This window comes from Streptomyces sp. CB02366, assembly GCF_001905905.1.
GTDB lineage: Bacteria > Actinomycetota > Actinomycetes > Streptomycetales > Streptomycetaceae > Streptomyces.
The window spans coordinates 170,553-226,689 of sequence record NZ_LIVT01000005.1; the positions used below are offsets into that span (position 1 = coordinate 170,553).

At 72.9% G+C, this 56,137-nt stretch carries 54 protein-coding genes and 1 pseudogene (1 of these 55 running past the window's edge); 41 read left to right on the forward strand and 14 right to left on the reverse strand.

Annotated features, from left to right (window positions below):
* The 6 genes and pseudogenes from arc to prcA form a co-directional block, all read left to right on the forward strand.
* On the forward strand, positions 1-516 hold the 3' end of the coding sequence (arc, locus tag AMK24_RS17750) for a proteasome ATPase (protein ID WP_073769750.1). It extends 1,251 nt beyond the left edge of the window; the window shows 516 of its 1,767 coding nt (coding positions 1,252-1,767); the start codon falls outside the window, past its left edge; the stop codon is at positions 514-516.
* Between the two features lie 236 nt (positions 517-752).
* On the forward strand, positions 753-2,264 hold the full coding sequence (gene dop, locus AMK24_RS17755) for a depupylase/deamidase Dop (RefSeq protein WP_073769751.1): 1,512 nt from the start codon (positions 753-755) through the stop codon (positions 2,262-2,264).
* Between the two features lie 129 nt (positions 2,265-2,393).
* Positions 2,394-2,612 carry a ubiquitin-like protein Pup gene (locus AMK24_RS17760; protein ID WP_003970166.1) on the forward strand — a complete coding sequence of 73 codons (219 nt, stop codon included), beginning with the start codon at positions 2,394-2,396 and terminating at the stop codon, positions 2,610-2,612.
* A gap of 138 nt (positions 2,613-2,750) precedes the next feature.
* Positions 2,751-2,936 (forward strand): annotated as a pseudogene (locus AMK24_RS34775) (endonuclease domain-containing protein); the annotation flags it as partial.
* Positions 2,888-3,733 (forward strand): proteasome subunit beta, encoded by an 846-nt coding sequence (gene prcB / locus AMK24_RS17770; protein ID WP_073769752.1) that lies wholly within the window; start codon positions 2,888-2,890, stop codon positions 3,731-3,733. The pseudogene AMK24_RS34775 and the gene prcB, both read left to right, overlap by 49 nt.
* A 121-nt stretch (positions 3,734-3,854) precedes the next feature.
* Entirely contained in the window at positions 3,855-4,646 is a 792-nt protein-coding gene (gene prcA / locus AMK24_RS17775) for a proteasome subunit alpha (RefSeq protein ID WP_073769753.1), read from the forward strand.
* A gap of 51 nt (positions 4,647-4,697) precedes the next feature.
* Here prcA and AMK24_RS17780 read toward each other — a convergent pair whose 3' ends face one another.
* Positions 4,698-5,735, reverse strand: coding sequence for a LacI family DNA-binding transcriptional regulator (locus tag AMK24_RS17780; protein ID WP_073769754.1), 1,038 nt, complete (start codon positions 5,733-5,735; stop codon positions 4,698-4,700).
* A gap of 132 nt (positions 5,736-5,867) precedes the next feature.
* Here AMK24_RS17780 and AMK24_RS17785 point away from each other — a divergent pair, with 132 nt between their 5' ends.
* From AMK24_RS17785 to AMK24_RS17840, 12 genes are all read left to right on the forward strand, one after another.
* Positions 5,868-7,127: an MFS transporter gene (locus tag AMK24_RS17785; protein WP_073769755.1), complete on the forward strand. Its 1,260-nt coding sequence runs from the start codon at positions 5,868-5,870 to the stop codon at positions 7,125-7,127.
* 9 nt (positions 7,128-7,136) lie between these two features.
* Positions 7,137-8,498, forward strand: a complete 1,362-nt coding sequence (pafA, locus tag AMK24_RS17790; protein WP_073769756.1) for a Pup--protein ligase — start codon at positions 7,137-7,139, stop codon at positions 8,496-8,498.
* Positions 8,499-8,814: 316 nt separating this feature from the next.
* On the forward strand, positions 8,815-9,792 hold the full coding sequence (locus AMK24_RS17795; protein WP_073769757.1) for an FKBP-type peptidyl-prolyl cis-trans isomerase: 978 nt from the start codon (positions 8,815-8,817) through the stop codon (positions 9,790-9,792).
* Between the two features lie 85 nt (positions 9,793-9,877).
* Positions 9,878-10,249 (forward strand): FKBP-type peptidyl-prolyl cis-trans isomerase, encoded by a 372-nt coding sequence (locus AMK24_RS17800; RefSeq protein WP_073769758.1) that lies wholly within the window; start codon positions 9,878-9,880, stop codon positions 10,247-10,249.
* A gap of 204 nt (positions 10,250-10,453) precedes the next feature.
* Entirely contained in the window at positions 10,454-11,407 is a 954-nt protein-coding gene (locus AMK24_RS17805) for a helix-turn-helix transcriptional regulator (protein ID WP_073769759.1), read from the forward strand.
* Between the two features lie 20 nt (positions 11,408-11,427).
* Positions 11,428-12,384: a helix-turn-helix transcriptional regulator gene (locus AMK24_RS17810; RefSeq protein WP_073769760.1), complete on the forward strand. Its 957-nt coding sequence runs from the start codon at positions 11,428-11,430 to the stop codon at positions 12,382-12,384.
* 23 nt (positions 12,385-12,407) lie between these two features.
* Positions 12,408-12,716, forward strand: a complete 309-nt coding sequence (locus tag AMK24_RS17815) for a hypothetical protein (protein WP_242435185.1) — start codon at positions 12,408-12,410, stop codon at positions 12,714-12,716.
* A gap of 55 nt (positions 12,717-12,771) precedes the next feature.
* Positions 12,772-12,969: a hypothetical protein gene (locus tag AMK24_RS17820; RefSeq protein WP_073769761.1), complete on the forward strand. Its 198-nt coding sequence runs from the start codon at positions 12,772-12,774 to the stop codon at positions 12,967-12,969.
* A 216-nt stretch (positions 12,970-13,185) separates the two neighbouring features.
* The gene (tatA, locus tag AMK24_RS17825) at positions 13,186-13,482 is read left to right on the forward strand and encodes a Sec-independent protein translocase subunit TatA (RefSeq protein ID WP_073769762.1); all 297 of its coding nucleotides are present in this window, start codon (positions 13,186-13,188) and stop codon (positions 13,480-13,482) included.
* A 49-nt stretch (positions 13,483-13,531) separates the two neighbouring features.
* Entirely contained in the window at positions 13,532-14,497 is a 966-nt protein-coding gene (gene tatC / locus AMK24_RS17830; RefSeq protein WP_073769763.1) for a twin-arginine translocase subunit TatC, read from the forward strand.
* An 18-nt stretch (positions 14,498-14,515) separates the two neighbouring features.
* Positions 14,516-15,409 carry a diacylglycerol kinase gene (locus AMK24_RS17835; RefSeq protein WP_073769764.1) on the forward strand — a complete coding sequence of 298 codons (894 nt, stop codon included), beginning with the start codon at positions 14,516-14,518 and terminating at the stop codon, positions 15,407-15,409.
* 82 nt (positions 15,410-15,491) lie between these two features.
* Positions 15,492-18,347, forward strand: coding sequence for a DEAD/DEAH box helicase (locus AMK24_RS17840; protein ID WP_073769765.1), 2,856 nt, complete (start codon positions 15,492-15,494; stop codon positions 18,345-18,347).
* Positions 18,348-18,534: 187 nt separating this feature from the next.
* On the opposite strand, the gene AMK24_RS17845 is transcribed toward AMK24_RS17840, so the two are convergent.
* The 8 genes from AMK24_RS17845 to AMK24_RS17880 all read right to left on the reverse strand — a co-directional run bounded on the left by AMK24_RS17845 (position 18,535) and on the right by AMK24_RS17880 (position 25,689).
* Positions 18,535-18,972, reverse strand: coding sequence for an SPW repeat protein (locus AMK24_RS17845; protein ID WP_073769766.1), 438 nt, complete (start codon positions 18,970-18,972; stop codon positions 18,535-18,537).
* Positions 18,973-19,123: 151 nt separating this feature from the next.
* On the reverse strand, positions 19,124-20,083 hold the full coding sequence (locus AMK24_RS17850; RefSeq protein WP_107427419.1) for an ADP-ribosylglycohydrolase family protein: 960 nt from the start codon (positions 20,081-20,083) through the stop codon (positions 19,124-19,126).
* Positions 20,084-20,175: 92 nt separating this feature from the next.
* Complete coding sequence (locus tag AMK24_RS17855; RefSeq protein WP_073769768.1) at positions 20,176-20,823, reverse strand: fasciclin domain-containing protein; 648 nt, start codon at positions 20,821-20,823, stop codon at positions 20,176-20,178.
* Between the two features lie 617 nt (positions 20,824-21,440).
* The gene (locus AMK24_RS17860; RefSeq protein WP_073769769.1) at positions 21,441-22,808 is read right to left on the reverse strand and encodes a cryptochrome/photolyase family protein; all 1,368 of its coding nucleotides are present in this window, start codon (positions 22,806-22,808) and stop codon (positions 21,441-21,443) included.
* 71 nt (positions 22,809-22,879) lie between these two features.
* Positions 22,880-23,632: an anti-sigma factor gene (locus AMK24_RS17865; RefSeq protein ID WP_073769770.1), complete on the reverse strand. Its 753-nt coding sequence runs from the start codon at positions 23,630-23,632 to the stop codon at positions 22,880-22,882.
* The gene (locus AMK24_RS17870) at positions 23,629-24,213 is read right to left on the reverse strand and encodes a sigma-70 family RNA polymerase sigma factor (protein ID WP_073769771.1); all 585 of its coding nucleotides are present in this window, start codon (positions 24,211-24,213) and stop codon (positions 23,629-23,631) included. Before AMK24_RS17870 ends, AMK24_RS17865 begins: the two co-directional genes overlap by 4 nt.
* A 112-nt stretch (positions 24,214-24,325) precedes the next feature.
* Positions 24,326-24,763, reverse strand: a complete 438-nt coding sequence (locus tag AMK24_RS17875) for an ABA4-like family protein (protein ID WP_073769772.1) — start codon at positions 24,761-24,763, stop codon at positions 24,326-24,328.
* The gene (locus AMK24_RS17880; RefSeq protein ID WP_073769773.1) at positions 24,760-25,689 is read right to left on the reverse strand and encodes a hypothetical protein; all 930 of its coding nucleotides are present in this window, start codon (positions 25,687-25,689) and stop codon (positions 24,760-24,762) included. Before AMK24_RS17880 ends, AMK24_RS17875 begins: the two co-directional genes overlap by 4 nt.
* 238 nt (positions 25,690-25,927) lie before the next feature.
* On the opposite strand from AMK24_RS17880, the gene AMK24_RS17885 reads away from it, so the two are divergent.
* Positions 25,928-26,701 (forward strand): MerR family transcriptional regulator, encoded by a 774-nt coding sequence (locus AMK24_RS17885; protein WP_073769774.1) that lies wholly within the window; start codon positions 25,928-25,930, stop codon positions 26,699-26,701.
* A 213-nt stretch (positions 26,702-26,914) separates the two neighbouring features.
* Here the strand turns inward: AMK24_RS17885 and AMK24_RS17890 are convergent, their stop codons facing one another.
* On the reverse strand, positions 26,915-27,766 hold the full coding sequence (locus AMK24_RS17890) for a siderophore-interacting protein (protein WP_073769775.1): 852 nt from the start codon (positions 27,764-27,766) through the stop codon (positions 26,915-26,917).
* Positions 27,767-27,820: 54 nt separating this feature from the next.
* Positions 27,821-28,729 (reverse strand): 5'-3' exonuclease, encoded by a 909-nt coding sequence (locus tag AMK24_RS17895; protein ID WP_199876453.1) that lies wholly within the window; start codon positions 28,727-28,729, stop codon positions 27,821-27,823.
* A gap of 260 nt (positions 28,730-28,989) precedes the next feature.
* On the opposite strand from AMK24_RS17895, the gene AMK24_RS17900 reads away from it, so the two are divergent.
* From AMK24_RS17900 to AMK24_RS17910, 3 genes are all read left to right on the forward strand, one after another.
* Positions 28,990-30,126, forward strand: a complete 1,137-nt coding sequence (locus AMK24_RS17900) for a quaternary amine ABC transporter ATP-binding protein (RefSeq protein ID WP_073769777.1) — start codon at positions 28,990-28,992, stop codon at positions 30,124-30,126.
* Positions 30,119-32,740: an ABC transporter permease/substrate binding protein gene (locus AMK24_RS17905; RefSeq protein WP_073769778.1), complete on the forward strand. Its 2,622-nt coding sequence runs from the start codon at positions 30,119-30,121 to the stop codon at positions 32,738-32,740. Before AMK24_RS17900 ends, AMK24_RS17905 begins: the two co-directional genes overlap by 8 nt.
* 164 nt (positions 32,741-32,904) lie before the next feature.
* Entirely contained in the window at positions 32,905-33,450 is a 546-nt protein-coding gene (locus AMK24_RS17910; protein ID WP_073769779.1) for a helix-turn-helix domain-containing protein, read from the forward strand.
* 92 nt (positions 33,451-33,542) lie between these two features.
* Here the strand turns inward: AMK24_RS17910 and AMK24_RS17915 are convergent, their stop codons facing one another.
* Positions 33,543-34,748, reverse strand: a complete 1,206-nt coding sequence (locus AMK24_RS17915) for a TDT family transporter (RefSeq protein WP_073769780.1) — start codon at positions 34,746-34,748, stop codon at positions 33,543-33,545.
* A gap of 70 nt (positions 34,749-34,818) precedes the next feature.
* Here AMK24_RS17915 and AMK24_RS17920 point away from each other — a divergent pair, with 70 nt between their 5' ends.
* Together AMK24_RS17920 and AMK24_RS17925 are read left to right on the forward strand one after the other, a co-directional pair.
* Positions 34,819-35,754, forward strand: a complete 936-nt coding sequence (locus tag AMK24_RS17920) for a LysR family transcriptional regulator (protein ID WP_073769781.1) — start codon at positions 34,819-34,821, stop codon at positions 35,752-35,754.
* A gap of 117 nt (positions 35,755-35,871) precedes the next feature.
* A complete protein-coding gene (locus AMK24_RS17925; RefSeq protein ID WP_073769782.1) occupies positions 35,872-36,825 on the forward strand; it encodes a DUF2510 domain-containing protein in 954 nt (317 codons plus the stop codon).
* Between the two features lie 36 nt (positions 36,826-36,861).
* Here AMK24_RS17925 and AMK24_RS17930 read toward each other — a convergent pair whose 3' ends face one another.
* The gene (locus AMK24_RS17930; RefSeq protein ID WP_073769783.1) at positions 36,862-38,064 is read right to left on the reverse strand and encodes an amino acid deaminase/aldolase; all 1,203 of its coding nucleotides are present in this window, start codon (positions 38,062-38,064) and stop codon (positions 36,862-36,864) included.
* A gap of 552 nt (positions 38,065-38,616) precedes the next feature.
* On the opposite strand from AMK24_RS17930, the gene AMK24_RS17935 reads away from it, so the two are divergent.
* The 4 genes from AMK24_RS17935 to AMK24_RS17950 all read left to right on the forward strand — a co-directional run bounded on the left by AMK24_RS17935 (position 38,617) and on the right by AMK24_RS17950 (position 42,394).
* Complete coding sequence (locus AMK24_RS17935) at positions 38,617-39,492, forward strand: hypothetical protein (protein WP_073769784.1); 876 nt, start codon at positions 38,617-38,619, stop codon at positions 39,490-39,492.
* Positions 39,489-40,673 carry a type VII secretion-associated serine protease mycosin gene (gene mycP / locus AMK24_RS17940; RefSeq protein ID WP_073769785.1) on the forward strand — a complete coding sequence of 395 codons (1,185 nt, stop codon included), beginning with the start codon at positions 39,489-39,491 and terminating at the stop codon, positions 40,671-40,673. The genes AMK24_RS17935 and mycP overlap by 4 nt, the downstream gene beginning before the upstream one ends.
* A 122-nt stretch (positions 40,674-40,795) precedes the next feature.
* A complete protein-coding gene (locus AMK24_RS17945) occupies positions 40,796-41,581 on the forward strand; it encodes an SseB family protein (protein ID WP_073769786.1) in 786 nt (261 codons plus the stop codon).
* A 99-nt stretch (positions 41,582-41,680) separates the two neighbouring features.
* A complete protein-coding gene (locus AMK24_RS17950) occupies positions 41,681-42,394 on the forward strand; it encodes an MIP family channel protein (protein ID WP_073769787.1) in 714 nt (237 codons plus the stop codon).
* A gap of 79 nt (positions 42,395-42,473) precedes the next feature.
* On the opposite strand, the gene AMK24_RS17955 is transcribed toward AMK24_RS17950, so the two are convergent.
* On the reverse strand, positions 42,474-42,836 hold the full coding sequence (locus tag AMK24_RS17955) for a DUF1844 domain-containing protein (RefSeq protein ID WP_030114094.1): 363 nt from the start codon (positions 42,834-42,836) through the stop codon (positions 42,474-42,476).
* A gap of 411 nt (positions 42,837-43,247) precedes the next feature.
* On the opposite strand from AMK24_RS17955, the gene infC reads away from it, so the two are divergent.
* The 13 genes from infC (at position 43,248) to AMK24_RS18015 (ending at position 56,134) form a co-directional block, all read left to right on the forward strand.
* Entirely contained in the window at positions 43,248-43,907 is a 660-nt protein-coding gene (gene infC, locus AMK24_RS17960; protein ID WP_073769788.1) for a translation initiation factor IF-3, read from the forward strand.
* Between the two features lie 120 nt (positions 43,908-44,027).
* Complete coding sequence (gene rpmI / locus AMK24_RS17965) at positions 44,028-44,222, forward strand: 50S ribosomal protein L35 (RefSeq protein WP_030191890.1); 195 nt, start codon at positions 44,028-44,030, stop codon at positions 44,220-44,222.
* Between the two features lie 107 nt (positions 44,223-44,329).
* A complete protein-coding gene (gene rplT, locus AMK24_RS17970) occupies positions 44,330-44,713 on the forward strand; it encodes a 50S ribosomal protein L20 (protein ID WP_005319596.1) in 384 nt (127 codons plus the stop codon).
* Between the two features lie 124 nt (positions 44,714-44,837).
* A complete protein-coding gene (locus AMK24_RS17975) occupies positions 44,838-45,683 on the forward strand; it encodes a TrmH family RNA methyltransferase (RefSeq protein WP_073769789.1) in 846 nt (281 codons plus the stop codon).
* 171 nt (positions 45,684-45,854) lie between these two features.
* On the forward strand, positions 45,855-46,991 hold the full coding sequence (locus AMK24_RS17980; protein ID WP_073769981.1) for a sensor histidine kinase: 1,137 nt from the start codon (positions 45,855-45,857) through the stop codon (positions 46,989-46,991).
* 116 nt (positions 46,992-47,107) lie between these two features.
* On the forward strand, positions 47,108-48,247 hold the full coding sequence (gene pheS, locus AMK24_RS17985; RefSeq protein WP_073769790.1) for a phenylalanine--tRNA ligase subunit alpha: 1,140 nt from the start codon (positions 47,108-47,110) through the stop codon (positions 48,245-48,247).
* Positions 48,247-50,760, forward strand: a complete 2,514-nt coding sequence (gene pheT / locus AMK24_RS17990; protein WP_073769791.1) for a phenylalanine--tRNA ligase subunit beta — start codon at positions 48,247-48,249, stop codon at positions 50,758-50,760. The genes pheS and pheT overlap by 1 nt, the downstream gene beginning before the upstream one ends.
* Positions 50,761-51,180: 420 nt before the next feature.
* Positions 51,181-52,527: a transcriptional regulator gene (locus AMK24_RS17995; protein ID WP_073769792.1), complete on the forward strand. Its 1,347-nt coding sequence runs from the start codon at positions 51,181-51,183 to the stop codon at positions 52,525-52,527.
* Positions 52,528-52,613: 86 nt separating this feature from the next.
* Entirely contained in the window at positions 52,614-53,144 is a 531-nt protein-coding gene (locus AMK24_RS18000; RefSeq protein ID WP_073769982.1) for an NUDIX domain-containing protein, read from the forward strand.
* Between the two features lie 308 nt (positions 53,145-53,452).
* Positions 53,453-53,632, forward strand: coding sequence for a hypothetical protein (locus AMK24_RS33715; RefSeq protein WP_143203716.1), 180 nt, complete (start codon positions 53,453-53,455; stop codon positions 53,630-53,632).
* Between the two features lies 1 nt (position 53,633).
* Positions 53,634-53,837, forward strand: coding sequence for a cold-shock protein (locus AMK24_RS18005; RefSeq protein WP_073769793.1), 204 nt, complete (start codon positions 53,634-53,636; stop codon positions 53,835-53,837).
* A gap of 325 nt (positions 53,838-54,162) precedes the next feature.
* Positions 54,163-55,683, forward strand: coding sequence for a DEAD/DEAH box helicase (locus tag AMK24_RS18010; protein ID WP_073769794.1), 1,521 nt, complete (start codon positions 54,163-54,165; stop codon positions 55,681-55,683).
* A 46-nt stretch (positions 55,684-55,729) separates the two neighbouring features.
* Positions 55,730-56,134, forward strand: coding sequence for a CBS domain-containing protein (locus AMK24_RS18015; protein WP_073769795.1), 405 nt, complete (start codon positions 55,730-55,732; stop codon positions 56,132-56,134).
* Positions 56,135-56,137: the final 3 nt, after the last annotated feature.

Consider the following 56,137-nt stretch of genomic DNA (forward strand, 5'->3'; position numbering starts at 1 on the left):
CCGGACGCCGAGGCCGCGAAGGACATCTTCGCGAAGTACCTGACCCCCTCCCTCCCGCTGCATGCGGACGACCTCTCCGAGCACACCGGCTCGCGCGAGGCCGCCGCCCACGCCATGATCCAGTCGGTCGTGGAGCGCATGTACACGGAGTCCGAGGAGAACCGCTTCCTGGAGGTCACGTACGCCAACGGCGACAAGGAAGTCCTGTACTTCAAGGACTTCAACTCCGGCGCGATGATTCAGAACATCGTCGACCGGGCCAAGAAAATGGCCATCAAGGCATTCCTGGAACAGGGCCAGAAGGGGCTGCGGGTCGCCCATCTCCTGCAGGCCTGCGTGGATGAGTTCAAGGAGAACGAGGACCTGCCGAACACCACCAATCCGGACGACTGGGCCAGGATTTCCGGAAAGAAGGGCGAGCGGATCGTCTTCATTCGCACCCTCGTCACCGGAAAGCAGGGCGCGGACACCGGACGCTCCATCGACACGGTGGCCAATACCGGCCAGTACCTGTAATGCACGGTCCGGCTGCGGAAGGCCCGAGAGGGCTTCCGCAGCCGGTCTCATTCCCCCGTTCCGGCCAGGCCGGAGCAATGTCGTAATTGATCTCCCCACCGGCGCAGAGGCGCTCTAGGCTCTGCGGTACCGCCGAGTCGCGCAGTGCGGTGTCGGGCACCACACACGCACCGGACCCAGAAGCGGTACGTGAGCGTCGCTCCCGGAGGGGACCGACGCCGGGCAAGGAGGGCCGCATGACCGTACGGCGAGTAATGGGCATCGAGACGGAGTACGGGATCTCCGTCCCCGGCCACCCCAACGCCAATGCCATGCTCACCTCGTCCCAGATCGTCAACGCCTACGCGGCGGCGATGCACCGGGCGCGACGCGCCCGCTGGGACTTCGAGGAGGAGAACCCGCTGCGTGACGCGCGAGGCTTCGACCTCGCCCGGGAGACCGCCGACTCCAGCCAGCTCACCGACGAGGACATCGGCCTCGCCAACGTCATCCTCACCAACGGCGCCCGGCTCTACGTCGACCACGCGCACCCGGAGTACAGCTCGCCCGAGATCACCAATCCGCGCGACGCGGTGCTCTGGGACAAGGCCGGCGAGCGGATCATGGCGGAGGCGGCCGAGCGGGCGGCCGCCATCCCGGGCGCCCAGCCGATCCACCTCTACAAGAACAACACCGACAACAAGGGCGCCTCCTACGGCACGCACGAGAACTACCTCATGCGCCGGGAGACGCCGTTCTCGGACATCGTGCGCCACCTGACGCCGTTCTTCGTCTCCCGCCAGGTCGTCACGGGCGCGGGCCGGGTCGGCATCGGCCAGGACGGCCAGGAGCACGGCTTCCAGATCAGCCAGCGCGCCGACTACTTCGAGGTCGAGGTCGGCCTGGAGACCACGCTCAAGCGCCCCATCATCAACACCCGGGACGAGCCCCACTCCGACGCCGAGAAGTACCGCCGGCTCCACGTGATCATCGGGGACGCCAACCTCTCGGAGATCTCCACCTACCTCAAGCTCGGCACCACGTCGCTGGTGCTGTCCATGATCGAGGACGCGTTCATCACCGTCGACCTCGCGGTCGACCAGCCCGTCCGCACCCTGCACGAGGTCTCGCACGACCCGGACCTGCGTCAGCTGATCACGCTCCGCAACGGCCGGACGCTCACCGCGGTCCAGCTCCAGATGGAGTACTTCGAGCTGGCCCGCAAGTACGTCGACGAGCGGTACGGGACGGACGCCGACGAGCAGACCAAGGACGTCCTGGCCCGCTGGGAGGACACCCTCAACCGGCTGGAGACCGACCCGATGAGCCTGTCGGGCGAGCTGGACTGGATCGCCAAGCGGGAGCTGATGGAGGGTTACCGCCGCCGCGACGCACTGGAGTGGGACGCCCCCCGGCTCCATCTGGTGGACCTCCAGTACGCGGACGTACGGCCCGACAAGGGCCTGTACAACCGTCTGGCGGCCCGCGGGAAGATCAAGCGGCTCCTGGACGAGGACGAGGTCGCCAGGGCCCGTACGAAGCCGCCGGAGGACACCAGGGCGTATTTCCGGGGCCGCTGCCTGGAGCAGTACGCCGACGACGTGGCGGCCGCCTCCTGGGACTCGGTGATCTTCGACCTGCCGGACCGCGACTCACTGCAACGGGTGCCCACGCTGGAGCCGCTGCGCGGGACCAGGGAACACGTCCAGGACCTGCTGGACCGCTGCCGTACGGCGGAGGAGCTGGTCCGCACCCTGTCGGGCGGCTGAAAGTCCTCCGGGGTGGGAATCAATCACCCGAGGCCCGGACGTTGAACAACTACCGGGCCAGATGTCGGACCCCGTGGGTAGGGTCTGATCAAGAGCTTCGATTGCTTCGAACCGAGCGGGGTGAGCTACATGGCGACCAAGGACACCGGCGGCGGACAGCAGAAGGCGACGCGTTCCACCGAGGAGGTCGAGGAGCAGGCGCAGGACGCGCAGGCGTCCGAGGACCTCGCGGAACGCCAGGAGAAGCTGAGCGACGACGTCGACTCGGTCCTGGACGAGATCGACGACGTCCTGGAGGAGAACGCCGAGGACTTCGTGAGGTCGTTCGTCCAGAAGGGCGGGCAGTAGTCCGTCCGCGCGGGCGCCCCGGGCCCCGGGGCGCCCGCGCGGACCGCGGGGGAGGCGGGGCGGCGGCGTGCGTCGCCGTCCCGGCCGTCCACCGGTGAGCCGCCTGTCGGCCCCGCCGGATCGGTGCGGACAACCTCCGCCGAACATGTGGATCACTCCCGCCGGACGGGTAGGGTCCGTGGCGTACGTGCTTCAACGGCAATTCGGCCATCGGCAAGTTGGGGGATGATCCTGACTCTCTTGCGCAGGGCCATCGCATACCTGGAGGGAAACGCGTGGAAGCCAACACTCGTAGCACCGGGCGTCTACCAGCTGCCTTCCTGACGCCGGGTTCGTCCTCGTTCATGGACTTCCTGTCGAACCAGTCGCCCGAGATGCTCCCGGGCAACCGGAGCCTGCCGCCCCTCCAGGGGGCCGTCGAGGCGCCGCACGGGACGACCATCGTCGCCGCGTCCTTCCCCGGCGGCGTGGTCCTCGCCGGCGACCGGCGGGCCACCATGGGCAACATGATCGCGCAGCGCGACATCGAGAAGGTCTTCCCGGCCGACGAGTACTCGGCGGTGGGCATCGCCGGCACCGCCGGACTGGCCGTGGAGATGGTCAAGCTGTTCCAGCTGGAGCTGGAGCACTTCGAGAAGGTCGAGGGCGCCCAGCTCTCCCTGGAGGGCAAGGCCAACCGCCTTTCCACCATGATCCGTTCCAACCTCGCGATGGCCATGCAGGGCCTCGCCGTCGTGCCCCTGTTCGCGGGCTACGACGTCGACCGCGACAAGGGCCGCATCTTCTCCTACGACGTCACCGGCGGCCGCTCCGAGGAGAACGGCTACGCCGCCACCGGCTCCGGGTCGATCTTCGCCCGCGGTTCCATGAAGAAGCTCTACCGCGAGGACCTGACGGAGGAGCAGGCCCTCACCCTGGTCGTGCAGGCGCTGTACGACGCGGCGGACGACGACTCGGCGACCGGCGGCCCGGACGTGGCCCGCCGCATCTACCCGATCGTCACCGTCATCACCGACGACGGCTTCCGGAGGCTGACCGACCAGGAGTCCGCCGGGATCGCGCGTTCCGTCCTGGAACGCCGCCTCGAGCAGCCCGACGGCCCGCGCGCCGCGCTGCTCTGATCCGGACCCCCAGGGCGCTCCGTCCGGATCGTGGCCGGCCCCGCCGGTCCGGCATGATCCGAACGAGGGGCCCGCGCCTCCCCCGACGCACTCGTCACTGACAGAAAGGGACGGATAGCCGGTGTCGACGCCGTTCTATGTCTCACCCCAGCAGGCCATGGCCGACCGGGCGGAATACGCCCGCAAGGGCATCGCCCGTGGTCGCAGCCTCGTTGTGCTGCAGTACGCCGACGGCATTGTGTTCGTCGGCGAGAACCCGTCCCGCGCACTCCACAAGTTCAGCGAGATCTACGACCGGATCGGCTTCGCGGCCGCCGGCAAGTACAACGAGTACGAGAACCTCCGCATCGGCGGAGTGCGCTACGCGGATCTGCGCGGATACACCTACGACCGGGACGATGTGACGGCCCGTGGGCTGGCCAACGTCTACGCGCAGACGCTCGGCACCATCTTCTCCAGCGCCGCCGAGAAGCCGTACGAGGTGGAGCTGGTGGTCGCCGAGGTCGGCGCCGAGCCCGAGGGCGACCAGATCTACCGGCTGCCGCACGACGGTTCGATCGTGGACGAGCACGGCTCGGTCGCGGTCGGCGGCAACGCCGAGCAGATCAGCGGCTTCCTCGACCAGCGCCACCGCGACGGCATGACGCTGGCCGAGGCGCTCAAGCTCGCCGTGCAGGCCCTCTCGCGGGAGCCCGGCGGCGGCGAGCGGGAGATCCCCGCCGAGCGCCTGGAGGTCGCGGTCCTGGACCGCACCCGCCCCCAGCAGCGCAAGTTCAAGCGGATCGTCGGACGTCAGCTGGCCCGGCTGCTGGACACGGACGCGGCGGGCAGCACGCCCACGGACGCCCCGTCCGACACCGAGGAGAACGACGCCCCCGGCGCCGGCGGCGCGTCCGCCTCCACCGAGGAGTAGCGGGCAGCGTCCGGCGGCGCTCCCGGGCAGCGGCCCGGGAGCGCCGCCGTCTCATGCCCCGGTCCCGGCGGGCGGCGGTGCGGTGGAGCCGCGTACGACGAGCCGGACCGGCAGCCCCCCGGGCTCCGCGGGGCGGCCGTCCAGCACGGCGAGCAGCGCCTCCATGCCCCGCTCGCCGACACGCTCCGCCGGGAGCCGCACCGTGGTCAGCTCCGGCTCCAGGGCGCTCGCCAGCGCCAGATCGTCGAACCCGGTGACCGACAGCTCGTCCGGCACCCGCAGTCCGAGCCTTCGGGCGGCCTTGCAGGCGCCCGCCGCCAGGATGTCGTCGTCGCAGACGATCGCGGTGGGCCGCTCCCCGGCGACCGCCAGTGCCCGTTCCACTGCCTCCCGGCCCGCCCGCACGTCCAGCGCGGCCCGTACGGTCCGGACCGCGGCGCCCTCCACCGCGTCCAGCGCCTCGTGCAGCGCCCCGGCGCGCACCGCGAACGTCCAGGTCTCCACGGCGGATGCCAGATGCAGGAAACGGCGGTGGCCGAGGCTCAGCAGATGGTCCGTCACCTGCCTCATCCCGTCGGCGATGTCGAGGTTCACCCGGGCGGCCGGCCCGGCGTCCGACGGATCGCTGTCCAGCATCACCAGCGGCAGGTCCGCCCCGTGCAGCGCCTCCAGCGCGTTGGCGGCCATCGAGGACGCGATGACCCCGTCGAGCGCGGCGCGGGCCGAGGCGAACGGGTCCCGGGCCGGGCCCGTGCCGTCCGGCGAGGGGTAGAGGACCACCCCGAAGTCGTGCTCGGCGGCGAGCGCCGCGGCCCCGGCGTACACCCGGGCGAAGAACTCGTTGGTGAGCGCGGGCACCACCAGCAGGGCGGTCCTGGTGCGGCCGAGCCGCAGACTCCGGGCCGCCAGATTGGGCCGGTAGCCGAGGCCGGAGGCCGTGTCCCGCACCCGCTGGGCCGTGGACTCCGACACCCGGCCGGGCCACTTCCCGCCGAGCACCAGGGAGACCGTCGCCTGGGAGACGCCCGCCGCGCGGGCCACGTCGCGGCTGGTGGGCCGGGCGGGGACGGGCTGCTGCGCGCTGGTCACTCGTGCCTCCGTGCGGGATGTTCCGTGACGCCGCGGGGTGGACCCGCGAACTGCGCACATGGTACGTATGAGCCTCGAAGTTATACGTAACACTTCGGTGCGCGCGGGCGGCCGGGGCGGAAAGGGGCGGACATGGCCGCGGGATATCTGGAGATCCTCCGGGCGCGGCACGCGGCCCGGCTGCTGACGGGCACCCTGGTGGGGCGGCTGCCCAACGGCACCGCGCACATCGCCCTCGTGCTGTTCACCCGCGCGGAGGGCGGCAGCTACACCCTGGCCGGGGCGCTCGCCGCCGCGTACGGGCTGGCCACCGCCGTGGGGCAGCCGCTGCTCGGCCGCGCGGTCGACCTGTACGGGCAGCCGCGGGTCCAGCTCCCGGCCGCCGTGCTCTCCGCGCTCGGAATGGCCCTGCTGGCGCTCACCGGCCTCGGCTCGCTCCCGCTGGCCTACCTCGCCGTCGTCATCGCCGGGGTCGCCACACCGCCCCTGGAGGGCGGCCTGCGGGCCCTGTGGCCCAGCGTCCTCAAGGGCGAGGGCCAGGTGCACCGGGCCTACGCCATGGACGCCGTGGCGCAGGAGATCATGTTCACCGTCGGGCCGCTCCTGGTGACGCTGCTCGTCTCGCTGTGGTCCCCGGCCGCGGCCCTGCTCGTCATCAACGTCCTCGGCGTCCTGGGCGCGCTCTCGGTCATCCTGTCCGAGCCCTCGCGCACCTGGCGCTCCGCGCCCCGTGAGGCGCACTGGCTCGGCGCCCTGCGCTCGCCCGGACTCCTCGCGCTGCTGGGCGCGTTCTTCTTCGTCGGACTCGCCCTCGGCTCCATCACGGTGGCCGCGGTGGCGTACGCCGACGACCACGGGCGGGAGTCGGTGTACGGCTGGCTGATGGCCGCGCTCGGGCTCGGCGCGCTGATCGGCGGCCTGGTCTACGGAGCGCGGCAGTGGGCGGGCGCCCCCGAGAAGCGGCTGCGGGTCATCGTCGGACTGCTGGCGCTGGGCTACCTGCCGTTGACGCTCACGCCCCCGGTCCCGGCCATGGCCGTCCTCGCCGCTCTCGCCGGGCTGTTCCTCGCACCGGCCATCGCCTGCTCCTTCATCGTGGTCGACCGGCACGCCCCGCGCGGCACGGTGACCGAGGCGTTCTCCTGGCTGGTCACCACGTTCGGCGTAGGCGCCGCGGCCGGCACGGCCGCCGCCGGACCCGCGGTCGAACTCGGCTCGACCGCCTGGAGCTTCGCGGTCGCGGGGGCCGGGGGAGTGGCGGCCCTGGCCGTCCTGCTGGCCACCGGGAGGCTTCTCGCGGCCCCCGTCCGCACGGCCGCGGTCGCGACGGGATCGGAAAATGATCGAAACGGTGCCGTCGAACCCGGTTTCAGCTCGGGCCATAAGGCGTAATGTTCAGTCATGGACCGCCGCATTTTCGGGCTGGAGAACGAGTACGGCGTCACGTGCACGTTCAGGGGACAGCGCCGACTGTCACCTGACGAAGTGGCGCGCTACCTCTTCCGCCGTGTCGTGTCATGGGGCCGCAGCAGCAACGTCTTTCTGCGGAACGGTGCCCGCCTCTACCTCGACGTGGGATCGCATCCGGAATACGCGACACCGGAGTGCGACAACGTGACCGAACTCGTCACGCACGACAAGGCGGGCGAGCGCATTCTGGAAGGCCTGCTCGTCGACGCCGAACGCCGCCTGCACGAGGAGGGAATCGCGGGCGACGTCTATCTCTTCAAGAACAACACCGACTCGGCGGGAAACTCCTACGGCTGCCACGAGAACTACCTCGTGGCCCGGCACGGGGAATTCTCCCGGCTCGCGGACATCCTCATTCCGTTCCTCGTCACCCGGCAGCTGATCTGCGGCGCGGGCAAGGTGCTCCAGACTCCGCGCGGCGCGGTCTACTGCGTCAGCCAGCGCGCCGAGCACATCTGGGAGGGCGTCAGCTCCGCGACGACCCGCTCCCGGCCGATCATCAACACCCGCGACGAACCGCACGCCGACGCCGAGCGGTACCGCCGCCTCCACGTCATCGTCGGCGACTCGAACATGTCCGAGACGACCATGCTGCTCAAGGTCGGCGCCACCGACCTGGTGCTCCGCATGATCGAGGCGGGCACGGTGATGCGCGACCTGACCCTGGAGAACCCGATCCGGGCGATCCGCGAGGTCAGCCACGACCTCACCGGCCGCCGCAAGGTGCGCCTGGCCAGCGGCCGGGAGGCGTCGGCCATCGAGATACAGCGGGAGTACTACGAGAAGGCCGTGGACTTCGTCGAGCGCCGGGGCATCCGCACCGGCACCGTCGACCGGGTCCTGGAGCTGTGGGGCCGCACCCTCGACGCGGTCGAGGCCGAGGACCTCGACCGGATCGACACCGAGATCGACTGGGTCATGAAGTACAAGCTCATCGAGCGGTACCGGGCCAAGCACAACATGACCATGTCGAATCCGCGGGTCGCCCAGATAGACCTCGCCTACCACGACATCCACCGCCGCCGCGGCCTCTTCTACCTCCTGGAGAAGAAGGGGCAGACCGCCCGCATCTGCAACGACCTCAAGATCTTCGAGGGCAAGTCGGTGCCCCCGCAGACCACCCGGGCGCGGCTGCGCGGCGACTTCATCCGCCGGGCGCAGGAGCAGCGCCGGGACTTCACCGTCGACTGGGTCCACCTCAAGCTCAACGACCAGGCGCAGCGCACGGTCCTGTGCAAGGACCCGTTCCGCTCCGTCGACGAGCGGGTGGAGAAGCTGATCGCCGGTATGTGACCGGCTCGCCGCTCCCTCGGGCAGCCGCCCGCCGGGAGCGGTACGACGGACACCGGACAGGACGCGGCCCCGGCTTGTGCTCCCGCACGGGCCGGGGCCGCGGCGCGGCCGAGCGCGTGCCTACCGGGACCGCCTCCGCCGTACGCGAGCGACGGCCGCCGGGGCCCTTTCCGCCGTACGCGAGCGACGGCGGCTCGGGGCGAACCGGCCATGCTAGCCGCCGGGGGCCCAGCCGTGTCGGGACTCGTGGTGCCCCTGGGGTGAGGTCGTACAGTGGCGGGACTTGCCCGGAGCCCCCTACTCGCGAGTTGGACTGATGAACCCCACGAAGACTGCCCGGTACGCCGCCGCCGCACTGGTCGTGCCCGCCCTCCTGTTCACCGCCGCCTGCGGGTCCGACTCCAAGGACGACGACGCGCCGAAGTCGGGGCCCGTCGGGAAGGTGTCCGGAAAGTTCGGCGCCGAGCCCGAGATCGAGGTGCCCAAGGGCGCCAAGGCCGCCGAGGACATCGTGGTGGAGGACGTGTCCACCGGTGACGGGGCCGAGGTGAAGAAGGGCGACATCGTCCGCCTGGACTTCGCCGGCAACCTGGAGGCGCTCGGCTCCACCTGGGCCCAGCGGCAGAACGCCCCGACGAAGGGCCCGCGCGCCCAGGTCGTCCAGGAGATCGGCCAGCAGGGCCAGATGCTGCCGACCAAGGTCGCCGACGCGCTGGCCGGCCACAAAGTCGGCAGCCGGGTCCAGGTCGAGGGCACGGCCGAGGCGATCGTCGGTGAGCAGCTGAACCCGCAGTCCGGGATCAAGCCCTCCGACCCCCTGGTCTGGGTCGTCGACATCGTCAACGCCAAGAAGGTCGACAAGAAGGGCGAGGCGAAGGGCGACCAGGCCGCCAGCGAGGCCGGGATGCCCAAGGTCGAGGCGGCGTCGCAGAAGGCCGCGACGATCACCATCCCCAAGGGCGAGAAGGCTCCCAAGGACCTCAAGGAGCAGGTGCTGATCAAGGGCGACGGCGCCGAGGTCAAGGCCGGCGAGGGCCTGGTCGTCCAGTACACCGGGGTGAAGTGGGAGGACGGCGAGAAGTTCGACTCCTCCTGGGACCACGGCGGCGCGAGCGCCTTCCCGATCGGCGTCGGCGGCGTCATCCAGGGCTGGGACAAGGGCCTGGTCGGCAAGCACGTCGGCGACCGCGTCCTGCTGGCCATCCCGCCGAACCAGGCGTACGGCGCCGACCCGTCGAACCAGCTGGCCAAGAACAACCTGGTCTTCGTCGTCGACATCCTGGGCACCGTCTGACCGGCGGCGCGGCCCCCGTACGGTCCGAGCGACGGGGCGACCCGTGCGAAACTTGTGGCCCCCAAGATTTTTTAGGAGCAGTTCAGTGAGCATCGAGAAGCCCGAGGTCGACTTCCCGGGTGGCGAGCCGCCGGCCGACCTGGAGATCAAGGACATCTGGGAGGGCGACGGCCCGGTGGCCCAGGCGGGCCAGACCGTCTCCGTCCACTACGTGGGTGTCTCCTTCTCCACCGGCGAGGAGTTCGACGCTTCCTGGAACCGCGGCACCCCGCTGCAGTTCCAGCTCGGCGCCGGCCAGGTCATCGCCGGCTGGGACCAGGGCGTCCAGGGCATGAAGGTCGGCGGCCGCCGCCAGCTGACCATCCCCGCCCACCTCGCCTACGGCGACCGCGGCGCCGGCGGCAAGATCGCCCCCGGCGAGACGCTGATCTTCGTCTGCGACCTCGTCGCGGTCTGACCGTCTCCGCACGCGCGACATGAGGGCCCCCGCCGCACGGCGGGGGCCCTCCGCGCTCCTCGGCGGCGCTCCCCGGCCCCGTCCTGCGGGCCCCGCGCCGTCCGCGGCGGCCCTTCGCCGCCGGACGGCCGGAAGCCCGGCTTTGGCCCGCACACCCCGGGGCGGTACGGTCGACCGTCGTAGAGCACCAGAGAAAGGGCGTCGATGGCGATTGCCAAGGCCGAGCGGTTGATGAACCTCGCGCTGTGCCTGCTGGGAACCCGGCGCCCGCTCAGCAAGCGCGAACTCCGCGGATCCATCGAGGCGTACCTCGAAGCGGGCTCCGACGACTCCTTCAACCGGATGTTCGAGCGCGACAAGGACGACCTGCGGGAGCTGGGCCTCGTCATCGAGACCGTCGAGAACCTCGACGGCGAGACCGGTTACCTGGCCCGCCGCGACAGCAACCGGCTGCCCCCCATCACCCTGGACGCCGAGGAGGCCGCCGCCCTCGGCCTGGCCGCGAAGGTCTGGCAGCAGGCCCGCCTCGCCGGGGCCGCCAGCGGGGCCCTGCAGAAGCTGCGCGCCGCCGGCATGCCCGAGTCCGAGGACGCCTACGAAGTCCACAGCGCCCTCGAACCCCGCATCCCCGTCCACGAGGCCGCCTTCGAACCGCTCATGCTGGCCTGCCGCGACCGCCGGCCCGTCACCTTCGACTACCGCAAGGGCAACTCCGCCCGCGCCGAGCAGCGCCACGTCGAACCCTGGACCCTCGAATGCTGGCGGGGCCACTGGTACCTCGCGGGCTGGGACCGCGAGCGCGGCGCCGAACGCGTCTTCCGGCTCTCCCGCATCACCGGCAAGGTCCGCTCCCGCGCCGGGGCGTTCACCGCCGAGGTGCCCGACGTGGTCACCGTCCGCGAGACCGTGGAGAGCTGGGCCGGCGAGGTCGCCACCCGAACCGCCCGGATCAGGCTCCGCGCCGGGGCCGGCTATCCGCTGCGGTCGCGCGCGACCGCGGTACGGGAACGCGGTGACGGGTGGGACGAGCTGGAGATCCCGTACGGGAACGGCCTCGACGCCTGGCTCGTCGAGTTCGGGCCGGACGTCGTGGTGGAGGAACCCGCCGACCTGCGGGCCGATGTGGTGGACCGGCTCCGCGCCGTGGCCAGGGACTAGGGACGAGGGAAACCGGAACGATGGCCACGAACGCGATCGACCAGACCCGCCGGATGCTGTCCCTGGTGACGTATCTGCGCGAACGCCCCGGCGCCCACGTCCAGGACGTGGCGCGGGCCTTCGGGATCACCGAGGACGAGCTGATCTCGGACCTCGACGTGCTGCCCATGTGCGGCACCAGCTTCCGCGGCGGCGACCTCCTCGACATCGACACCGACGGCGAGCGGATCTGGTGGCACAACCCGGACGACGTCGCCGAACCGCTCCGGCTCGCCGCCGACGAGGCCACCGCGCTGCTCGTCGCCGCCCGCGCCGTCGCCACCCTGCCCGGCCTGCGCGAGAGCGACCGGCTCGCCCTCGTCCGCGCCACCGCCAAGCTGGAGACGGCCGCCGGCGAGTCCGGGGCCGCCAGTTCCCGGCTCTCGGTGACCTTCGAGGCGGAGGGCGGCGTCTTCGCCGACGTCGACCGCGCCATCTCCGAGCGTCGGCGGCTCTGGCTGCGCTACTACTCGCCCGCCCGCGACGAACTGACCGAGCGCGAGGTCGACCCGATCCGGCTCTTCGCCGTGGGCCACACCTACATGGAGGGCTGGTGCCGGCTCTCCGAGGCCCGCCGGACCTTCCGACTGGACCGGGTCGCCGAGATCCGCCTCCTCGACGCCCCCGCCGCGCCGCCCGAGCTGGAACTGCGCGACCTGTCCGCCGGACTGGTCCAGCCCGCCGCCGAGGACCCGGAGGTCGTGATCGAGGTCGGTCCCGGGGGCCGCTGGGTCGCCGAGTACTACCCGCACGACTCCGCCGAGGAACTCCCCGACGGCGGCCTGCGGATCATCCTGCGCACCCCGGACCCGGCCTCGCTGCGCCGGCTCGCCCTGCGCCTCGGCGGCGACGGCCGCATCGTCACCCCGCCGGAACTCGCCGCCAGCGCCCGCGACGCCGCCCGCCAGGCGCTCGCCGCCTACGAGGACGCCCCCTGAGGGGCCGGGGAGGCGAGAGGACCATGAACCGGACGCCCCCGTTCCCCTCCGCGGCCACCGGAATCCGCCCCGAGCCCCCGTCCGGCGCCGGGCCCGTCCCCGTGCCGGTGACCGCCGCACGCTTCCGGGCCGCCTGCCCCGTCTGCCGCGGGCGCTTCGAGCTGGCCGCCGGTGCGCTGCGCCTGGCGATCGGCGCCACCCGCCGCACCACCTTCTACACCTTCACCTGCCCCGACTGCGGGGCAGGTGTCCGCAAACCCGCCGGGGAGCGCATCATCGAACTGCTCACCGGCGGGGGCGTACGGACCCTGCGCCTGCACACCGCGCTGTAGCCCCCCGCACGACGCCCGCCCGCCGCCCCCAAGCCCGTAGGAAGAGGCACGCCGAATGTTCTGGCCCATGCTCGCCATCGCCCTCGGATTCCTGGGCATCGCCGTCCTCGGGGTGCTCGGCGTCAAGGTCTTCGTGGAGGCCCGGCGCCTCGGGCGGCAGGTCACGGCCACCACCGAGCGGATCAACCGGGCGTCGGAGGACCTCGAACAGGCGGCCACCCGGCTCGCGGCCACCGGCGACAGTCTGCGCTGACCGGCCCGGGGCCCGGGGCCGACCGGGCGAGGGGGGTACTCTGCATGGGTCGGCCCAGGCAGGGAGGTGCGGGCCGCAAGCTGGAGTACGCACGGGCATTGCCTCGCGTTTACCCCTGCGGGTTACGATCGCTGGCAAGCGCAACGATCGGACGTATACCCGGTCGAACGGGTAGCGAGCCCACCCCCAGCCGCCTCAGTGAGAAGGAAGTCGCACATGATCGGCAATCTGAAGCCCCTCGAGATCGTTCTGATCATCGCTGTCATCCTGCTGCTCTTCGGTGCCAAGAAGCTCCCCGACATGGCGCGTTCGCTCGGCAAGTCGGCCCGCATCCTCAAGAGCGAGGCCAAGGCCATGAAGAAGGACGACGCGGCCACCGCGGCGCCCACCACGGAGACCGTCGACGACACGGTCCCCCCGCAGGCCACCACCGCGCGCACCATCCAGGCCGCCCCGGGAGACGTCACCAGCTCCCGCCCGGTCAACGAGGCCAAGCCCACCACCCAGAGCTGACCGCTGACGCACCGCGCCGACAGCCGCCGCACGAGACGAGGGAAGTGGGTTGCTCAAGTCTGCCCGCAAGCAGGAGAAGAACGACGAGGGGCGGATGCCTCTCCTCGATCACCTGCGTGAGCTGCGTAACCGGCTGCTGAAGGCCGTGTTGGCGATCCTGATCGCCGTCATCGGGGCCGCCTTCTTCCACAAGGAGATCTTCGAGTTCCTGATGAAGCCGATCCTCGACTCGGTCGGCTGCAAGAACGGCGTGGAAACGATGGTCAACGGCCGTCCGTGCGCGGAGATGACCACCAACGGCCTGCTGTCCCCCTTCACCATCGCGCTGAAGGTCTCCCTCATGGCGGGCGTTCTCCTCGCCACCCCCGTCTGGCTGTACCAGCTCTGGGCTTTCGTCGCCCCCGGCCTCCACCAGAAGGAGAAGCGGTACTCCCTGGGTTTCGTGGCCGCGGGGGTTCCGCTGTTCACCGCGGGCGCCTACCTCGCGTACACGATCCTGCCGCAGACGGCCGAGATCATGCTCGGCTTCACGCCGGACAACGTCACCAACCTCCTGCCGCTCGACGACTTCCTCGACCTGATCACCCGCATGGTGATCGTCTTCGGTCTCGCCTTCGAACTGCCGCTGCTGCTCATCGCCCTCAACATGACCGGCGTCCTCACCGGCGCCCGCATGTTGCGCTGGTGGCGCGGCATGATCGTCGGCCTCACCGCCTTCGCGGCCCTCGCGACCCCCGGCGGAGAGCCCATCTCCATGCTGCTCCTCGCCGGCCCGCTCGCGGTGCTCTACTTCGTCGCGGTCGCCTTCTCGCTCCTGAACGACAAGCGGCGCAACCGCAACAACCCCGACGCCCAGCTCGACGACGACGAGGCGTCGCCGCTGGATCTGACGCCCGAGCCGGTGGGCCGCGTGGAGAACGTCTCCCCCTCCCGCCCCGCGCTCCCCGGGCAGGTGTCCGGTGAGGCGGACGGCCCCGGCCCGCACCGGCTGAACGGTTACGACGACATCACCTGACCTTGTAGGGTCCGGCGGGTGACCAGCGAGATCACCCTCTTCGTCAATCCCACCGCGGGACGCGGCCGGGGCGCGCACGCCGCGCAGCCGGCCGCTTCCGCGTTGCGGGACGCCGGATTCTCCGTCCGTACGGTGCTGGGCGAGGACGCCGACGACGCCCTGCGCCGGGCGCGCGAGGCCGTGGCGGCGGGGACCGGGGCGCTGATAGCCGTGGGCGGGGACGGGCTGGTGTCCCTCGCCCTCCAGGCCGTCGCCGGGACCGCCACCCCGCTCGGTGTCGTCGCCGTCGGCACCGGCAACGACTTCGCGCGGGCGCTGGGCCTGCCGCTCCGCGATCCGGCCGCCGCCGGACGGCTGGCCGCGCGGGCGCTCAAGGAGGGCGGTCACCGCGACATCGACCTCGGACGCGTCGGGGACCGCTGGTTCGGTACCGTCCTCGCCTCCGGTTTCGACTCCCGCGTCAACGACCGGGGCAACCGGATGCGCTTCGTCGGCGGCCGGTTCACGTACGACCTCGCGATCCTCGCCGAACTGGCCGCCTTCCGGCCGATCCCCTACCGCATCCGGCTCGACGGGGGAGGGGCCGTCGAGACCGAGGCCACCCTCATCGCGGTCGGCAACGGGACCACGTACGGCGGCGGCATGCGGATCTGCGCCGGCGCGGAGATGGACGACGGGCTCCTCGACGTGACTGTGGTCGGCGCGTGCACCCGTACCACGCTCCTCAAGGTCTTCCCGAGGGTCTACAGGGGCACGCACCTGGACCACCCCGCCGTGACCGTCCACCGGGTCTCCTCGATCGAGCTGGCGGCGGCCGGGATCACGGCGTACGCGGACGGTGAACCGGTGGGTCCGCTTCCGCTCACCGCCACCTGCGTACCGGGTGCGGTACGGGTGCTGACCGGCGGCTGACGGGGCCCCGCCCGGGCGGAGTGCCGAGGCCGTACAAAGATCGGGCTGACTGTCGGAGGTGACGGGTAGGCTCGTAACCAAGATGACAGAGGACCTCTCACCAGCTGAGCGATACCAGGCTTCTCGCGAGCGTGCGGCCGAGATGGCGACGGCCCTCGGGCCGTTCCGCGAGATGTACGAGTTCGGTCTGGACCCGTTCCAGATCGAGGCATGCCGGGCCCTGGAGGCGGGCAAGGGGGTGCTGGTCGCGGCCCCCACCGGGTCGGGCAAGACGATCGTCGGCGAGTTCGCCGTGCACCTGGCCCTGGAGCAGGGCCGCAAATGCTTCTACACCACGCCGATCAAGGCGCTCTCCAACCAGAAGTTCGCCGACCTGGTCAAGCGCTACGGTGCGGACAAGGTCGGCCTGCTGACCGGCGACAACAGTGTCAACTCCGAGGCGCCGGTGGTCGTGATGACCACCGAGGTCCTGCGGAACATGCTGTACGCGGGCTCCCCCTCGCTGTCCGGCCTCGGCTATGTGGTCATGGACGAGGTGCACTACCTCTCCGACCGCTTCCGGGGCGCGGTGTGGGAGGAAGTGATCATCCACCTCCCGGAGTCGGTGACGCTGGTCTCCCTGTCGGCGACCGTCTCCAACGCGGAGGAGTTCGGCGACTGGCTCGACACCGTGCGCGGTGACACCGAGGTGATCGTCTCCGAGCACCGGCCGGTGCCGCTCTGGCAGCACGTGATGGCCGGCCGCCGGATGTACGACCTCTTCGAGGAGACCACCGACCACGGCGGCCGGGGCGCCGGACGCCGGGAGGTCAACCCGGATCTGGTCCGGCTCGCCCGCCAGGAGAGCCAGAACGTCTACAACCCGCGCGACCGCCGCCGGGGCAAGATGGTGCGCGAGGCCGACCGCGAGCGCGAGCGGCGTCAGCGCGGCCGGATCTGGACGCCCGGCAGGCCCGAGGTCATCGAGCGGCTGGACAACGAGGGGCTGCTGCCCGCGATCACGTTCATCTTCAGCCGGGCGGGGTGCGAGGCCGCCGTCCAGCAGTGCCTGTACGCCGGCCTGCGGCTCAACGACGAGGACAACCGGCGGCTGGTCCGCGAGATCGTCGAGGAGCGGACCGCCTCCATCCCCGGCGAGGACCTGCACGTCCTGGGCTACTACGAGTGGCTCGAAGGGCTGGAGCGGGGCATCGCCGCCCACCACGCGGGCATGCTGCCGACCTTCAAGGAGGTCGTCGAGGAGTTGTTCGTCCGCGGCCTGGTCAGGGCCGTCTTCGCCACCGAGACGCTGGCGCTCGGCATCAACATGCCCGCGCGCTCCGTGGTCCTGGAGAAGCTCGTCAAGTGGAACGGCGAGCAGCACGCCGACATCACCCCCGGCGAGTACACCCAGCTCACCGGGCGGGCCGGACGCCGCGGCATCGACGTCGAGGGCCACGCGGTGGTCCTGTGGCAGCGGGGCATGGACCCGACCGCGCTGGCCGGCCTCGCGGGCACGCGTACGTATCCGCTGCGCTCTAGCTTCCGCCCCTCGTACAACATGGCGGTCAACCTGGTGCAGCAGTTCGGGCGGCACCGCTCGCGCGAGCTGCTGGAGACCTCGTTCGCCCAGTTCCAGGCGGACAAGTCCGTCGTGGGCATCTCCCGGCAGGTGCAGCGCAACGAGGAGGGCCTGGAGGGCTACAAGGAGGGCATGACCTGCCACCTCGGGGACTTCGAGGAGTACGCGCGCCTGCGGCGCGACCTCAAGGACCGTGAGACGGAGCTGGCCAAGCAGGGGGCGGCGCAGCGACGGGCGGCGGCGGCCTCCTCGCTGGAGAAGCTCAAGCCCGGGGACGTCATCCACGTGCCGACGGGGAAGTTCGCGGGGCTGGCGCTGGTGCTGGATCCGGGGCTGCCCGCCGGACGGGCCAACGGGCATCGCGGGTTCGACCACCACGACGGACCGCGTCCGCTGGTGCTGACCGCCGAGCGGCAGGTCAAGCGACTGGCCTCGATGGACTTCCCGGTGCCGGTGGAGGCGCTGGACCGGATGCGCGTCCCGAAGTCGTTCAACCCGCGCTCACCGCAGTCCCGGCGCGACCTCGCCTCCGCGTTGCGGACCAAGGCCGGGCACATCGTGCCCGACCGGCACCGCAAGGGGCGGGCGCCGGCCGCCGACGACCGCGAGATCGCCCGGCTGCGGACCGAGCTGCGCGCGCACCCGTGCCACGGGTGCGACGAGCGGGAGGACCACGCGCGGTGGGCCGAGCGCTACCACCGGCTGCAGCGGGACACCCGGCAGCTGGAGAAGCGGATCGAGGGGCGGACGAACACGATCGCCCGGACCTTCGACCGGATCGTCGCGCTCCTCACGGAGATGGACTACCTCCGGGGCGACGAGGTCACCCCGAACGGGCGACGGCTGGCCCGGCTCTACGGCGAGCTGGACCTGCTCGCCAGCGAGTGCCTGCGGGACGGCGTGTGGGAGGGGCTCAACCCCGCCGAACTCGCCGCGTGCGTCTCGGCGCTGGTGTACGAGGCGCGGCAGGCCGACGACGCGGTGGCGCCCAAGGTGCCCTCCGGACCCGCCAAGACCGCGCTGGGCGAGATGGTGCGGATCTGGGGGCGGCTGGACGCCCTGGAGGAGGACTTCAAGATCAACCAGGCGGAGGGGGTCGGCCAGCGCGAGCCCGACCTCGGCTTCGCCTGGGCGGTCTACATGTGGGCCTCCGGCCGGACCCTGGACGAGGTGCTGCGCGAGGCGGAGATGCCGGCGGGGGACTTCGTACGGTGGTGCAAGCAGGTGATCGACGTGCTGGGGCAGGTGGCCGCCGCGGCGCCGCGGGAGGCGGGGGCCGGAGCGGATGGCGCAGCGGCCTCCAGCGTGGCGAAGAACGCGCGCAAGGCGGTGGACGCGGTGCTGCGGGGGGTTGTGGCGTACAGCTCGGTGGGGTGAGCGGGTCACGGGGGAGCCGGGGGCCTGTTCCCCCGCGCCTCTCCGCCCCTCGACCTCGCCGGAGCGGCGCCCGCTCCTCGAACGCGGGAGGCAGGCGGACGCGGGCCCGCCCCCCCCCCCGAGCGCCGACGGGCCGACGAGGCCGAAGCGGCTGCGGAGGAGCGGGACCGTTCCCGGCAGGGGGCGGCTACGTCCTGCGGATCTTGGCCGCCGCTCCCGCGCAGACCATGCCCAGCAGTACCGTCAGCCCGCCGACGACGACGTTGTTGATCACGACCCCGGTGTCCGGGCTGCTGCCCACCACCCAGGTCGACACGATGATCCACGCACCCATCGCGCACATCGCCCAGCTCAGTCCGTACATGCGCTCCGGCATCACGGTGAAGCCGAGTGCCAGCACCGCGATCGCGAGGCCCATCACCAGGTTGTGCGTGACCAGAGCCGGCTGGCTCGCCGTGAAGTGGAGCACCCAGGGGGAAACGGCGCAGTAGAGGCCGACCAGGAACACCGGCGCGTCCACCAGCGCCACATCGCGCCCGCCCATCACGCGGTCGTAGCGCGCACGCATCTCGGAGGCGTCGGGGTGGCCCGACAGATCGCTCCTCGCGTGTGAGACGTTGCTCATGAGATCTCGTCTCCTTCGCTTCCGCGGGCCCCGCCGCCGTGCGGTCGGTGGCGACGGGTGCCCTCACCCCATAGTGCGCTTATCCGGTTCTTATGTGAACATTTCGGGCGCGGTTCTTCGGGAGATCTCTCCGCGGGACCGGTCGGAGCCCTCACGCGGCCCGGGGGCCCTCGGCGTCCAGTCGTGCCGCCAGGGCGAGAAGGTCCGACGTGCCCAGGCAGCGGTCCGCGTAACCGGGAAGCGGTACGTGCAGGAGCTCGGTCCAACGGGCCGGCACCTCCCCGATCCCGTACACCGCTCCCGCCAGGCCGCCCGTCACGGCCGCCACCGTGTCGGTGTCGCCGCCCACGTCGACGGCGGCCGCCAGCGCCTGCTCGAAGCGGTCCGTCGTGCGCAGCGCCCACAGGGCCGTTCCCAGGCAGGGCCACACCGCCCCGTTGAACTCGGTCGCCAGGCCCGGGTGCCAGTCGGGTGCCAGTACCTCGGCCCAGCGGGCCCGGTGGGCGACGTGCACCTCGGCCAGCGTTCGCGGCACGGCGGCGAGCGGGTCGCCGCCGGCCAGTGCCACCCGGATGAGTTCGTGGAGCACCGCGGTGCCCTCCCAGGCCGCCCGGTCGCCGTGGGTCAGGGCCGCGATCCGACGGGCCGCCTCCATCGTCCGCGTACGCCCGGCGCGGGCGAAGTACACCGCCGACGTCGAGGCCCGCATCAGCGAACCGTTGCCCGCGGCCCGCCCGTTGACCTGGAAGTGCAGGGCCGCGGCCTGGTCCCAGGGCGCGCCGCCGGTCAGCACGTCCTCGGTCTGCAGGCCGATGTCCTTGGGGTCGCCCGCCGCCCACCGCCGGAACCGGCCGAACAACTCCGGCAGGTCCAGGCCGTCGCACTCCAGCAGCGACTCCGCGACCAGCACGGCCATCTGCGTGTCGTCCGTCGCCTCGCCCGGATCCCAGCCGCCGCCTCCGCACAACGTCCCGGCGCCGTCCGGGAAGCGGGCCGTGAACACCCCGGCGGGGCCGAACTCGAACGGGGCGCCGAGCGCGTCCCCGGCGGCGGAGCCCACCACGGCCCCGGCCGCGCGGTCGCCACGGTCCACGGGTGCGCGCTGCGTCATCCGGCCAGGCTAAGGGCCGCCGTCGCGCGCGGCGAGGGGCGGGGCCGTCGTGTACGCGGTCCCGCCCCTCGCCGATGGAGGCCCGGTGCGGGCTACTTCGGGGGCATCAGGACCGTGTCGACGATGTACACCGTCGCGTTGGCGGTCGGGACGTTGCCGCAGACGACCTTCGAGGAGTCGTTCACGGTGTACTCCGTGTCCGAGCCGGCCGTCGTCAGCTTGCTCTTCTCCAGGGTGGCGAAGGAACCCTTCTCCAGCTGGCCGGGCGTCAGCTTCTCACCGACCACGTGGTACGTGAGCACCTTGGTGAGCTCGGCCTTGTCCGCCAGCAGCGCGTCCAGGTCGGCCTTCGGGATCTTCGCGAAGGCGTCGTCGGTCGGAGCGAAGACGGTGATGTTCTGCGCGTTGTTGAGCGTGTCGACCAGGCCGGCCTGCTTCACGGCGGCCACCAGCGTCGACAGCTCCTTGTTGTTCGACGCGGCGGTGGCGACCGGGTCCTGCGCCATGCCGTCGAACGAGCCCGCGCCCTCCTTCGGCACCGACGAACAGGCCGGGCCGAACGGCTTGTCCATGGGCATCGGGTCGTCGGCCGGGGTGCTGGCCGGCGCGGACGCGCTGGACGTCGAACCCGAGGCGGAGTCCTTGGAGGAGTCGTCCGACGAGCAGGCGGTCAGAGCGAGCGGCAGCACGACGGCTGCGGACACGGCGAGAGCTGCGCGGCGGAAGAGGAGCGAGTTCATGGTGTTTCTCCTGAGTCGATGGGGCTGATGGGGCCGATGGGTCTAAAGGGAGTGAGGGGACAAAGAGAAGAGAGGTGAGCGGGGGCGGGAGAGGCGCGGTCGAGCGTGCCGCCTGCTCGGCGCCCGTCGTTCAGTGCGTGAGGGGTGCCGTGGCCCGTCTCCCAGCCGCGGGAGACGGACCACGGGTCGGAGGCGACGCGACGGCGCCCCCGCGACCGGCGGTTCGACCACCCGTCGCGGTGAGCCCCGCACGTACCGAGCGGGACCGCGGGGAGAGGCGTGCGCCGTTCGTCGGTGCGTCGTGCCGGTCTGTTCTCACGCAAGGGGTTCGGGGCCGGACGGCCGGCGGATTGGTCGGGTCTCCTCATTCACTCGTCCGGAGGTACGCCGGTGCTCGGCCGGTCCGTCGGCGCGGCAGTCGCGGACGGCCCCCGGCGGGGCGGCCCCCCGGCGCTCCGACGCGCGCGTGGGGGGCCACCGGAGGGGGGCGGCAGGGCGCGACGGCGGACGGCCGTGGCGGCGGCGGGGCGGGGCCGACCATCGCGCACGGCGAAAGGGGCCCGTTCCGCGACCGGACGACCGGTCGCGGAACGGGCCCCCCGCGCGGCGGCGTACGGTCAGCCCAGGCCGCGTGCGTGCTCGAAGCGGGCCCGTGCCTCGGCCAGGTCCACCAGCGGGTCCGGGTAGTCGACGGCCGCCCGGTCCGCCCCCTTCAGCTTCCAGGGTTCGTGGACCGCGGCCCCCTCCAGCCCCGCCAGCTCCGGCACCCACCGCCGTACGTAGTCGCCCCGGGGGTCGAGGCGCTTGCCCTGGCTCACCGGGTTGAGCACCCGGTTGGGGCGGGTGTCCGTGCCGGTGCCCGCCACCCACTGCCAGTTGAGCTGGTTGTTGGCCAGGTCGCCGTCGACCAGCAGGTCCAGGAAGTGCCGGGCGCCCACCCGCCAGTCCACGTACAGCGTCTTGGTGAGGAAGCTCGCTGCCAGCATCCGGGCCCGGTTGTGCATCCAGCCCTCGTGGGCGAGCTGCCGCATCGCCGCGTCCACCACCGGGTAGCCCGTCCGCCCGGACTTCCAGGCGTCGATCTCGTCCTCGTCGCGGCGCCAGCGGTCCTGGCGCGGCCGGTAGTCGGACCAGGAGGCGTCCGGGCGGGCCGCGAGGACCTGGTGGTGGAAGTCGCGCCAGGCCAGCTGCCGGACGAACGCCTCGCCGCCGGGTCCGCCCTTCTCCCGGGCGCGGCCGGCCAGTTCGGCGGCGGAGACCGTGCCGAAGTGCAGGTGGGGGGAGAGCCGGGAGGTCGCGTCGCCGGCCAGGTCGTCGTGACCGTCCTCGTAGCCGGCCATCGGCCCGTTCAGCCAGGAGGTCATCAGCCTGCGGCCCGCGGCCTCGCCGCCCCGGGCCAAGGCGGGGGACAGGCCCTTGACCGCGTCGCGGTCCGGCAGCGCGTCGCCGGACACGCCGCCGGGCACCCGGACGGCGCGGGGCGCGGCCAGGACGCCCCGCACCCCCTCCGCCTCCCACCGGCGGAAGTAGGGGGTGAACACCGCGAAGTGGTCCTTGCCGCCCGACGGGACCACCCGGCCCGGAGCGAGCGCGGTGACCACCGCGTCATGGACGCGCAGGTCGCAGCCGGTCCCCTCCAGGGCCTCCCGGAGGCGTTCCTCGCGTCCGGCCGCGTACCCGCTGACCCCGGCGGCGAGGTGCACGGATCCGGCCCCGGTCCGCTCGACCACCCGTCTCACCTCATGGGCCGCCTCGCCCCGGCGGACGATCAGCCTGCCGCCCCGCTCCCGGAGCCCGGCGTCCAGGTCCGCCAGGCAGTCCGCGAGGAACGCCAGTCGGTTGGGCGCGTCGAACCCGGCACGGTGGACGGCGTCGTCCCGGACGAACAACGGGACGACCTCGTCCGCGTCCCGCAGGGCGGCACACAGCACCGGATGGTCGTGCAGACGCAGATCGGAGGTGAACAGCACCACCGCGACACTCATGGAACACCGGCTTCCTCGTGTTGTACGGGGTCGAGCGGCCGGACGACCGAGGGCCGGTCGGCGGCCGGGGGTCAGGCGGCCGGGAACTCCATCAGCGCCACCGGGGCCGAGGTCGGTCCGGCGGAGCCCCCGGCGGGTTCGACCGTGATGCCCATCCCGGACGCCCGGCCCACCGGCCCGTCCAGCAGGACCGCGTCGTCACCGGTCCTCGGGTCCATCAGGCCGGCCGAACGCATCGTGCCCGCGTCGTCGAACCAGAGTTGGTAGACCTTGCCGCTCGGCGGCCGTTCCATGCCCGAAGCCAGGAACACCGCCCGATCGAGGCTCCGTGAGACCACGACCGTGCCGTGCGCACCGCCGGTCAGCCCGCCCGACGACGTCCTCGCGTCCGGGGCGGAGAGCACCCGGACCAGCCGCTCGTTCCGCAGCTGCGCCCGGTCCGCCTCCTGCCGGGCGTCCTGGGCCACCTGGTTCTGCCAGACCGCGACCCCGCCGAACGCGGCCGCCGCCGCGACACACGCGGCGAGCGCGTAGGCGTACCACCGCCCGGTGCGCGCGCCCCCGCCGGTCCGCTCCGGCCGACCGTGGGCCGGCGCCTCCTGGCGTACGGTCGTGATCTCCCGCAGCACCCTCTCGCGCAGCTCGCGCGGCGGGGTCTCGGCGACGGCGAGGCCGAGCCGGGCGGCGGTGGCCGACAGCTCCCGTACCTCCTGGGCGCACGCCTCGCAGTCCGCCAGATGGCGTTCGAACGCCCGGCGTTCGGAATCCGGCAGCGCGTGCAGGGCGTAGGCCCCGGTCAGCGTGTGCAGTTCGGCCGTGCTCATGCGCTCACCCCCAGGCAGTCCCGCAGCCGGATGAGCCCGTCGCGGAGCCGTGTCTTGACGGTGCCCAGCGGCACGGAGAGCAGTTCGGAGACCTCACGGTAGGTCAGGCCCCGGTAGTAGGCGAGCGTCACCGATTCCCGCTGCAGCTCGGACAGGGTGCGCAGACAGCGCCGTACCTGTTCCCTCTCCAGTCGGCTCTCCACCTGTTCGGACACCTCGTCGAAGGCGGGCGTCCTCTCCAGCAGCGCCGCCCTGTGGTCCCGGGCGGCGGCGGCCTCGGCCGAACGGACCCGGTCGACGGCCCGGCGGTGGGCCAGCGTCAGCACCCAGTTCATCGCGCTGCCCCGGGAGGGCTGGTACCGGGGCGCGGTGCGCCACACCTCCACCAGCACCTCCTGCGCCACCTCCTCCGACTGGGCCGGATCGCGGAGCACCCGGCGCACCAGGCCCAGGACGGGCCGGCTCACCGCGTCGTAGACGGCGGCGAACGCCTCCTGGTCGCCCCGGGCGACCCGCACCAGGAGGTCCTGGAGGTCGGGCCCCGGCAAGGGCGCCCCACTGATGTGTACGGCTTCCTTCACGCGGGTTCCTCCCGGGACGATCGTGGCTTCCGGCAGTGGTTCGGAGCGGGCGACCGTACGGATGGGTCGGATTCCGCGATCCTTCCAGAGCGGGCCGGGAAAGGGGCGCGCCTCAGTCGGCGGGCGTTGCGCGCCGCCGCGTGCGGACGGCGCGCACGGCGAGGAAGACCAGCAGTCCGAACGGCGAGAGCAGGATCGTCAGCACCAGCAGCGGGCCCGTCAGCAGCGGGGACAGGCCCAGTTTCCGGCTCTGCAGATACATCCACTGCCCCACCAGGAGGTCCCAGGCGAGGACCTGCGCCCACAGGGCCGTCGCCCCGTCCGCCAGCGCCGCCAGCTCACGGAAGGCGTCGAGGTCCGGGCTGCTCACGGCGGTCCACAGCTCCGGGAAGACCGCGACGGCCATGACGACGTAGACGGTGAGCGCGGGCAGGACGGTCAGCGGTGAGGCGGCGACGCGGGCGGTGCCGGACCAGGCGGGGGCGAAGATCATCAGCAGCCAGAACGGGGCGACCAGGTAGAAGGCGGTCTCGAAGAGTGCGTCGGTCATGTGACGGGCTCCTTGTCCTCGGGCGTGGGTGAAGCGGGCGCGGGCGGGACGGTGGCGGGCGACGCCCGGCGCAGTGCGCGCCGGGTCCCGTACGCCGCCGCCGCGAGGACCGCTCCGGCGGCGGCCAGCGTGATCCCGTCCGGGCGCGTCAACGGCTGCCCCCGCAGCGCCTGCCAGGTGAGGAGGGCGGCGAGCGCCGCGTAGCCGCCGACGGCGACCCGTACGAGGCGCAGCCGTACGCCTGGATCGCGCAGCGGGGGGAGGCGGGGCGCGAGCAGTACCAGAGCGACCAGGAGGAGCGGCGCCAGTTGGAGCGCGTGCATCCCCACGAAGTGCGGAACCCGCAGGTCGCCGCCGGTCGTCGACCAGCCGGTCAGCGGCATGGCCGGTCCGCCGTCCGGTACGCCGACGGAGTGTGCCCCCACGATGCCGGCGGGGTCGGAACCCACCGCCCCCCGCCGGCTCTCGCTCGGCCGTGTCATCAGGAAGCCCAGACCCGCGCCGGCCAGGGCGATCAGCGACCCGCCCCGGACGGCCAGGGCCGTCGCCCGGTCGGCGACCCGGGCGCGCAGCAGCAGGACGGCGATCACCAGGGTGGCCGCCCAGAGGGTGGCGACGGTCATCCCCATCGCGTTCCACAGCGCCGCGTCGAACGGCGTCGCGGTGTTGAAGTGGCTGCGCTCGCCCCGGACGACCTGCACGGTGATCATCACCATCTCGGCCGAGCCGGTCGCCACGACGACGTGCCCCGCCCACCGGCCGGTCCGCCGCCCCCGCGTGAGGAGCGTCAGCATCCAGGCCAGCGTCAGGCAGTACGCGACGAAGGACACGGCGAACTTGAACGGCTTCGCCCAGATCGGCGCGCCCACCAGGACCCGCTCGTCCACCACGAGGCCCACGGCGCAGACGGCGGCGAAGAGGGCCATCGAGGCGGAGAAGACGACCAGCGGACGATGCCAGGAACCCGGCGGGCGGAGCCAGGGGCTCCACGTTCGGTTCCGGGGACGTGGCGGGTGGTGCCGGGAACGCCGTGACGGCATGGAAGACCCCCCTGTGGTGATGGTGCGAGGCGATCACTATGGATAGCCGCACTGTCCACTATCCGATAGGGGGACTATCTATGATGAGGTCGGTCTCTGGCAAGGGTGAAAGGGCGAACACACGGTGCGCATCGGTGAATTGAGTCGCAGGACCGGGGTGCCGGTGCCGACGATCAAGTACTACCTACGGGAAGGGCTCCTGTCGGCAGGGGAGCTGACCAGCCCGAACCAGGCGCGCTACGGCCCCGCGCATGAACGCCGGCTGCGGTTGATCCGGGCGCTGCTGGAGGTCGGCGGCCTCTCGCTCGCGGACATCGGGGGCGTCCTGGACGCCATGGACGATCCCGAACAGTCGCTGCACGACGTGCTCGGCGCCGCCGCGGACGGCGTCACGCCGACCGGAGAGCGGGAGGCGGGCCCCGAACTGGAGGACGCGCGCGAGGAGGTGGCCGAACTGCTGCGGCGGCGCGGCTGGCGGGTGGACGAGCGGAGCCAGGCCGCCGAGTCGCTGGCGGAGGTGCTGTCCGCGCTGCGCAGGGCGGGGCACGGGGGCTACGTCGACCTGCTGGACGTCTACGCGGCCGCCGCCGAGCCGGTCGCCCGCGCCGACCTCGACTACGTACAGCGGCGGGTGGCCCGTGAGGACCAGGTCGAGAGCGTCGTCGTGGGGACGGTCCTCGGCGAGGCGATGCTCGGCGCACTGCGGAGGCTGGCGCACATCGACGCGTCGTTCCGCCGCTTCGAGTCCTCGGAGCGGCTGGACGGGGAGGCCGGGGGCGAGGCCGCGGCGGAGGACGACGGGGAGGCCGGGGGCGAGGCCGCGAGCGGGGGCGGGGCGGCGGACGAGGGTGACGCCGCGAGGGAGGGCGGGGCGGGGGCCGGGGCGCCGGACGCCTGACGCGCGGATTCCGCCGGGCGGGCCCCCTGCGCGAAACCCCGCCCGTCGCGGCGGGCGGGGTCCGAGGGGCGGAGCGCGAAGGCCGGGGTGCGCCCGGCCGGGCGTCGGAGAGCGGGCGAACGCCGAGCGGCGGGCGGGAGCCGGACAGCGGCCGGCGGCCGGGGCGTCCCCGTCCGCCGCTCCGTCGTGCCGGGGCGGGGCCGCCCCGTCCCGCTACGCGGCAGCCGTGCCGCTCTCCTGCTCGCGCTCCACCTGCTCGTTCCACTCGCGCTTGACGGCGCGCCAGGCGTCGTCGTTCTGGCCGAGACGCCAGTAGCCCGAGATCGACAGCTGGGCCAGGGGGATCTGCCGCTCCACGCGCAGGTGGCGGCGGATCTCCTTCACGAACCCCGCCTCCCCGTGGACGAACGCCTGGACGCGGCCCCCGGGGAAGTCCAGCCCCTTCACGGCGGCGGTCAGCAGCTCGCCGACGGGGCGGTCGCCGCGGTGCAGCCAGGTCACGGCCACCCCGTCCGGCGTCACGATCTTCTGCTCCTCCGCGGCGTCCGGCACCTCGACGAAGGCGTGCACCGAAGCGCCCGCGGGCATCTGCTCCAGCGCCGCCGCGATCGCCGGCAGCGCGCTCTCGTCGCCGGCCAGCAGATGCCAGTCCGCGGACGCGTCCGGCCCGTAACCGCCGCCGGGGCCGAGGAAGGTCACCTGCTCGCCCACCCGCGCCCGCCGGGCCCACGGCCCCGCCAGGCCCTCGTCGCCGTGCACGACGAAGTCGACGGCCATCTCCCGGGCGACGGGATCCCACGAACGCACCGTGTACGTACGCGTGGTGGGCCACAGCTCGCGCGGGTAGGCCTCCCGGATCGCGGCCATGTCGAACGGGTGGGCGTAGTCCGCGCCCTCCGGTGCGAAGCACAGCTTGATGTAGTGGTCGGTGAAACCCGAGAGGGCGAAGTCGGCGAGACCCTCGCCGCCGAGCACCACCCGCATCATGTGCGGGGTGATCCGCTCGGTGCGCACGACCTGCGCCCCCTGGGCCTTGGGTCCCTGCCGGGCCGGTCGCTCTGCCACGAGGTACTCCCTGGGTTCGATTACTTAGGCATACCTAAGCTAGCACCTCGGGGCTCAACGCTGAAGAGCGGTCAGGAGGCGCGACACCGCACCGCCCAGTCCCCACCGCCCGGCCAGCGCCTCCAGGGCGGCGGGGTCGCGCGGCTCGCGCGGCAGGGCCGGGTCGAAGTCGGGCAGGGGGACGTCGTCGGCCACCCGGACCACCTTCGGGGCGACGGCCACGTACGCCCGCGACTCGTCCAGCCGCTTGCGCTGCGAGGGCGTCAGCTTCGCCTTCGGGTCGTCCACCGCCGCCATGATCCCGTCGAGATCGCCGTAGGCGTCCAACAGCTTCGCCGCCGTCTTCTCGCCGATGCCGGGAACGCCGGGGAGTCCGTCGCTCGGGTCGCCGCGCAGCAGCGCCAGATCGACGTAGCCGGAGCCGTCCACGCCGTACTTCTCGCGCAGCCACGCCTCGTCGGTCACCTGGAGCGTGCCGACGCCCTTGAGCGGGTAGAGCACGCGCACCCGGCGGGCGTCGTCGACCAGCTGGTACAGGTCGCGGTCGCCGGTGACGATGTCCACCGGCCCGGCCGCCCGCGCCGTGAGGGTGCCGATGACGTCGTCCGCCTCGTACGGGGTGACGCCGACCCGGGCGATCCCGAAGGCCGCCAGCACCTCCTCGATGACCGGGACCTGCGGGGAGAGCGTGTCGGGGACCTCCTCCTCGTCCGGCCGCCCGGCGGGCGTCTCCCGGGCGACCCGGTGCGCCTTGTAGGTCGGGATCAGGTCGACCCGCCACTGGGGGCGCCAGTCGTTGTCCCAGCAGGCGACCAGATCGTCCGGCCGGTGGTCCTGCACCAGCCGGGCGATGAAGTCGAGGAGGCCGCGCACGGCGTTCACGGGTGTCCCGTCCGGTGCGCGCACCGAGTCGGGCACCCCGAAGTAGGCGCGGAAGTACAGGGAGGCGGTGTCGAGGAGCATCAGGCGTCGCGTCACGGCCCCGATCATGCCGCACCCCGCCGACAGTCGCGGTGGGTAACCGCTTACTGCCGCTTCGTGGCTGATAAGTGAGCTGAATCACTGTCTTGTTTGAGATGTATAAGTGCGGGCAGGCGCGCCATTGGAGCGAACCACGTCGCATTTTCAACCAGTGCATGTGCCACGCGGACGGAACCCGCATCGCTCCACGGTCTGCCGGAGGGGGTGGCAGGCCGTTTTTCGGTTCGACCCGTGAGGTGTATGTGTCCAGGCTGCAAGCCGAGCACTTGTACAAAGTGTTCGGCAGACGACCCGATGAAGCCGTGCGGAAGCTCGAAGGCGGCGCAGGCCGCGACGAGCTGCGCGCCGACGGAACGACGGCCGCGGTGATCGACGCCTCGTTCACCGTGGAGCCGGGGCAGATCTTCGTCGTCATGGGGTTGTCCGGCTCCGGCAAATCCACCCTGCTGCGGATGCTCAACGGTCTGCTGGAGCCCACCGCGGGCCGGGTGCTGTTCGACGGTCAGGACCTGACCGCCCTGAGCCCCCGCGACCTGCGGCACGTCCGCTCCACCCGGATCAGCATGGTGTTCCAGCACTTCGCGCTCTTCCCCCACCGGAGCGTGCTGGAGAACGCCGCGTACGGCCTGGAGGTCCAGGGCGTCCCGCGCGAGGAGCGCGAGGTGCGCGCCGCCGAGGCACTGCGGCTCACCGGCCTCGAAGGCTGGGAGAAGTCCTGGCCCGACGAACTGTCCGGCGGCATGCAGCAGCGCGTAGGCCTCGCCCGCGCCCTGGCCACCGACGCCGACCTGCTGCTCATGGACGAGTCCTTCAGCGCGCTCGACCCGCTGATCCGCCGTGACATGCAGGACCAGCTCCTGGAGCTGCAGAAGCGGCTGAAGAAGACCATCGTCTTCATCACCCACGACCTCAACGAGGCCATGCGCCTCGGCGACCGCATCGCCGTGATGCGCGACGGCGAGATCGTCCAGCTCGGCACCGCCGAGGACATCCTCGTCACTCCGGCCAACGACTACGTCGCCTCCTTCACCCAGGACGTCGACCGCTCCCGGGTCCTCACCGCGGGGGCGATCATGGCCGAGGCGCACACCGTCATGGGCACCAGGGCGGCGGACGGCAGGGAACTGCGCACCCCGCAGGACGTGCTGGCCGCGGCCCCCGCCGCGGTTGCGGAGTCCACGCCGATCATCGACCTGTTCACGCCCTGCTCGCAGAGCGCGAACCCGGTCGCCGTGACCGACGCCGAGGGCGAGCTCGTCGGCGTCGTCCCCGGCTCCCGCCTGCTCGCCGTCCTCGGCGAGCCGACGACCCCGGCCGAGGCCCCCCGCGACACCGTGCCCGCCACGGCGGACGGCATGAAGAAGGTGGCCGGTGTTTAGGCTCCCCCTCGGCGAATGGGTCGACTCCGCCGTCGACTGGCTCCAGGCCCACCTCGCCTGGCTCTTCGACGCCGTCAGCGCCCTCGTCAGCGGCATGTTCGACGGCATAGCCGCCGTGCTGTCCGCCCCCGCGCCGCTGCTCTTCGCGGGCATCGTCGCCGTCATCGCCTGGTGGCTGCGCGGCCTCCCCGCCGCCCTGCTCACCTTCGTCGGATTCGCCCTCATCGACTCCGTCGAACTGTGGGACGAGGCGATGGACACCCTCACCCTGGTGCTCGTCGCGACCCTCGTCACCCTGGTCATCGCCGTGCCGCTGGGCATCTGGGCCTCCCGGTCCAAGGCCGTCAGCGCGGTGACCCGGCCGGTCCTGGACTTCATGCAGACCATGCCCGCCATGGTCTACCTGATCCCCGGCGTCATCTTCTTCGGCGTCGGCGTGGTCCCCGGCATCATCGCCACGATCATCTTCGCGCTGCCCCCGGGCGTCCGGATGACCGAACTCGGCATCCGCCAGGTGGACGGCGAACTCGTCGAGGCGGCCGAGGCGTTCGGCACCACCTCGCGCAACACCCTGCTGCGCGTCCAGCTGCCGCTCGCCCTGCCCACGATCATGGCCGGCATCAACCAGGTCATCATGCTCGGCCTCTCCATGGTCGTCATCGCGGGCATGGTCGGCGGCGGCGGTCTCGGCGGCTCCGTCTACCGCGCCATCGGCAACGTGGACGTCGGCCTCGGCTTCGAGGCGGGCATCTCCATCGTCATCCTCGCCATGTACCTGGACCGGATGACCGGCGCGCTCGGCGCCGAGGTCTCCCCGCTGGGCCGCCGCGCGGTCGCCAAAGCCCAGGCCATGGCCGAGGGCTGGAAGATCTGGACCTACCGTCCCCAGCCCCGCGTCGCGGCCGTCGGCGTCGTCGTCCTCGCGCTCGTCGCGGGCGGCATGAGCCTCTTCGGCGGCGCCAAGGACGCCACCGCGGGCAGGGCCGGGCAGATCGGCGACGGCAAGAAGCTCAGCATCGGCTACATCCCGTGGGACGAGGGCATCGCCTCCACCTTCCTCTGGAAGGAGATGCTGGAGCAGCGCGGCTTCGAGGTCGACGTCAAGCAGTACGAGGCCGGGGCGCTGTACACCGGCATGGCCAACGGGCAGATCGACTTCCAGACCGACGCCTGGCTGCCGGTCACCCACGCCAGCTACTGGAAGAAGTACAAGGACCGCCTGGAGGACCTCGGCGCGTGGTACTCGCCGACCTCGCTGGAGCTGGCCGTCCCCGCGTACATGAAGGACGTCCGGACCATGGACGACCTGAAGGGCCGGGCGTCCGAGTTCAAGGGCCGGATCGTCGGCATCGAGCCGAGCGCCGGCGAGATGGGCCTGCTCAAGGACAAGCTGCTGCCGGGCTACGGCCTGGACGAGGAGTACAAGCTCATCGACGGCTCCACGCCGTCCATGCTGGCCGAGCTGAAGCGCGCGTACGCCAAGAAGGAACCGATCGTCGTTCCACTCTGGTCGCCGCACTGGGCGTACAACGAGTACGACCTCACCAAGCTGAAGGACCCCAAGGGGCTCTGGGGCAAGGGCGACGGCGTCCACAGTCTGGCGCGCAAGGGCTTCTCCGCCGAGAACCCCGAGGTCGCCCAGTGGATCAAGGACTTCAGGATGAGCGAGAAGCAGCTCACCAGCCTTGAGGCCGAGATCCAGAAGGCCGGCTCCGGCAAGGAGCAGGAAGCCGTCCGCACCTGGCTGGAGGACAACCCGGGCGCCGCCGACAAGTGGACCCCGGCCCCGAAGGGCGCGACGGCGGAGGGCGGTAAGGACGAGCGCGACCGTGCCCTCGAGGTGGCCTGGTTCCCCTGGGAGGAGGACATCGCGGCCACCTACCTGTGGAAGGCGGTCCTGGAGGAGCGCGGCTACAGGATCAACCTCAAGCAGTTCGAGGTCGGCCCGATGTACGCCGCGATGTCACGCGGCCAGATCGACGTGCAGTTCGACGGCTGGCTGCCCCACACCCAGAAGAACTACTGGGACAAGTACGGCGACCGGCTGACCGACCTCGGCTCCTGGTACGGGCCGACCTCCATCGAGGTCGCCGTCCCCGACTACGTCAAGGACGTCGAGACCCTCGACGACCTCAAGGGCAAGGGCTCCGAGTTCAAGGGCCGGATCGTCGGCATCGAGCCCGGCACCGCCACCATGGAGAACCTCAAGAAGAACGTCCTGCCGAGTTACGGCCTGGACGGGGAGTACGAGGTCCTCGACTCCTCCACGCCCGGCATGCTCGCCGAGCTGAAGCGCGCGTACGCCAAGAAGGAGCCCGTCGCGGTCCTGCTGTGGACCCCGCACTGGGCGTACAACGAGTACGGCATGACCAAGCTGAAGGACCCGAAGAAGGCGTTCGGCGAGGGCGACCGGCTGCACACCATCGCCTCCGAGGAGTTCCCGGAGCGGTACCCGCTGCTGACGAAGTGGTTCAAGGACTTCAAGCTCACCGAGAAGCAGCTCGGCGGACTGGAGAACGAGATCCAGAAGCGCGGCGCGGGCCACGAGGAGGAAGCCGTGAGGGCCTGGATGGACGACAACCCGGGCATCGTGGACACCATGGCCCCCCGATAAGGGCCTCAAGGGCACAAAAGCACAGGTCGCAAGGGGTGGCTCCCGCCTTCGGGCGGGGCCGCCCCTTCCGGCTGCCGGGGGGCCGTTCGCCGGACGTCGTGCGCGACCATGTGCGTAAGGTGCTGGCAACCGCGAGGATGGCGGGGGTGGGAGGGAGCTGGGACATGGACGAGAAGGACACACCGCGGGTGGGCGCCGCCGTCCGCCGACGACGCAGGACCCTGGGCCTCACCCTGGCCGCGGTCGCCGAGCGCAGCGGCCTCTCCGTGCCCTTCCTCAGCCAGATCGAGAACGAGCGCGCCCGTCCCAGCGCCCGTTCCCTCGACCGGGTCGCCCAAGCGCTGGAGACCACCACCGGCCGGCTGCACGCCGCCGCCGACTCGGCGCGCGCCGTGGACGTGGTCCGGGCCGGGGAGGGCGAGGGCGTCCGCCGCCTGGTGCGCGGCCGGCACCAGCTCAGCGCCCTGGAGTTCAACGGCGAATCGGATCTCGGGCGCGAGTTCCAGCACCGCAACGACGAGCTGATGTACGTCGTCGAGGGCGCCGTCGACATCGAGGCCGAAGGCCGGGTGCACCGCCTGGAGCACGGCGACAGCCTGTTCCTCTCCGGCGGGGTCCGCCACCGCTGGCGCGCCACCGTGCCCGGCACCCGGCTCCTGGTCGTCTCGGTGGCCGAACACATCGACGCCACGTTCGACTCCCGCCGCTGAGCCGCCCGGACCGGGCCGCCGCCCCGGACCGTACGGCGACGGGCCCGAGGCGTTTCCCGCCCTGCCCGCCGCACTCCTCGACGGGCGACCGCTCACGTGGTGCGGGCCGTCGCCGGCCGGGGCGGCGCGGGCGCCGCCGTCAGCGCGCCGCTGACCACCCCGCCGGCCGTCCGCGCCCCGGCCGCCGCCCACGCCGCGACCAGGAACACGTACAGCGCCACCGAGAGCCATGTCAGCGCATCCGAGCCGGTGTGCCGGGCCAGGCCGGCCGCCCCCGTCACACACGTGCCGACGGGGAAGGTGAACGCCCACCACGTCATCGCGAACCCCATCCCGTTCCGCGCGGCCCGCACCACCATCGCCGCCGCCAGGGCGAGCCACAGCAGGGCGAACCCCGTCACGGGCACCCCGTACAGCACGGCGAACGCGGCGAAAGCGGAGGCGTACGGCTCCCCGACCGCCCCCGGGGCGACGTCGGCCAGCTGGTTCACGGCGGTCGTCGACTGCCCGAGGGGCCCCAGCACCAGGAACAGCGTCGGCGTCAGCGCCAGCGGCAGCGGCCCCCGGTGGACCAGCCGGGAGAACACCAGGGGCAGCACCACCAGCGTCGCCAGCAGCGACAGGCCGAACATCGCGTAGCAGGCCAGCAGCAGCGTCTGGCGCCCCTGCCCGGGGGAGAGGTGCGGCACCAGCAGCGCGCCCTGCGAGGCCGACACCATCGGGGCGACCAGCGGCAGCAGCCAGACCGGCGAGGCGGTCCCGGGCGCCGGGCGGTGGTGCACGACCATCAGGTACGGCACCACGACCGCCGCCGCGAGCCCCACCGCCGTACCCGCGACGAACAGCACCACGTCCACCGCGAGCGCCGCCCGTGCGCCCACCACGTCCGCACCGACCGTCAAGGTGGCCCCGCCGACCGCCATCAGCGCCATCGACAGGCAGCCGTAGAACGGCGCGACGGCCGGGTCCAGCAGATGGGCGCGGGCCTGGTCCCGGTGGCAGAGCCAGTGGCCGGCCCGGGCGGCGAGGACGGAAAGGAGCATGAGGGCCGAGAGCGCCCACACCGGGACACAGGCCGCGCGCAGCCCGGGGACGTCCACGGCGAGCCCCGCCCCGGCGGACGCGACGATCGCCGTGCCCATGACGCTCGCGTACCAGTTCGGACCGATGTGCCGCAGGGAAGGGAACCGCGCCGGGCCGCCGGGAGCCTGGGCCGGAGGGGGCGCCGCCGGGGAAGTCTCCGCCGGGCGGGGGAGCGGGGGCGGGGCGGCGGTGCGGGTCTGCGGAAGAACGGACATGCCGCGAGTCTTCGCCCGGGGCCTCCGGCCCGCCAGGGGCCCCGTCCCTATGAGGTCATAAGCTGGATCGATGACCGGCGACGACCCCGACGTACCCCGCACCCCCCTCGCCCACCGCGTCCCCGATCTGGGAGCGCTGGAACTGCTCCTCGCCGTCGCCCGGCACGGCAGTCTCGGGCGGGCCGCCCGGGACGTCGGCATCACCCAGCCCGCCGCCTCCAGCCGCGTCCGGTCGATGGAGCGGCAGCTCGGCGTCGCCCTGCTGGACCGCTCCCCGCGCGGCTCCCGCCTCACGGAAGCGGGCGCGCTCGTCACCGACTGGGCGCGCAGGGTCGTGGAGGCGGCGGAGGCGTTCGACGCGGGCGCCCAGGCGCTGCGCGACCGCCGCGACTCCCGGCTGCGGGTCGCCGCCAGCATGACGATCGCCGAATACCTGCTGCCGGGCTGGCTGATCGCCCTGCGCGGGGAGCGCCCCGGCACCGCCGTCTCGCTCCTGGCCGGCAACTCCTCCGCCGTCGCCCGCCGCCTGGTCACCGGCGAGGCCGACCTCGGTTTCGTCGAGGGCCTGTCGATACCGGAGGGCCTGGACGGCACGGTCATCGCCCACGACCGCCTCGTGGTCGTGGTCGCCCCCGGCCACCCGTGGGCCCGCCGCCGCACCCCGCTGCTCCCCGCCGAACTCGCCGCCACCCCGCTGATCCTGCGCGAACACGGCTCCGGCACCCGCCAGGTCCTGGACGCCGCGCTCGCCGTGCACGGCGGACTGGCCCGGCCGCTGCTGGAGCTCTCCTCCACCACGGCGGTCAAAGGGGCGGCGGAGAGCGGCGCCGGCCCCTGCGTCCTGAGCGAACTGGCCCTGGGCGAGGAACTGTCGGCCCGCCGCCTCGTCAAGGTCCCGATCGCGGGCGTACGGCTGCGCCGCCAGCTGCGCGCCGTCTGGCCCGGGGGCCACCGCCCCACCGGCCCCGCCCGCGACCTGCTGTCCCTGACCGCCCGCGACGCCTGAGGACGCGGGGCCTTTCGCCGTGACGCCCGAGTAAGCGGGATCCCCGAACCAGGCCGGACCCACCGGACCTCGCTGGACCCGGCCGGGCGTGCGGGAGCCGGACTCTAAGGTGGACGCATGAGTCACGCGACGCCGCCCGGCTGGTACCCGGACACGGGCGTGCCCGGCCTCGAACGCTGGTGGGACGGCACGGCCTGGACCGCGCACACCCGCCCGCCCGCCGCCGCCCACGCCGCACCGCCGCACCCGCCCGCACCCGCGGCGGAGTTCGGCCCCCCGACGCCTTCGTCCCCGCGCGGCCCCCACGGCGGCCCGGGGGGCGGCGACCGGACCAGGACCCTGGCGATCGCGCTCTCCGGGACGCTGGTCCTGGGCGCGGCCGTCACCGGGGCGATCCTGCTGGGCCGCGACGACGGCGGTACGACGGCGGCCCCGACGACGACGGCTCCGACGACGACCGCCCCCACGGCCACCGCCGCGCCCACCGGGGGGCCCGGCCCGGACGCGGACCCCTCCGTCCTCGTCGACCAGCTCAACGGGATCACCCTGCCGGTCCCCGAGGGCTGGGAGAAGCCGGAGAACAGCTTCCAGGACGTCCCCACCATCCGCACCGAGCAGTCCTACGACTGCCCCGGCGGCTCGTCGTTCTGCTACCACGGCACGGTCACCACCCACACCGCCCGGAGCACCGGGACCGCCCCCGAGGCGCTGGCCGAGGCGGACATCGCCACCGCGGCGGACCAGGCCTACGAGGAGGACGGCCTCGGCCGCCGCCTCCACGGCGGCATCCGGTCCCACAAGGTGCTCGAAGCCCGGGAAGCGACCGTGGCGGGCCGCACCGGCTACCTGGTGCGCTGGCAGGTCACCACCGGCAAGGGGCCCGGCGGTTACGTGCAGTCCCTCGCCTTCCCCTCCTCGGTGGGCTCAGAGACCCCGGTGATCGTCCGGTTCGCCTTCGACGCGGGCGTCGCCGACCTGCCGCTCTCCCTGATGGACACGATCACCCGGGGCATCCGACCGGTCGGGGACAGCGCGACGAACGGGGGCGTGGGCGCGTCCGTCGGCCCCTGAGCGGGCGGCTCCGGAGCGTCCCCGCGGGGCCCGGGGTCAGAGGAAGGTTCGCCCCTCGCCCCGGTACGTCGGAACGGTCGCCGTGATCCGGTCGCCCGCGATCAGCTGGAGCGCGTCGAAGCGCTCGCACAGCTCCCCGGCCTTGGCGTGCCGGAACCAGACCTTGTCACCGATCAGCAGGTCGTCGGCGGGGGAGCCCAGCAGCGGCGTCTGCACCTCGCCCGCCCCCTCCTGCGGGTCGTAGCGCAGCCCCTCCGGCAGATACGGCACCGGCGACCGGTCCGCCCCGGCCGCGCCCGAGGCCGGGTAGCCGCCACCGAGCACCGTCACCACGCCCACGCCGGGCCGGCGCACCACGGGCTGGGCGAACAGGGCCGCGGGGCGGCCGGTGAACGACGTGTAGTCGTCGAACAGCCGGGGCACGTACAGCCCCGAACCGGCGGCGATCTCCGTGACCGCCTCCTCGGCCGCCGTGTGCTGCACGCTGCCCGTACCGCCGCCGTTGACGAACTCCAGGTCCGGCACGACCGCCCGGACCGCCCGCACCACCTCGGCCCGGCGCGCGGCCAGCTCCTTACGGGCCGCCGCCTGCATCAACCGGATCGCCCGGGACCGCAGCGGACGCCCGGCCACGGCATCCCCCACCCCGGCGACGTGCCCCTCGTACGCCATCAGGCCCACCAGCCGGAAGCCCGGCCGCCGGGCCACCGAGCGGGCCAGCTCCGCGAGGTGCGCGGGGGAGCGCAGGGGGGAGCGCAGCGCTCCGATCCGCACCCGGCCGCCCAGCATCCGCAGCGAGGTGTCCAGCTCCAGGCAGACCCGGATCTCCTCCTGTCCGCCCGCCCGGGACGCGTCGATCAACTCCAGCTGGGCGGGGTCGTCGACCATCACCGTCACGGCGGCGGCCGGCTTCGGGTCGGAGGCCAGCTCGGCGAAGGCGGCGCGGTCGGCCGAGGGGTAGGCGAGCAGGACGTCGTCGAACCCGGCCCGCGCCAGCCACAGCGACTCCGCCAGCGTGAACGACATGATCCCGGCGAACCCGGGCCGCGCCAGCACCCGCTCCAGCAGGGCCCGGCACCGCACCGACTTGCTCGCGACCCGGATCGGCTTCCCGGCCGCCCGCCGCACCAGATCGTCGGCGTTGGCGTCGAACGCCTCCAGATCGACGATGGCGATCGGGGCGTCGAGGTGGGCGGTGGCCCGGTTGTAACGGGTCCGGTCAGCGGCGCGGGCAGTCATGGCCGCAGCTTGCCAGAGAGCCGCTACGGCTGGGTAGGGGGACGATCGGGACAGATCCCCCGCCGCGCGGGAGGTCCCCTTCCCCGCCCCCCGCCCGCAGCCCGTAGAGTGACGTGCACGCGAGCACCAACGGGCCTGTCAGCGGCGGTGATCCGTGGTCGGTACGAGGATGTGTACGCAGGGGGCCGGATGAGTACCGAAGCGCAGCGCCCCCCTGTGCCGCCCCGTCCGACCACCCCTCCGACTACACCCCCGACACCCCCGCCGTCCCCGGCCCCCGCGAGCCCCGCCCCGGCCGGGCGGCCCGGCCCCGCGGCGCCCGCGAGCCCGCCCCCCGCCGCCCCTCGGGCCGCGCCGGCGCCCCTCTTCCCCCCGGCCCCCCGGACGCCTCCCGCCTCCCGCCAGGCCGCACCGGCGCCCCTCGTCCCACCGGCCGCCCCCCGGACGCCGCCCGCGAGCCCGGCGCACCCCGCCCCGCCCTCCGCGGGCCCGACGCCCCCCGGCGCGCTTCCCGCCCCGCCGCCCGTCCCGCGGCGCAGACCCCTCGGGGCCGTGGACCTCGCACCCGCCCCGGGAGCCGTTCCACCGCCGCCGGGTGGCCACCGGTTCCCGTTCCGACCCGGCCCCCCGGAGACCCCCGCCGAGACCACCACCCGGCTGCGCCCGGTCCGCCCCCGGCAGCGGTGGCGCACCGCCGCGGCCGCCGCCTGCGTCGTACTGGGCCTCGGGCTGATCGGCGGGGCGGCCACCGGTGCCTGGCTGACCGGCGACTCCTCGGCCGAGGCCGCCCGGAGCCCCTACGCCGCCGCGCGCACCGCCTGGCACAGCGTTCCCGTCGACACGCTGTTCCCGCCCGCCCTGAAGGGCAGGGGCGCCGGCCCCGGCGGCACCCACCGCGACTGGACCCGCCTCGCCGTCGCCGCCGACTCCCGCTGCGAGGAGGGGCTCGACCCGCTGCTCCTCACCACCCTCCGGTCCGTGGGCTGCGAACGGCTGGTGCGCGCCACCTACACCGACGCCACCCGTTCCGCCGTGACCACCGTCGGCCTGGTCTTCACCGAGGCCGACGCCCCCGGCATGCAGGCCCTGCGCACCCGGTTCACCGAGCAGAAGCTCGGCGCGCGCCGGGACCTCATGCCCCGTACGTACGCCCCCGAGGGCACCCCCGCCGCCTCCTTCGGCCCCGGACAGCGAGCCAGCTGGACGGTCGCCCCGCTCACCGAGATCCCGGTCGTCGTCTTCGCCGTCTCCGGCTTCGCGGACGGGCGCCCGGTCGCCGAGCCGCAGCCCGCGGCCGAGGCCATGGCCCCCGACGCCGCGACGGACATCGCGCAGGCCGGACTCGGCCACGAGGCGAAGGGCGTCGCGGACCGGGTGGAACGCGGACTGCGCAAAGCCGTCGCCGACCTCACGGAGCAGCCCGGATGACCCGACGACCCCACCGCGTCCTCGCCGCGGTCTGCGCCGCCGCCGTGCTCGTCCTCACCCCCGCCGCGCCCGCCCGCGCCGACGCCATCCGCGACCAGCAGTGGGCCCTGGACGCACTGCACACCGACCGGGCCTGGCAGACCACCCGGGGCCGGGGCGTCACCGTGGCCGTTCTGGACACCGGGGTGGACGACGCCCACCCCGACCTGGCGGGCCAGGTGCTCCCCGGCAAGGACCTCATCGGCTTCGGCGCGACCCGCGGCGACCCCTCCTGGGCCCTGCACGGCACCGCGATGGCCGGCATCATCGCCGGCCGGGGCAGCGGACCGGGGCGCACCGACGGCGTCCTCGGCATCGCCCCCGAGGCCCGCGTCCTGCCGGTCCGGGTCATCCTGGAATCCAAGGACCCGGACCGCGCCAAAGCCCGCAAGTCCCGGGGCTCCGCCCTCGCCGACGGCATCCGCTGGGCCGCCGACAACGGCGCCGACGTCATCAACCTCTCCCTCGGCGACGACAGCGAATCCGCCCACCCCGACCCGGGCGAGGACTCGGCCGTCCAGTACGCGCTCTCCAAGGGCATCCCCGTGGTGGCGTCGGCGGGCAACGGCGGCGAGAAGGGGGACCGGGTCTCCTATCCGGCCGCCTACCCCGGAGTGATCGCGGTCGCCGCGGTCGACGAGTACGGCACGCACGCCTCGTTCTCCACCCGTCGCTGGTACGCCACCGTCAGCGCCCCCGGGGTCGACATCGTGGTCGCCAACCCCGACGGGCACTACTACATCGAGTGGGGCACCTCGGCCGCCGCCGCGTTCGTATCCGGCGCGGTCGCCCTGGTCCGCGCCGCCCACCCCGGGCTCGGCCCCGCCCAGATCAAGAAGCTGCTGGCCGACACCGCCCGCGACGCCCCCGCCGAAGGCCGTGACGACGCCCGGGGGTACGGCATCGTCGACCCGGCCGAGGCCATCGAGGCGGGCGCCCGGCTGCGCCCGGGGGACGTGGGCGCCAAGGCGGCCCCGGCGGGGCACCGGGGCCGGTACTTCGGCGAGGGCCCGACCCCGCCCCGCACCGACGGGGGGGCGGCCGCCTGGGCCGCCCCGCTGGCCGGGGGCCTCGGCGCGGCGCTGCTGGCCGCGGCCGTCGTGCTGTGGCGTGGCCGCGACACCGCCCCCGGCCGCCGCTGACCACCCCGCCCGGGCCGGCGGCCTCCCCGCGCGCCCGGCCCGCCCCGTCACCCGTTCGGCGGCCCGGGCCCTCCGCGAGACCTGCGGACAGGGAGCCGGAGCCCAGGCACTACCCTCGTCCCGTGGAGCTCAAGAACATTCCGGATCCCGGTTTCTCCGACGACGACGGCTCGGCGTCCCCCGCCCTGACCAGCGCCCTGGACGCCTGGTCGCGGGACCGGAGCGCCGTGGGGCCGGTTCTCACCGCCCTGCGGGGCGCCCGGCTCCTGGTCCCCGTCGTCGCCGTCCTCGGGGAGGTGGAGGAGGGCGGTCACGACGGTCAGGAGGACCGCGAAGCCCATCAGAAGGGCGGCGGTGGGAGACGGGGGAGCGGGCTGCGGCGGGAGAAGACCAGCGACATGGCCGTGCCCACCCTCCAGGCCGGCGACCGGCGCGCGCTCCCCGCCTTCACCTCGACCGACGCGCTGGCACGGTGGGACCCCCGGGCGCGCCCCGTCGCGGTGCCGCTGCACCAGGCGCTCCAGGCCGCCGCCCACGAGAAGGCCGACACCCTCGTGCTCGACCTCGCCGGACCCGTCGCCTTCGAGTTGAGCGGGCAGGCGCTCCTGGCCCTCGCGGAGAACCGCACCAGCATCGACCCGCTCCAGGACCCCGCCGTCGCGGAGGCCGTACGGGAGATCGTCGCCGCCGACCCCGCCGTCGTCCGCGCCCACTTCGGCCCCGGCAGCGCGGACGGCACCCTCGCGCTCGTCCTCGCCCCGGACGCGGCCCCCGCCGAGGCGGCCCGCCGCGTCGCCGGGGCGCTGGCGGCCAGCGACGTGCTGCGGGCCCGGCTGGTGAAAGGCCTGGACCTGGCCATCCTCCCGCCCGGCACCGACACCCCCGGGAAACCGCTCTTCGTCCGCTGAGGGGAGGCCGGTCCGACGCGCGCCGGCCGCCCCCCGCCGTGAGAATGAACCGGGACATCGGAGAAATCCGGCATACCGGCCTACTCGCGAGGTGGTTCCATGCAGAAGCGGATCGTGGCGTCGGAATTCCTCGGCACCCTGCTACTGGTGTTCTTCGCCGTGGGGTCGGCGGTGGTCGCCGTCGAATACCTCGGCACGGTGGGCATCGCCCTCACCTTCGGCTTCACCCTTCTCGCGCTGGCCTACGCGCTCGGCCCGATCTCCGGCTGCCACGTCAATCCGGCGGTGACGCTGGGCATGTATATGGCGGGCCGGCTCGACATCCGTGCGGCCGCCGAGCGCTGGGTGGCCCAGTTCCTCGGCGCGGTCGTCGGCGCGGCCCTGCTGTTCCTGCTGGCGAAGCAGATCCCGGGGCTGGAGACCAGCGGGGAGTTCGGCACCAACGGCTACGAGGACCGGTCGGCCGTCGGCATCGGCATCGGCGGCGCGTTCCTCGCCGAGGTGGTCCTGACGTTCCTGCTCGTCTACGTGGTCCTGGCGGTGACGCACAAGGTGGCGGTCGTCGGCTTCGACGGGCTGCCCATCGGCCTGGCGCTCGCCGCGATCCACCTGGTGGGCATCCCGCTGACCGGCACCTCGGTCAACCCGGCGCGCAGCTTCGGCCCGGCGCTCTTCGCGGGCGGCGCGGCCCTCTCCCAGCTCTGGCTGTTCATCGTCGCGCCCCTGGTCGGCGGAGCGATCGCCGCCTATGCCCACCAGGTCACCCACCCCCGCCCCGAGGCCCGGCCCGCAAAGGCCGAGGACGCCGTCTGAGCGACCGACCCGGCCGACCGCACATGCGGAAGCCGCCCCCCGTGGGGGGCGGCTTCCGCATGTGCGGGGGAAGGGGCGGCTAGCCGTAGACCGGGCCGGTGTACTTCTCGCCGGGGCCGTGGCCCGGCTCGTCCGGTACCAGGGAGGCCTCGCGGAAGGCGAGCTGCAGGGACTTCAGGCCGTCGCGCAACGGCGAGGCGTGGAACGTGCTGATCTCCGTGGCGCTCGCGTCCAGCAGCCCCGCCAGCGCCTGGACCAGCTTGCGGGCCTCGTCGAGGTCCTTGTGGTCCTCGCCCTCCTCGGTGAGACCGAGCTTCACCGCGGCGGCGCTCATCAGGTTGACGGCGACCGTCACGATGACCTCGACGGCGGGGACCTCCGCGATGTCGCGGGCCATGTCGTCGAAGCCGGGGTTCTCACTGCTGGGGGTCGCGTCACTCATGCCCACACGATACGGCCCGGGGGCGGGGGCTCCGTCCCCCGGGGAGCCCCCGGCGCTCCTCCGGTCGCGCCCCCGGCCGTGCGATTAGCGCCCCCGCGAGCGGACTGTTAACCTGTAACAACGACCGGCCGGACACCTGTGTGCCCGGCCCGCAAGTGGAGGCTCCGTTCTCCCACCTGACCGTCCTCGCGGACGGCGGGTCACCGGTCAGGCGGTCCCCATCGTTCCGTACGGACGATGGAGCCGTCCGATGCGCCCCGCGGTTGACCGCGGCGGTGTTCCGGTAGTTCCTGGAGCCCCGCCTGCGTCCCGTCCGGGGCATTTTCTGCATTCCGGTTCGGTTGGTCTTGACGTTACAGACGTTACGCGGCTGTCCGCCAGGCGGTCGCGTGGTGCTACCGAGGAGGATCCATCAGCGCCGAGCCCCGCATCAACGACCGGATTCGCGTTCCCGAGGTCCGACTTGTCGGTCCCAGTGGCGAGCAGGTCGGGATTGTTCCGCTTGCCAAGGCCCTGGAACTCGCACAGGAGTACGACCTCGACCTGGTCGAGGTGGCGGCGACAGCCCGTCCGCCCGTGTGCAAGCTCATGGACTACGGGAAGTTCAAGTACGAGTCGGCCATGAAGGCCCGTGAGGCGCGCAAGAACCAGGCGCACACGGTCATCAAGGAGATGAAGCTCCGGCCGAAGATCGACCCGCACGACTATGACACCAAGAAGGGTCACGTCGTCCGGTTCCTCAAGCAGGGCGACAAGGTCAAGATCACGATCATGTTCCGTGGTCGTGAGCAGTCCCGCCCCGAGCTGGGCTTCCGACTGCTCCAGCGTCTCGCTTCGGACGTCGAGGACCTGGGCTTCATCGAGTCCAACCCGAAGCAGGACGGCCGGAACATGATCATGGTTCTGGGCCCGCACAAGAAGAAGACCGAAGCCATGGCCGAAGCCCGCGAGGCCCAGGCCGCCCGCAAGGCGGAGCGTCAGGGCACGACCGACGCACCGTCCGAGGGCAACACCGCTGAGGCTCCGGCCGCAGCGGCCGAGGCTCCGGCCGAGACACCTTCCGAGGCGTGACCTTCGGGGGCCGCCATCCAGGCGCCCCCGGGTCCCCCCGGAAACCCATAGAGATCTGACGCCCCTGCAGTCCGGTGCCCGCACCGTGAGGGGCGCCACTGACGAGGAGAGAACGGCGCGATGCCGAAGAACAAGACGCACAGCGGTGCCAGCAAGCGCTTCAAGATCACCGGCTCCGGCAAGGTGCTCCGGGAGAGGGCCGGCAAGCGCCACCTTCTCGAGCACAAGTCGTCCAAGAAGACCCGCTCGCTGACCGGCACGGTCGTCGCGGCTCCGGCCGACGCCAAGAAGATCAAGAAGCTTCTCGGCAAGTGAGGTCCGGCCTCCGGACCCCTCCGGAGGCGCGACCTCGATCACACCGGGACCAATTCGTTTCCGGGCCGTGTGACGACACCCACGGCCCCGCTACAAGGAGTTAACAAGTGGCACGCGTCAAGCGGGCAGTCAACGCCCACAAGAAGCGCCGGGCGATCCTCGAGCAGGCCAGCGGCTACCGCGGTCAGCGTTCGCGCCTGTACCGCAAGGCCAAGGAGCAGGTCACCCACTCCCTGGTCTACAACTACAACGACCGCAAGAAGCGCAAGGGCGACTTCCGGCAGCTGTGGATCCAGCGCATCAACGCCGCTGCCCGCCAGAACGGCATGACGTACAACCGTCTCATCCAGGGTCTGAAGGCCGCCAACATCGAGGTGGACCGCAAGATCCTGGCCGAGCTCGCGGTCAACGACGCAGGCGCGTTCGCCGCCCTCGTCGAGGTCGCCCAGAAGGCCCTCCCGAGCGACGTCAACGCCCCGAAGGCCGCCTGAGCCAGGCGCCCCCTTCCCGGCACGTGAACCGGACCCGCAGGCGCACGCCGTCTGCGGGTCCGGTGCGTTGCCCCCACCGCCACCCCACCGCCCCAGCCGTACGCAGAGAGGCTCGCCGCCGACCATGGGCACCCCCGAACTGATCTCCCCGCGTTCCCCCCGTGTGGCCGCCGCCCGCCGGCTGGCCCGCCGCAACTTCCGCGGCAAGGAGCGCAGGTTCATCGCCGAGGGGCCCCAGGCCGTACGCGAGGCCGCCGCCCACCGGGGCGGCGACGGGGAGCCCACCCTCATCGAGCTGTTCGCCACCCCCGAGGCCGCCGACCGGTACGCCGACATCGTCGGGGCGGCCCACGCGGCGGGCGCCCGCGTCCACCTGGCCGACGCCGACGTCCTCGCCGACGTCTCCCAGACCGTCACCCCGCAGGGCCTCATCGGCGTCTGCCGCTTCCTGGACACCCCGTTCCAGGAGATCCTCGCCGCCGGGCCCGCCCTGGTGGCGGTCCTGGCCAACGTGCGCGACCCCGGGAATGCGGGGACGGTCCTGCGCTGCGCGGACGCCGCGGGCGCGGACGCGGTGATCCTCACCGACGCCTCGGTCGACCTCTACAACCCCAAGTCCGTACGGGCCTCGGCCGGGTCGCTCTACCACCTGCCCGTCGCCGTCGGCGTCCCCGTCGAACAGGCCGTACGGGGCCTGCGGGACGCCGGTGTGCGCATCCTCGCCGCGGACGGTGCGGGGGCCGACGACCTGGACGACGAACTGGACGCCGGCACCATGGGCGGCCCCACCGCCTGGGTCTTCGGCAACGAGGCGTGGGGGCTCCCCGAGGAGACCCGCGCCCTGGCCGACGCCGTCGTCCGCGTCCCCATCCACGGCAAGGCGGAGAGCCTCAACCTCGCCACCGCCGCCGCCGTCTGCCTCTACGCCTCCGCCCGCGCACAGCGGCCCCGGCGCGCCCCCGGCGCGTAACGCCGTACCGGTCCGGCACCCCCTCGGCGCACGATCCCGGCCAATCCCGCGCCCCGCCCGCCGGTGTGCTCCCCTCCGCGCCCCCGCAGGGTGTCGCCGGTCCGCCGACGACTAGTAGGGTGACGAACTCGGGGGCCCACTGCACCGGTTCGAGAGGTGGGATACGGGAAGATGGCTGTCGGCATGAGCTCGCCGCGACCGGCGCACACCGCCACACCGCACGCTGCGGACGGGGAGCCGGACGGCCCGGGCGCGGGCCTCGATCCGGACGATCTTCCCGACGGTCTCGTCGTCGCCGACGGCCGCGGACGCGTCGTCTGCTTCAACGCCGCCGCCGCCCGCATCACCGCCACCGACCGCGCCGACGCGATCGGCCGCCCCCTGGAGGCCGTCCTCCCGCTGGAGGACCTCAAGGGCAAGCGCTGGTGGCCGCTGACCGACCCGTACGGCGGCCTCGCCACCCGCAGCGGCCAGCCCGAGCGCAACCTGCTGCTCCCCGGCGGCCGCGAGGTGCTGGTCTCCGCCCGTTACGTGCGCGAGCACCCGACCGGCCCGGTACGCCGGGTCGTGGTCTGCCTGCGCGGGACCGAGGCCCGTCGGCGCACCGAACGCAGCCACGCCGAGCTGATCGCCACCGTCGCGCACGAGCTGCGCTCCCCGCTGACCTCCGTCAAGGGGTTCACCGCCACCCTCCTCGCCAAGTGGGAGCGGTTCACCGACGACCAGAAGCGGCTGATGCTGGAGACCGTCGACGCGGACGCGGGCCGCGTCACCCGGCTCATCGCCGAACTGCTCGACATCTCCCGGATCGACTCCGGCCGGCTGGAGCTGCGCCGCCAGCCCGTCGACATCGCCGCCGCCGTCGCCCGCCACGTCCAGGCCCTCATCACGGGCGGCCAGGCGCCCGACCGCTTCCGGGTCCGGGCCCGGGGGCCGCTGCCCGCCCTGTGGGCCGACCCCGACAAGGTCGACCAGGTCCTCGGGAACCTCCTGGAAAACGCGGTGCGCCACGGCGAGGGAACCGTCACCATCGAGATCGCCCCGGCACCCGCGCCGGGGGCGGGCGACGAGACGGGAACGGCGGTCACCGTGAGCGACGAGGGCCCCGGCATCCCCGAGGAGTCGATGAGCCGCGTCTTCACCCGCTTCTGGCGGGGCAGCAAGCGCGGCGGCACGGGCCTGGGCCTCTACATCGTCAAGGGCATCGTCGAGGCCCACGGCGGCGCCATCACCGTCGACCGGGGGCCCGGCGGCGGAGCCGAGTTCCGCTTCGTTCTGCCCGTGAGCACGCCCGCCTACCTGGCCTGAGGCGGCCCACGGGCTCCCCGATCGTCCTGCGGCCCTTAGACTCGACCTTTGGCACCTTTGCGTCCAGCGGTCTCCAGCCGGGTCGCGCCACCAGCCAATCGGAAGCACGGGAAGAGATGTCGGCACCGAACAAGTCGTACGACCCAGTCGAGGTCGAGGCACTGAAACCGGAAGAGATCGAACGCATGCGGGACGAGGCGCTCGCCGCCTTCGCCGCCGCCGGCGACCTCGACGCGCTCGCCCAGGCGAAGACCGCGCACACCGGAGGTACCTCGCCGCTGTCCCTCGCCAACCGCGAGATCGGCGCCCTCCCCCCGCAGGCCAAGGCCGAGGCGGGCAAGCGCGTGGGCCAGGCCCGCGGCGCCGTCTCCAAGGCGCTCGCCGCCCGCCAGACCGAACTGGAGGCGGAGCGCGACGCCCGGGTGCTCGTCGAGGAGGCCGTGGACGTCACGCTGCCCTACGACCGCCTCCCGGCCGGCGCCCGCCACCCCCTGACGACCCTCATGGAGCGCGTCGCGGACGTCTTCGTGGCCATGGGCTACGAGGTCGCCGAGGGCCCCGAGGTCGAGGCGGAGTGGTTCAACTTCGACGCCCTGAACTTCCTGCCCGACCACCCGGCCCGCCAGATGCAGGACACCTTCTTCGTGCGGGGCGCCACCGCCGGGGGCGAGGCCACCGAGGGCGACGAGTCCGGTGTCGTGCTGCGTACGCACACCTCCCCGGTCCAGGCCCGCTCGCTGCTGGAGCGCAAGCCCCCCGTCTACGTGGTCTGCCCCGGCCGGGTCTACCGCACCGACGAGCTGGACGCCACGCACACCCCGGTCTTCCACCAGATCGAGCTGCTCGCCATCGACGAGGGCCTGACCATGGCCGACCTCAAGGGCACCCTCGACCACATGGTCCAGGCGCTCTTCGGGCCGGACATGAAGACCCGGCTGCGGCCGAACTACTTTCCGTTCACCGAGCCGTCCGCCGAGATGGACATGGTCTGCTACGTCTGCCGCGGCGAGTCCGTCGGCAACCCGGAGCGCCCCTGCCGCACCTGCGGCAGCGAAGGCTGGATCGAGCTGGGCGGCTGCGGCATGGTCAACCCCAAGGTGCTCACCGCCTGCGGCGTCGACCCCCGGAAGTACAGCGGATTCGCCTTCGGGTTCGGCATCGAACGGATGCTGATGTTCCGCCACAACGTCGAAGACATGCGAGACATGGTCGAGGGCGACGTCCGGTTCACCCGGCCGTTCGGGATGGAGATCTGATGCGCGTCCCGCTTTCCTGGCTGCGGGAGTACGTCGACCTGCCGGCGACGGAGACCGGCCGTGACGTACAGGCCAAGCTCGTCTCCGTGGGCCTGGAGGTCGAGACCGTCGAGCAGATCGGCGCGGGCCTCAAGGGCCCCCTGGTCGTCGGACAGGTCCTGACCATCGAGGAGCTGGAGGGGTTCAAGAAGCCCATCCGCTTCTGCACGGTCGACGTCGGCGCCGCCAACGGCACCGGCGAGCCGCAGGAGATCGTCTGCGGAGCCCGTAACTTCTCGGTCGGCGACAAGGTCGTCGTGGTCCTCCCGGGCGCGGTCCTGCCCGGCGACTTCGCGATCGCCGCCCGCAAGACGTACGGCAAGACCTCGCACGGCATGATCTGCTCCACCGACGAGCTCGGCATGGGCGACGACGGCACGCACGGCATCATCGTGCTGCCGCCGGAGCACGAGGCCGGCACCGACGCCATCGAGCTGCTCCAGCTCGTCGACGAGGTCCTCGACATCGCCGTCACCCCCGACCGGGGCTACTGCCTGTCCATGCGCGGGGTCGCCCGCGAGACCGCGACCGCCTACGGGCTGCCGCTGCGCGACCCGGCCCTCCTGGACGTGCCCGCGCCGAACGCGTACGGCTACCCGGTCAGGATCGGCGACCCGATCGGCTGCGACCGGTTCACCGCGCGCACCGTCACCGGCCTCCAGCCCGAGGCCCGCTCCCCGATCTGGATGCAGCGCCGACTGCAGAAGGCCGGAATGCGGCCGATCTCGCTGGCCGTCGACGTCACCAACTACGTGATGCTGGAGCTCGGCCAGCCGCTGCACGCCTACGACCGCAACCGGGTCCAGGGCGCGATCGGCGTACGCCGTGCCACCCAGGGCGAGAAGCTCACCACCCTGGACGGCACCGTGCGCGTGCTGGACGCCGAGGACCTGGTCATCACCGACGACCGAGGGCCGATCGGCCTCGCGGGCGTCATGGGCGGGGCCAACACCGAGATCGCCGACGCGGACGGCGAGCACGCGCCCACCACCGAGGTCGTCATCGAGGCCGCGCACTTCGACGCGATCTCGATCGCCCGTACCGCGCGCCGCCACAAGCTGTCCTCCGAAGCGTCCAAGCGCTTCGAGCGGGGCGTGGACCCGCAGGCCGCCGCCGCTGCCGCGCAGCGCACGGTCGACCTGCTGGTACTGCTCGCGGGCGGCACCGCCGAGGCCGGGGTCACCGAGATCAGCTCGCCCTCCGCCCCGCGCACCATCGCGATGCCGGCCGACCACCCCGACCGGGTCGCCGGGGTGGAGTACGGCCGCGAGACCGTCGTCCGCCGCCTCCAGGAGGTCGGCTGCGACGTCTACGGGCAGGACGAGCTGATCGTCACCGTCCCGTCCTGGCGTCCCGACCTGAACGAGCCGAACGACCTGGCCGAAGAGGTCATCCGGCTGGAGGGCTACGAGAACCTGCCCTCCACCCTGCCGACGCCCCCCGCCGGGCACGGCCTCACCGAACGCCAGCGGCTGCACCGCCGGATCGGCCGGGCCCTGGCCGGCGCCGGTTACGTCGAGGCGCTGAGCTACCCCTTCATCGGCGACGCGGTCCTGGACCAGCTCGGCCTGGAGGCGGACGACGACCGCCGCCGCACGGTCACGCTGGTCAACCCGATCTCCGACGAGGAGCCGGCGCTGCGCACCACGCTGCTGCCGGGCCTCCTCGGAGCGCTGCGGCGCAACGACGGCCGCGGCAGCCACGACCTGGCGCTCTTCGAGACCGGCCTGGTCTTCAGGCCGACCGGAGAGGAGACCCCGGCGGCCCGGCTGCCCGTCGACCGCCGGCCCACCGACGAGGAGATCGCCGCCCTGAACGCGGCCCTGCCGCGCCAGCCGCGCCGCGCCGCCGTCGTCCTCGCGGGCGCCCGCGAACAGGCCGGCTGGTGGGGCAAGGGCACCCCGGCGACCTGGGCGGACGCCGTCGAGGCCGCCCGGTCCATCGCCGCGGAGGCCGGGGTGGAGGTCATCGTCCGCGCCGACCGGCACGCCCCGTGGCACCCGGGCCGCTGCGCCGCGCTGTACGTCACCGTGAACGGCGAGGAGACCCTCTTCGGACACGCGGGCGAACTGCACCCGCGCGTGGTCAAGGCGCTGCACCTGCCCGAGCGGACCTGTGCCGCGGAGGTCGAGCTGGACGTCCTGGACCAGGCCGTCGACGGAGTGCTCCAGGCGCCTCGGATCCCCACCTTCCCGGTGGCGACCCAGGACGTCGCGCTCGTCGTCGCCGAGGACGTCCCGGCCGCCGAGGTGGAGCGGGCGCTGCGCGAGGGCGCGGGTGAACTCCTCGAATCGCTCCGGCTGTTCGACGTCTTCACCGGTGAGCAGATCGGCGGGGGCAACAAGTCCCTGGCGTACGCGCTGCGCTTCCGCGCCGCCGACCGCACCCTGACCGTGGAGGAGGCGTCGGCCGCCCGCGACAGCGCGGTGGCCCTGGCCGCCGAGCGCACGGGCGCGGTGCTGCGCGGCGCGTAGGCGTCAGGCGCCGAAGCGTGGAGAAGGGGCGTATCCGGCCACCGGATACGCCCCTTTCCCGTCCCGCCGGGCGGCGGATGGACCACACGCGGGACCGGGGGCGGGAACCGGGAGGAACGCGGTTCCGGCCGCCGTCCGCAGCCACCCTCCTTCGTCGTCGGTCAGTGGGCCGTGCGGTCCGGGCGCCGTCCGCGCTGCCTCGGAGTGTCGGGCAGGGCGGCAGTGCGGACGGCGCGGGTGCGGGTCGTCAGCCGTTACGAGGGGGAGCCGACGACCCGGCCGCCTCTTGCGAGGGAGTTCATTCAACCGACCGCGGAACCTGCGCGGCAGAGTGCACGGCGGGAGGCTTCGGGCATTCCGTTCACACCCCGTGTGAATCGTGCTCCACTAGGCTGATCGCGACACGCACCTGGGGGGACGATGGAGCCCAATGTCCTGCTCGAAGCCCTGATCGAGGAAGCCGGGGTCTCGCGCGCGGGCCTCGCCGGCCACGTCAACCGGGCGGGCCGGGCCCGCGGGCTGAGCCTGCGGTACGAACACACGGCGGTCTCCCGCTGGCTCAAGGGCCAGCGCCCACGCGGCCAGGTGTCCGACCTGATCTGCGAGGTGCTGGCCGACCGGCTCGGGCGGCCCGTCGGACTCGACGACATCGGGATGGGCGCCTTCGCCGCCGGCCCGGACGCCGGGGCCGAGGGGGCCACCCTCTCCGGGTTCGTCGAGCGGGCCACCGCCCTGTGGCGTTCGGACGGACAGCAGCGCCCGGACCTGGCCACGGTGCCCGCCGTCACGGGGACGCCGGCGGTGGTGCCGGTCTGGGAGTGGGAGAACCCGCCCGAGGACACCGACGTCTCGCGTCCGGGACCGGTCCGGGTGAGCGAGGCCGGCATAGCGATGCTCAAGGCGGCCCGCGACCACTACGAGCAGATGTACCGCAAGACGGGCGGCATCGCGACCAGGTCCCGGATCGTGCGCTTCCTCGACGCGGAGGCCGCGCCGCTGCTGCGCGGCGGCCACAGCGACGCCCTCGGCCGCAGCCTGCACCGCGCGACCGCCGGACTGGTGGCGGTGGCGGGCATCTGCGCCTACGACTCCGACGCCCACGGCCTGGCCCAGCGCTACTTCCACCAGGCGCTGCGGCTCGCCAAGTCCAGCGGGGACCGGGGGCTCGGCGGCTATGTGATCGCCCTGCTGGTCACCCAGTCGCTGTTCCTCGGCGACCACCGCCGCTCCATCGCCTTCGCCGAGGCCGCGCTGCGGGCCGCCGGCGACCACATCACCCCCGCCCTCGCCGCCGACCTGTACGCCATGCAGGCCAAGGCGTACGCCCGGCTCAGCGACGCGGCGAGCGCCCGCGCCTGCATCGGGCGGGCCGAGAGCCAGGCGGACCGCATCCACACCGGCCGGGAGCCGGACGAGACGGGGTACGTCCAGCCGGGGCTGGTCGACGTCCAGGTGGCGGAGGCGCTGCTCGGCCTCGGGGACCTCCCCGCCGCGCGGGAGCACGCGGCCTCCGCCGTGCGCGCCCCGGCGCACGATCGGGGGCGCGTGCACCGGCTCGCCATGCTCAGCCACATCGAGCTGCTCCAGGGCGAGGCCGACCGCGCGGCCGTCACCGCTGCCGAGATGGCGGCCAGGGCGCGGGGGATGGAGTCCCAGCGGCTGCGCGACCGGCTGCGGGGGATCAGGCGCGGCCTCGCGGCGAGCGGCTGCGCCGAGGCCGTACGGACCACGGACCTCATCGACGAGGCGCTCCGCGTGCCTCTGTGAGCTCCGCCGACGCCCCGCCGCTCGTTCCTCCTGGCAGATGAGCCTGCTGACATGGTGACCCCCACATGTCGAAAGGCGGCACAACCGTGCAATGGGCGAACTTGAGCGAACGGAATGTGTATCAGAACCCGTGGTTCCGGGTGAATCTGGCGGACGTCCGGCTTCCCGACGGCAGCCACCTCGACCACTTCGTCATCCGCCAGCGTCCCGTCGCGGCCGCCACCGCCGTCAACGAGGCGAACGAGGTGCTGCTGCTCTGGCGGCACCGCTTCATCACCGACAGCTGGGGGTGGGAACTGGCCGCGGGCGTCGTCGAGGACGGCGAGGACGTCGCGGCGGCCGCGGCCCGGGAGATGGAGGAGGAGACCGGCTGGCGCCCCGGCGAGCTGCGCCCCCTGCTCACCGTGGAACCGTCGAACGGCCTCACCGACGCCCGCCACCACCTCTACTGGTCCGACGAGGCGCAGTGGACCGGGCAACCGCAGGACGCCTTCGAGTCGTCCCGCCGCGCGTGGATACCGCTCAAGGTGGTCCCGGACATGATCGCCCGGGGCGAGGTGCCCGCCGCGAACATGGCGGCCGCCCTGCTGATGCTGCACCACCTGCGTCCGGGCTGATCCCGGCCACGCGGCCGAACCCCTGCCCGCGCGAGAGGCCGGCCCCGGGCGACCGGGGCCGGCTCCTGGACGGGCGGCACCCGGGGAAGCCCGGGCCCGTCCTGCGGCCGGGGCTTCCGACGGGCCAGGGTTCGGCCGCGCGGCCGCCGTCCTCGCGCCGTGAAGGGCGGCCGGCCCTCCTGTGAACGCTGCGCTCCGAGCGGTTCAATATCTACGGCCACGGAGTGAGGGTTCAATGCGCCGTGCCGGGAGTGTTTTTGTCGCGGCAAAGAGAGTGGAAATATTCATCGTACGCGGACCATTGCGGCATGCTACTGTCGATCTCGGTTGCAGTTGTGGTTCCCAAAACTTCAAGCTTCTGCGTGGATGATTTCACCGGTGGAAGCTTCCTGGTGTTTTCCGGTTTTTCTCCGGGCGGGGCATCATCGCGGCGACGCGGCATCCGTACACGACGGCTGCCGACGTACACGCCCCCGAAGGAGATGTGACATGGCGTCAGGCACGGTGAAATGGTTCAACGCGGCCAAGGGCTTCGGCTTCATCGAGCAGGACGGTGACGGCGCCGACGTGTTCGCCCACTTCTCTAACATCGCCGCCCAGGGCTTCCGTGAGCTGTCCGAAGGCCAGAAGGTCACCTTCGACATAGCGCCGAACCAGAAGGGCCCGACGGCCGAGAACATCGTTCCCGCCTGACGCTGACACGTACTTCGTAGCCGGGACCCGCATCCTCTGGGGTGCGGGCCCCGGCTACGAGCATTTTTCCCGAGAAGCGCCGACCCCGGCAGAACCACCGTACGCGGGGCCTTGCGGCTGCCCGTTCCCGTTGAGCCGCACTCCGCAGGCGTACTGGATTTCCCGTCCGCATCCCGCCACCCTTTCCAGGGCCCGTGCCCCGCTTCGCGGTCGGCCGTAGGCCTGATTCGATCTCTTATTCTGTTCGGCCCGTTCTTGTGATTCCCCGCGCTGTTCTTCCGCTGCGGGAATTCCTTGATACGTGCCGTATCAAGGAAGGTTCTGAATGAACCCCACACGTACGGACAACCGCTCCTCCCGCGCCCGCAGCCGTTCCGTCGGCTCCGGGGCGGGTACAGGCAGGGCCGGTCACTCCACCTCGCCCGCGCCGTCCCGCTCCGGCGCCCCGTCCCGCTCCGGCGGTTCCGGGCGTTCGGGCGGCCCGGGCCGTCGGCCCGCCGCGGTCCAGGGCGAGTTCGCCCTGCCGGTCACGGTCACTCCCGCGCTGCCCGCGGTCGAAGCGTTCGCCGACCTCGATATGCCGGGGCCGCTGCTGGCGGCGCTGACCGCGCAGGGTGTCAGCGTCCCGTTCCCGATCCAGGGCGCGACCCTGCCCGACACCCTCGCGGGCCGCGACGCCCTGGGCCGTGGACGCACCGGCTCCGGCAAGACCCTCGCTTTCGGCCTGGCCCTGCTGGCCCGTACCGCCGGACAGCGAGCCGAGCCCCGCCGGCCGCTGGCCCTGGTCCTGGTGCCGACGCGCGAGCTGGCCCAGCAGGTGACCGACGCCCTCGCTCCGTACGCCCGCTCGGTGAAGCTGCGCCTGGCCACCGTCGTCGGCGGGATGTCGATCGGAAGGCAGGCCGGCGCACTGCGTGGAGGCGCCGAGGTCGTCGTCGCGACGCCGGGCCGGCTCAAGGACCTCATCGACCGCGGCGACTGCCGGCTGGACCAGGTCGCGATCACGGTGCTGGACGAGGCCGATCAGATGGCCGACATGGGCTTCATGCCCCAGGTCACCGCTCTCCTGGACCAGGTCCGCCCCGAGGGGCAGCGGATGCTGTTCTCCGCCACCCTGGACCGCAACGTCGACCGCCTGGTCCGCCGCTACCTCACCGACCCGGTCGTCCACTCCGTCGACCCGTCCGCAGGCGCGGTCACCACGATGGAACACCACGTGCTGCACGTCCACGGCGCCGACAAGCACCGCACGACGACCGAGATCGCGGCCCGCGACGGCCGGGTGATCATGTTCCTGGACACCAAGCGGGCCGTGGACAAGCTCACCGACCACCTCCTGGCCAGCGGTGTCCGGGCCGCCGCCCTGCACGGCGGGAAGGCCCAGGGGCAGCGCACCCGCACCCTGACCCAGTTCAAGAACGGGCACGTCACCGTGCTCGTGGCCACGAACGTCGCCGCCCGCGGCATCCACGTCGACAACCTCGACCTCGTCGTCAACGTCGACCCGCCGACCGACCACAAGGATTACCTCCACCGCGGCGGTCGTACCGCGCGGGCAGGGGAGTCCGGCAGCGTCGTCACCTTGGTCACCCCCAACCAGCGACGCGACATGACCCGCCTCATGACCGCCGCCGGCATCGTGCCCCAGACCACCCGGGTCCACTCCGGCGAGGAGGCGCTCGGCCGGATCACCGGCGCCCGGACCCCTTCCGGCGTTCCCGTGACGATCACCGCGCCGGTGGTCGAGCGACGCCGGCGCGGCACCTCCTCCCGCGGCCGGCGCAGCCCCGCCTCGGCGGCCCGGCGCGTGACCGCGCACCAGTCCTCCTTCGACGCGGCGGCCTGACGACTTCGTGATCCGGAAGCTGACCCATCTCTGCAGGAGGCGCCTTGTGACGCTGGTTCAGACGCAGCTCCGCTCGACGGAGACCACGGTGGTGGCCAGGACCGTGGCCGACGCCATGGGCGCCGCCGGACCGCAGGTCTGTGACGACATGACCGTCGAGGTGGTCCTGTCCGTCATGGCCGGCGCCCGTACCGACCGCCTGCTCGTCTGCGACGCCGACGGCCTGTGCACCGGACTGGTCACCCAGGACCGGCTCACAGCAGCCCGCGACGACTCCGCGTACACGGACCGGACCCGCCTGCGGGACATCCTCGGCGACCGCGGCCCGTTCACCTCGCCGGTGGCCACCATGGCCGAAGCCGGGCGCATGATGCGCTACAGCCGCGTCGACGCCCTGCCTGTGGTCGACGAGCACGGCAGCGCGCTGGGCGTCCTCGTCCTCGCCCGCTGAGCC

What these genes read in the sequence shown, in the direction of transcription:
- dop (WP_073769751.1), top strand. Translation starts at nt 753, where the DNA reads ATGACCGTACGGCGAGTAATGGGCATCGAGACGGAGTACGGGATCTCC.
- AMK24_RS17760 (WP_003970166.1), top strand. Translation starts at nt 2,394, where the DNA reads ATGGCGACCAAGGACACCGGCGGCGGACAGCAGAAGGCGACGCGTTCC.
- AMK24_RS17785 (WP_073769755.1), top strand. Translation starts at nt 5,868, where the DNA reads ATGGCCGCGGGATATCTGGAGATCCTCCGGGCGCGGCACGCGGCCCGG.
- pafA (WP_073769756.1), top strand. Translation starts at nt 7,137, where the DNA reads ATGGACCGCCGCATTTTCGGGCTGGAGAACGAGTACGGCGTCACGTGC.
- AMK24_RS17795 (WP_073769757.1), top strand. Translation starts at nt 8,815, where the DNA reads ATGAACCCCACGAAGACTGCCCGGTACGCCGCCGCCGCACTGGTCGTG.
- AMK24_RS17805 (WP_073769759.1), top strand. Translation starts at nt 10,454, where the DNA reads ATGGCGATTGCCAAGGCCGAGCGGTTGATGAACCTCGCGCTGTGCCTG.
- AMK24_RS17810 (WP_073769760.1), top strand. Translation starts at nt 11,428, where the DNA reads ATGGCCACGAACGCGATCGACCAGACCCGCCGGATGCTGTCCCTGGTG.
- AMK24_RS17815 (WP_242435185.1), top strand. Translation starts at nt 12,408, where the DNA reads ATGAACCGGACGCCCCCGTTCCCCTCCGCGGCCACCGGAATCCGCCCC.
- AMK24_RS17820 (WP_073769761.1), top strand. Translation starts at nt 12,772, where the DNA reads ATGTTCTGGCCCATGCTCGCCATCGCCCTCGGATTCCTGGGCATCGCC.
- tatA (WP_073769762.1), top strand. Translation starts at nt 13,186, where the DNA reads ATGATCGGCAATCTGAAGCCCCTCGAGATCGTTCTGATCATCGCTGTC.
- AMK24_RS17840 (WP_073769765.1), top strand. Translation starts at nt 15,492, where the DNA reads ATGACAGAGGACCTCTCACCAGCTGAGCGATACCAGGCTTCTCGCGAG.
- AMK24_RS17845 (WP_073769766.1), bottom strand. Translation starts at nt 18,972, where the DNA reads ATGAGCAACGTCTCACACGCGAGGAGCGATCTGTCGGGCCACCCCGAC.
- AMK24_RS17850 (WP_107427419.1), bottom strand. Translation starts at nt 20,083, where the DNA reads ATGACGCAGCGCGCACCCGTGGACCGTGGCGACCGCGCGGCCGGGGCC.
- AMK24_RS17855 (WP_073769768.1), bottom strand. Translation starts at nt 20,823, where the DNA reads ATGAACTCGCTCCTCTTCCGCCGCGCAGCTCTCGCCGTGTCCGCAGCC.
- AMK24_RS17860 (WP_073769769.1), bottom strand. Translation starts at nt 22,808, where the DNA reads ATGAGTGTCGCGGTGGTGCTGTTCACCTCCGATCTGCGTCTGCACGAC.
- AMK24_RS17865 (WP_073769770.1), bottom strand. Translation starts at nt 23,632, where the DNA reads ATGAGCACGGCCGAACTGCACACGCTGACCGGGGCCTACGCCCTGCAC.
- AMK24_RS17875 (WP_073769772.1), bottom strand. Translation starts at nt 24,763, where the DNA reads ATGACCGACGCACTCTTCGAGACCGCCTTCTACCTGGTCGCCCCGTTC.
- AMK24_RS17880 (WP_073769773.1), bottom strand. Translation starts at nt 25,689, where the DNA reads ATGGCCCTCTTCGCCGCCGTCTGCGCCGTGGGCCTCGTGGTGGACGAG.
- AMK24_RS17895 (WP_199876453.1), bottom strand. Translation starts at nt 28,729, where the DNA reads ATGCTCCTCGACACCGCCTCCCTGTACTTCCGCGCCTACTTCGGGGTG.
- AMK24_RS17910 (WP_073769779.1), top strand. Translation starts at nt 32,905, where the DNA reads ATGGACGAGAAGGACACACCGCGGGTGGGCGCCGCCGTCCGCCGACGA.
- AMK24_RS17915 (WP_073769780.1), bottom strand. Translation starts at nt 34,748, where the DNA reads ATGTCCGTTCTTCCGCAGACCCGCACCGCCGCCCCGCCCCCGCTCCCC.
- AMK24_RS17920 (WP_073769781.1), top strand. Translation starts at nt 34,819, where the DNA reads ATGACCGGCGACGACCCCGACGTACCCCGCACCCCCCTCGCCCACCGC.
- AMK24_RS17925 (WP_073769782.1), top strand. Translation starts at nt 35,872, where the DNA reads ATGAGTCACGCGACGCCGCCCGGCTGGTACCCGGACACGGGCGTGCCC.
- AMK24_RS17930 (WP_073769783.1), bottom strand. Translation starts at nt 38,064, where the DNA reads ATGACTGCCCGCGCCGCTGACCGGACCCGTTACAACCGGGCCACCGCC.
- mycP (WP_073769785.1), top strand. Translation starts at nt 39,489, where the DNA reads ATGACCCGACGACCCCACCGCGTCCTCGCCGCGGTCTGCGCCGCCGCC.
- AMK24_RS17950 (WP_073769787.1), top strand. Translation starts at nt 41,681, where the DNA reads ATGCAGAAGCGGATCGTGGCGTCGGAATTCCTCGGCACCCTGCTACTG.
- AMK24_RS17955 (WP_030114094.1), bottom strand. Translation starts at nt 42,836, where the DNA reads ATGAGTGACGCGACCCCCAGCAGTGAGAACCCCGGCTTCGACGACATG.
- rpmI (WP_030191890.1), top strand. Translation starts at nt 44,028, where the DNA reads ATGCCGAAGAACAAGACGCACAGCGGTGCCAGCAAGCGCTTCAAGATC.
- AMK24_RS17975 (WP_073769789.1), top strand. Translation starts at nt 44,838, where the DNA reads ATGGGCACCCCCGAACTGATCTCCCCGCGTTCCCCCCGTGTGGCCGCC.
- AMK24_RS17980 (WP_073769981.1), top strand. Translation starts at nt 45,855, where the DNA reads ATGGCTGTCGGCATGAGCTCGCCGCGACCGGCGCACACCGCCACACCG.
- pheS (WP_073769790.1), top strand. Translation starts at nt 47,108, where the DNA reads ATGTCGGCACCGAACAAGTCGTACGACCCAGTCGAGGTCGAGGCACTG.
- pheT (WP_073769791.1), top strand. Translation starts at nt 48,247, where the DNA reads ATGCGCGTCCCGCTTTCCTGGCTGCGGGAGTACGTCGACCTGCCGGCG.
- AMK24_RS17995 (WP_073769792.1), top strand. Translation starts at nt 51,181, where the DNA reads ATGGAGCCCAATGTCCTGCTCGAAGCCCTGATCGAGGAAGCCGGGGTC.
- AMK24_RS33715 (WP_143203716.1), top strand. Translation starts at nt 53,453, where the DNA reads ATGCTACTGTCGATCTCGGTTGCAGTTGTGGTTCCCAAAACTTCAAGC.
- AMK24_RS18005 (WP_073769793.1), top strand. Translation starts at nt 53,634, where the DNA reads ATGGCGTCAGGCACGGTGAAATGGTTCAACGCGGCCAAGGGCTTCGGC.
- AMK24_RS18010 (WP_073769794.1), top strand. Translation starts at nt 54,163, where the DNA reads ATGAACCCCACACGTACGGACAACCGCTCCTCCCGCGCCCGCAGCCGT.